This window comes from Citrobacter sp. Cpo100 (genome assembly GCF_030332595.1).
Classification (GTDB): domain Bacteria; phylum Pseudomonadota; class Gammaproteobacteria; order Enterobacterales; family Enterobacteriaceae; genus Citrobacter; species Citrobacter portucalensis.
The window spans coordinates 1,333,962-1,390,648 of record NZ_JAOWHM010000037.1 but is presented as its reverse complement, the minus strand read 5'-3'; the positions used below and the strand labels follow the sequence as shown (position 1 = coordinate 1,390,648).

The 56,687-nt window shown below is 51.4% G+C and carries 57 protein-coding genes, 5 tRNA genes and 2 pseudogenes (2 of these 64 cut by a window edge); 35 read left to right on the top strand and 29 right to left on the bottom strand.

Translation table 11 applies throughout. From position 1 onward, the window contains the following. Positions 1-506, bottom strand: the beginning of a protein-coding gene (gene dtpD, locus OGX96_RS22455) for a dipeptide permease DtpD (RefSeq protein ID WP_186413594.1). 976 nt of this gene lie to the left of the window's left edge; only the first 506 of its 1,482 coding nucleotides appear in the window; the start codon lies at positions 504-506; its stop codon lies beyond the left edge, outside the window. Positions 507-795: 289 nt separating this feature from the next. On the opposite strand from dtpD, the gene ybgI reads away from it, so the two are divergent. From ybgI to nei, 8 genes are read left to right on the top strand one after another with little or no spacing between them, the layout of a single operon-like run. Continuing rightward, positions 796-1,539, top strand: coding sequence for a radiation resistance protein YbgI (gene ybgI, locus OGX96_RS22450; protein WP_003831390.1), 744 nt, complete (start codon positions 796-798; stop codon positions 1,537-1,539). Between the two features lie 15 nt (positions 1,540-1,554). After that, positions 1,555-2,211 (top strand): 5-oxoprolinase subunit PxpB, encoded by a 657-nt coding sequence (gene pxpB, locus OGX96_RS22445; protein ID WP_198802447.1) that lies wholly within the window; start codon positions 1,555-1,557, stop codon positions 2,209-2,211. Then, positions 2,205-3,137 (top strand): 5-oxoprolinase subunit PxpC, encoded by a 933-nt coding sequence (gene pxpC / locus OGX96_RS22440; protein ID WP_198801892.1) that lies wholly within the window; start codon positions 2,205-2,207, stop codon positions 3,135-3,137. The genes pxpB and pxpC overlap by 7 nt, the downstream gene beginning before the upstream one ends. After that, on the top strand, positions 3,127-3,861 hold the full coding sequence (gene pxpA, locus OGX96_RS22435; protein ID WP_008784130.1) for a 5-oxoprolinase subunit PxpA: 735 nt from the start codon (positions 3,127-3,129) through the stop codon (positions 3,859-3,861). The genes pxpC and pxpA overlap by 11 nt, the downstream gene beginning before the upstream one ends. A 55-nt stretch (positions 3,862-3,916) precedes the next feature. After that, positions 3,917-4,639, top strand: coding sequence for a DUF969 domain-containing protein (locus OGX96_RS22430; RefSeq protein WP_003831395.1), 723 nt, complete (start codon positions 3,917-3,919; stop codon positions 4,637-4,639). Further along, on the top strand, positions 4,636-5,631 hold the full coding sequence (locus OGX96_RS22425; RefSeq protein ID WP_032942722.1) for a DUF979 domain-containing protein: 996 nt from the start codon (positions 4,636-4,638) through the stop codon (positions 5,629-5,631). Before OGX96_RS22430 ends, OGX96_RS22425 begins: the two co-directional genes overlap by 4 nt. A gap of 9 nt (positions 5,632-5,640) precedes the next feature. After that, entirely contained in the window at positions 5,641-6,285 is a 645-nt protein-coding gene (gene pcp, locus OGX96_RS22420; protein WP_003831398.1) for a pyroglutamyl-peptidase I, read from the top strand. Positions 6,286-6,299: 14 nt separating this feature from the next. Continuing rightward, positions 6,300-7,091: an endonuclease VIII gene (gene nei / locus OGX96_RS22415; protein ID WP_198801893.1), complete on the top strand. Its 792-nt coding sequence runs from the start codon at positions 6,300-6,302 to the stop codon at positions 7,089-7,091. Here nei and OGX96_RS22410 read toward each other — a convergent pair. From OGX96_RS22410 to OGX96_RS22370, 9 genes and pseudogenes are all read right to left on the bottom strand, one after another. Further along, positions 7,088-8,134: an AbrB family transcriptional regulator gene (locus OGX96_RS22410; protein WP_198801894.1), complete on the bottom strand. Its 1,047-nt coding sequence runs from the start codon at positions 8,132-8,134 to the stop codon at positions 7,088-7,090. The genes nei and OGX96_RS22410 overlap by 4 nt on opposite strands. Positions 8,135-8,256: 122 nt before the next feature. Beyond that, positions 8,257-8,661 (bottom strand): DUF2251 domain-containing protein, encoded by a 405-nt coding sequence (locus OGX96_RS22405; RefSeq protein ID WP_198801895.1) that lies wholly within the window; start codon positions 8,659-8,661, stop codon positions 8,257-8,259. A gap of 75 nt (positions 8,662-8,736) precedes the next feature. Further along, positions 8,737-9,018 (bottom strand): bacteriocin immunity protein, encoded by a 282-nt coding sequence (locus OGX96_RS22400; protein ID WP_198801896.1) that lies wholly within the window; start codon positions 9,016-9,018, stop codon positions 8,737-8,739. A 57-nt stretch (positions 9,019-9,075) separates the two neighbouring features. After that, positions 9,076-9,417 carry a hypothetical protein gene (locus OGX96_RS22395; RefSeq protein ID WP_048235860.1) on the bottom strand — a complete coding sequence of 114 codons (342 nt, stop codon included), beginning with the start codon at positions 9,415-9,417 and terminating at the stop codon, positions 9,076-9,078. A 28-nt stretch (positions 9,418-9,445) separates the two neighbouring features. Continuing rightward, positions 9,446-9,724 carry a bacteriocin immunity protein gene (locus OGX96_RS22390; RefSeq protein ID WP_167819709.1) on the bottom strand — a complete coding sequence of 93 codons (279 nt, stop codon included), beginning with the start codon at positions 9,722-9,724 and terminating at the stop codon, positions 9,446-9,448. Positions 9,725-9,758: 34 nt separating this feature from the next. Further along, positions 9,759-10,043 (bottom strand): bacteriocin immunity protein, encoded by a 285-nt coding sequence (locus tag OGX96_RS22385; protein WP_048235858.1) that lies wholly within the window; start codon positions 10,041-10,043, stop codon positions 9,759-9,761. Beyond that, a complete protein-coding gene (tssD, locus tag OGX96_RS22380) occupies positions 10,030-11,769 on the bottom strand; it encodes a type VI secretion system tube protein TssD (protein WP_286584215.1) in 1,740 nt (579 codons plus the stop codon). The genes OGX96_RS22385 and tssD overlap by 14 nt, the downstream gene beginning before the upstream one ends. Positions 11,770-11,997: 228 nt before the next feature. Next, entirely contained in the window at positions 11,998-13,281 is a 1,284-nt protein-coding gene (locus OGX96_RS22375; protein WP_003831404.1) for a citrate synthase, read from the bottom strand. A gap of 203 nt (positions 13,282-13,484) precedes the next feature. Continuing rightward, a pseudogene (locus OGX96_RS22370) lies at positions 13,485-13,595 on the bottom strand (hypothetical protein). Positions 13,596-13,978: 383 nt separating this feature from the next. On the opposite strand from OGX96_RS22370, the gene sdhC reads away from it, so the two are divergent. The 8 genes from sdhC (at position 13,979) to sucD (ending at position 23,653) form a co-directional block, all read left to right on the top strand. Beyond that, positions 13,979-14,383 carry a succinate dehydrogenase cytochrome b556 subunit gene (gene sdhC, locus OGX96_RS22365; protein WP_003831406.1) on the top strand — a complete coding sequence of 135 codons (405 nt, stop codon included), beginning with the start codon at positions 13,979-13,981 and terminating at the stop codon, positions 14,381-14,383. Then, a complete protein-coding gene (sdhD, locus tag OGX96_RS22360) occupies positions 14,377-14,724 on the top strand; it encodes a succinate dehydrogenase membrane anchor subunit (RefSeq protein ID WP_003831408.1) in 348 nt (115 codons plus the stop codon). The genes sdhC and sdhD overlap by 7 nt, the downstream gene beginning before the upstream one ends. Next, positions 14,724-16,490 (top strand): succinate dehydrogenase flavoprotein subunit, encoded by a 1,767-nt coding sequence (sdhA, locus tag OGX96_RS22355; RefSeq protein ID WP_003831409.1) that lies wholly within the window; start codon positions 14,724-14,726, stop codon positions 16,488-16,490. The genes sdhD and sdhA overlap by 1 nt, the downstream gene beginning before the upstream one ends. A gap of 15 nt (positions 16,491-16,505) precedes the next feature. Beyond that, positions 16,506-17,222, top strand: a complete 717-nt coding sequence (gene sdhB / locus OGX96_RS22350; RefSeq protein WP_003022921.1) for a succinate dehydrogenase iron-sulfur subunit SdhB — start codon at positions 16,506-16,508, stop codon at positions 17,220-17,222. Positions 17,223-17,487: 265 nt separating this feature from the next. After that, positions 17,488-20,289: a 2-oxoglutarate dehydrogenase E1 component gene (gene sucA / locus OGX96_RS22345; protein ID WP_003831411.1), complete on the top strand. Its 2,802-nt coding sequence runs from the start codon at positions 17,488-17,490 to the stop codon at positions 20,287-20,289. A gap of 14 nt (positions 20,290-20,303) precedes the next feature. Next, entirely contained in the window at positions 20,304-21,527 is a 1,224-nt protein-coding gene (gene odhB, locus OGX96_RS22340; protein WP_003022925.1) for a 2-oxoglutarate dehydrogenase complex dihydrolipoyllysine-residue succinyltransferase, read from the top strand. A 90-nt stretch (positions 21,528-21,617) separates the two neighbouring features. Further along, complete coding sequence (gene sucC / locus OGX96_RS22335) at positions 21,618-22,784, top strand: ADP-forming succinate--CoA ligase subunit beta (RefSeq protein WP_003022927.1); 1,167 nt, start codon at positions 21,618-21,620, stop codon at positions 22,782-22,784. Next, complete coding sequence (gene sucD, locus OGX96_RS22330; protein WP_003022929.1) at positions 22,784-23,653, top strand: succinate--CoA ligase subunit alpha; 870 nt, start codon at positions 22,784-22,786, stop codon at positions 23,651-23,653. Before sucC ends, sucD begins: the two co-directional genes overlap by 1 nt. A gap of 96 nt (positions 23,654-23,749) precedes the next feature. On the opposite strand, the gene OGX96_RS22325 is transcribed toward sucD, so the two are convergent. The 8 genes from OGX96_RS22325 to otnK are packed head-to-tail and all read right to left on the bottom strand — an operon-like array spanning position 23,750 to position 30,504. Beyond that, a complete protein-coding gene (locus OGX96_RS22325) occupies positions 23,750-24,403 on the bottom strand; it encodes an aspartate/glutamate racemase family protein (protein ID WP_286584214.1) in 654 nt (217 codons plus the stop codon). After that, a complete protein-coding gene (locus OGX96_RS22320; protein ID WP_060682564.1) occupies positions 24,400-24,819 on the bottom strand; it encodes a GlcG/HbpS family heme-binding protein in 420 nt (139 codons plus the stop codon). The genes OGX96_RS22325 and OGX96_RS22320 overlap by 4 nt, the downstream gene beginning before the upstream one ends. A 5-nt stretch (positions 24,820-24,824) precedes the next feature. Further along, a complete protein-coding gene (locus OGX96_RS22315; RefSeq protein WP_048235850.1) occupies positions 24,825-26,171 on the bottom strand; it encodes a bile acid:sodium symporter family protein in 1,347 nt (448 codons plus the stop codon). Positions 26,172-26,192: 21 nt separating this feature from the next. Then, positions 26,193-27,005: a beta-keto acid cleavage family enzyme gene (locus OGX96_RS22310; RefSeq protein WP_286584213.1), complete on the bottom strand. Its 813-nt coding sequence runs from the start codon at positions 27,003-27,005 to the stop codon at positions 26,193-26,195. A 28-nt stretch (positions 27,006-27,033) separates the two neighbouring features. Further along, a complete protein-coding gene (locus OGX96_RS22305; protein ID WP_020996542.1) occupies positions 27,034-27,810 on the bottom strand; it encodes a hydroxypyruvate isomerase family protein in 777 nt (258 codons plus the stop codon). Further along, the gene (locus OGX96_RS22300; protein WP_008784145.1) at positions 27,791-28,600 is read right to left on the bottom strand and encodes a DeoR/GlpR family DNA-binding transcription regulator; all 810 of its coding nucleotides are present in this window, start codon (positions 28,598-28,600) and stop codon (positions 27,791-27,793) included. Before OGX96_RS22300 ends, OGX96_RS22305 begins: the two co-directional genes overlap by 20 nt. Positions 28,601-28,606: 6 nt before the next feature. Further along, entirely contained in the window at positions 28,607-29,251 is a 645-nt protein-coding gene (gene otnC, locus OGX96_RS22295; RefSeq protein WP_008784146.1) for a 3-oxo-tetronate 4-phosphate decarboxylase, read from the bottom strand. Next, complete coding sequence (gene otnK / locus OGX96_RS22290) at positions 29,248-30,504, bottom strand: 3-oxo-tetronate kinase (protein WP_286584212.1); 1,257 nt, start codon at positions 30,502-30,504, stop codon at positions 29,248-29,250. The genes otnC and otnK overlap by 4 nt, the downstream gene beginning before the upstream one ends. A 372-nt stretch (positions 30,505-30,876) precedes the next feature. Between otnK and OGX96_RS22285 the strand changes: the two genes are divergently transcribed. After that, positions 30,877-31,770 carry a PocR ligand-binding domain-containing protein gene (locus OGX96_RS22285; RefSeq protein ID WP_286584211.1) on the top strand — a complete coding sequence of 298 codons (894 nt, stop codon included), beginning with the start codon at positions 30,877-30,879 and terminating at the stop codon, positions 31,768-31,770. Here the strand turns inward: OGX96_RS22285 and cobA are convergent. After that, positions 31,749-32,537, bottom strand: coding sequence for a uroporphyrinogen-III C-methyltransferase (cobA, locus tag OGX96_RS22280; RefSeq protein ID WP_003831416.1), 789 nt, complete (start codon positions 32,535-32,537; stop codon positions 31,749-31,751). The genes OGX96_RS22285 and cobA overlap by 22 nt on opposite strands. Positions 32,538-32,942: 405 nt before the next feature. Between cobA and OGX96_RS22275 the strand changes: the two genes are divergently transcribed. Then, complete coding sequence (locus OGX96_RS22275; protein ID WP_003022936.1) at positions 32,943-33,845, top strand: LysR substrate-binding domain-containing protein; 903 nt, start codon at positions 32,943-32,945, stop codon at positions 33,843-33,845. Between the two features lie 82 nt (positions 33,846-33,927). Here OGX96_RS22275 and cobO read toward each other — a convergent pair whose 3' ends face one another. The 10 genes and pseudogenes from cobO to glmS form a co-directional block, all read right to left on the bottom strand. After that, entirely contained in the window at positions 33,928-34,530 is a 603-nt protein-coding gene (gene cobO / locus OGX96_RS22270) for a cob(I)yrinic acid a,c-diamide adenosyltransferase (RefSeq protein ID WP_063940686.1), read from the bottom strand. A 9-nt stretch (positions 34,531-34,539) separates the two neighbouring features. After that, positions 34,540-36,192, bottom strand: coding sequence for a class I fumarate hydratase (locus OGX96_RS22265; RefSeq protein ID WP_111465910.1), 1,653 nt, complete (start codon positions 36,190-36,192; stop codon positions 34,540-34,542). Positions 36,193-36,301: 109 nt separating this feature from the next. Next, positions 36,302-37,303: a glutaminase A gene (gene glsA, locus OGX96_RS22260; protein ID WP_191215039.1), complete on the bottom strand. Its 1,002-nt coding sequence runs from the start codon at positions 37,301-37,303 to the stop codon at positions 36,302-36,304. Between the two features lie 151 nt (positions 37,304-37,454). Beyond that, positions 37,455-38,736, bottom strand: a pseudogene (locus tag OGX96_RS22255) (dicarboxylate/amino acid:cation symporter); the annotation flags it as partial. 169 nt (positions 38,737-38,905) lie between these two features. Next, the gene (locus tag OGX96_RS22250) at positions 38,906-39,223 is read right to left on the bottom strand and encodes a DUF4387 domain-containing protein (RefSeq protein ID WP_003831425.1); all 318 of its coding nucleotides are present in this window, start codon (positions 39,221-39,223) and stop codon (positions 38,906-38,908) included. Beyond that, positions 39,220-40,590: an acyclic terpene utilization AtuA family protein gene (locus OGX96_RS22245; RefSeq protein ID WP_003022951.1), complete on the bottom strand. Its 1,371-nt coding sequence runs from the start codon at positions 40,588-40,590 to the stop codon at positions 39,220-39,222. The genes OGX96_RS22250 and OGX96_RS22245 overlap by 4 nt, the downstream gene beginning before the upstream one ends. 3 nt (positions 40,591-40,593) lie before the next feature. Beyond that, complete coding sequence (locus tag OGX96_RS22240) at positions 40,594-41,835, bottom strand: methylaspartate ammonia-lyase (RefSeq protein ID WP_032942736.1); 1,242 nt, start codon at positions 41,833-41,835, stop codon at positions 40,594-40,596. Next, positions 41,835-43,280, bottom strand: a complete 1,446-nt coding sequence (locus tag OGX96_RS22235; RefSeq protein WP_003831428.1) for a methylaspartate mutase subunit E — start codon at positions 43,278-43,280, stop codon at positions 41,835-41,837. The genes OGX96_RS22240 and OGX96_RS22235 overlap by 1 nt, the downstream gene beginning before the upstream one ends. An 18-nt stretch (positions 43,281-43,298) precedes the next feature. Then, positions 43,299-44,687: a methylaspartate mutase accessory protein GlmL gene (glmL, locus tag OGX96_RS22230; RefSeq protein WP_234096006.1), complete on the bottom strand. Its 1,389-nt coding sequence runs from the start codon at positions 44,685-44,687 to the stop codon at positions 43,299-43,301. Further along, a complete protein-coding gene (gene glmS / locus OGX96_RS22225; RefSeq protein WP_003022963.1) occupies positions 44,687-45,136 on the bottom strand; it encodes a methylaspartate mutase subunit S in 450 nt (149 codons plus the stop codon). The genes glmL and glmS overlap by 1 nt, the downstream gene beginning before the upstream one ends. Positions 45,137-46,353: 1,217 nt before the next feature. On the opposite strand from glmS, the gene cydA reads away from it, so the two are divergent. From cydA to nadA, 17 genes are all read left to right on the top strand, one after another. After that, on the top strand, positions 46,354-47,922 hold the full coding sequence (gene cydA, locus OGX96_RS22220; RefSeq protein ID WP_008784156.1) for a cytochrome ubiquinol oxidase subunit I: 1,569 nt from the start codon (positions 46,354-46,356) through the stop codon (positions 47,920-47,922). Between the two features lie 15 nt (positions 47,923-47,937). After that, on the top strand, positions 47,938-49,077 hold the full coding sequence (gene cydB, locus OGX96_RS22215) for a cytochrome d ubiquinol oxidase subunit II (RefSeq protein ID WP_003831431.1): 1,140 nt from the start codon (positions 47,938-47,940) through the stop codon (positions 49,075-49,077). Positions 49,078-49,091: 14 nt separating this feature from the next. Continuing rightward, entirely contained in the window at positions 49,092-49,205 is a 114-nt protein-coding gene (cydX, locus tag OGX96_RS22210; RefSeq protein WP_003022970.1) for a cytochrome bd-I oxidase subunit CydX, read from the top strand. Continuing rightward, positions 49,205-49,498: a cyd operon protein YbgE gene (gene ybgE, locus OGX96_RS22205; RefSeq protein WP_003831434.1), complete on the top strand. Its 294-nt coding sequence runs from the start codon at positions 49,205-49,207 to the stop codon at positions 49,496-49,498. Before cydX ends, ybgE begins: the two co-directional genes overlap by 1 nt. Positions 49,499-50,040: 542 nt before the next feature. Next, positions 50,041-50,445 (top strand): tol-pal system-associated acyl-CoA thioesterase, encoded by a 405-nt coding sequence (gene ybgC / locus OGX96_RS22200; RefSeq protein WP_003831439.1) that lies wholly within the window; start codon positions 50,041-50,043, stop codon positions 50,443-50,445. Beyond that, positions 50,442-51,134: a Tol-Pal system protein TolQ gene (tolQ, locus tag OGX96_RS22195; RefSeq protein ID WP_003022976.1), complete on the top strand. Its 693-nt coding sequence runs from the start codon at positions 50,442-50,444 to the stop codon at positions 51,132-51,134. Before ybgC ends, tolQ begins: the two co-directional genes overlap by 4 nt. Positions 51,135-51,137: 3 nt before the next feature. Beyond that, on the top strand, positions 51,138-51,566 hold the full coding sequence (gene tolR / locus OGX96_RS22190) for a colicin uptake protein TolR (protein ID WP_003022978.1): 429 nt from the start codon (positions 51,138-51,140) through the stop codon (positions 51,564-51,566). 64 nt (positions 51,567-51,630) lie between these two features. After that, on the top strand, positions 51,631-52,887 hold the full coding sequence (gene tolA, locus OGX96_RS22185; RefSeq protein ID WP_286584210.1) for a cell envelope integrity protein TolA: 1,257 nt from the start codon (positions 51,631-51,633) through the stop codon (positions 52,885-52,887). Positions 52,888-53,015: 128 nt separating this feature from the next. Further along, complete coding sequence (gene tolB / locus OGX96_RS22180; protein WP_003022981.1) at positions 53,016-54,308, top strand: Tol-Pal system beta propeller repeat protein TolB; 1,293 nt, start codon at positions 53,016-53,018, stop codon at positions 54,306-54,308. Between the two features lie 34 nt (positions 54,309-54,342). Then, positions 54,343-54,861, top strand: a complete 519-nt coding sequence (gene pal / locus OGX96_RS22175) for a peptidoglycan-associated lipoprotein Pal (protein WP_003022983.1) — start codon at positions 54,343-54,345, stop codon at positions 54,859-54,861. 9 nt (positions 54,862-54,870) lie between these two features. Then, entirely contained in the window at positions 54,871-55,662 is a 792-nt protein-coding gene (cpoB, locus tag OGX96_RS22170) for a cell division protein CpoB (protein ID WP_071445707.1), read from the top strand. Positions 55,663-55,827: 165 nt separating this feature from the next. Continuing rightward, positions 55,828-55,903: transfer RNA gene (locus OGX96_RS22165), tRNA-Lys, on the top strand. Positions 55,904-55,939: 36 nt separating this feature from the next. After that, positions 55,940-56,015 (top strand) — tRNA-Val (locus tag OGX96_RS22160). Positions 56,016-56,018: 3 nt separating this feature from the next. Continuing rightward, a tRNA-Lys gene (locus OGX96_RS22155) sits at positions 56,019-56,094 on the top strand. A gap of 45 nt (positions 56,095-56,139) precedes the next feature. Further along, positions 56,140-56,215 (top strand) — tRNA-Lys (locus tag OGX96_RS22150). Positions 56,216-56,247: 32 nt separating this feature from the next. Further along, positions 56,248-56,323, top strand: a tRNA-Lys gene (locus tag OGX96_RS22145). 281 nt (positions 56,324-56,604) lie between these two features. Next, positions 56,605-56,687, top strand: partial view of a quinolinate synthase NadA gene (gene nadA / locus OGX96_RS22140; protein WP_198801908.1) — the 5' end (the start) only. The gene runs 961 nt beyond the window's last position; only the first 83 of its 1,044 coding nucleotides appear in the window; it begins with the start codon at positions 56,605-56,607; the stop codon falls past the right edge of the window.

The window sequence follows — 56,687 nt, the reverse complement described above, 5'->3', positions numbered from 1 at the left end:
ATCGCCCAGCTGTATTCTTCCTGCACGTAGCCACAGGCAATAGGGGCAATAATCGAACCTATGTTACCAGCAGCGTAAAGCAGAGAGAATCCACCGTCGCGACGCGGGTCTTCAGGTTGATACAACTCGCCCAACAGGCAACTGATATTTGATTTAAACAGACCGTAGCCGCAGACAATTATCGCCAGCGACAAATAGAGGAACGCCGGGGCCACTTCGCTGGCACCCAATACCAGATGTCCTACCGCCATTAAAAATGCGCCGATCATCACCGCCATTCGATTGCCGAGCACTTTATCGGCCAGGTATCCCCCGAGAATAGGGGTGACATAGACCAGCGAGCAGTAGGCGCTGAACAGTTCATATGCGTGATTATCGTCGTACTTAAGCTGGTTAGTGAGATACAGGATCAGCAGCGCACGCATGCCGTAAAAACTGAAGTATTCCCAGATTTGTAGCGCGACGACGTAGTAAATCGCCCGTGGTTGAGATGCTTGTTTATTCATTATTTTCTCGAAGTAAATGCCTCGCGACTGGCTGAACGTGCTGCGCGAGTGTGTTTCCTTAAAGTTGTAACTTTGATACAGATCTGATTATTTTTGCAATATGCTGTCTGATTGCATAAATATACATGAATTAGATCGCGTAGTGGTAAGCAAATCACGTTCAAAGCGGGTGTGATTGTTTCTTTATGTGTCAGTGAAATGGCTATCGACGAACGCAGGCGGGGACGCTATTTTAACCTAAGCTGTGTTGCTGATTGGGCAGGCAGAAATGATGACTACGAGGACGATGATGAAAAACACCGAACTGGAACAACTGATCAACGACAAACTAAACAGCGCCGCCATTAGCGATTATGCGCCGAATGGTTTGCAGGTTGAGGGCAAAGAGACGGTGCATAAAATCGTGACCGGTGTGACTGCAAGCCAGGCATTGCTGGACGAGGCGGTACGCCAGCAAGCGGATGCGGTTATTGTTCACCACGGCTATTTCTGGAAAGGCGAATCTCCGGTTATTCGCGGCATGAAGCGCAATCGTCTGAAAACGCTGTTAGAAAATGATATCAACCTGTATGGCTGGCACTTGCCGCTGGATGCACACCCGGAATTGGGGAATAACGCGCAGTTGGCCGCGCTGTTGGGAATCACCGTTATGGGGGAAATTGAACCGCTGGTGCCATGGGGAGAACTCTCCATGCCGGTTCCGGGGCTTGAGCTGGCATCGTGGATTGAAGCGCGTTTAGGTCGTAAACCGTTATGGTGCGGTGATACCGGGCCGGAGAAAGTTCAGCGCGTTGCCTGGTGTACCGGGGGCGGTCAAAGTTTTATTGATAGCGCAGCCCGATTTGGTGTCGACGCCTTTATTACCGGTGAAGTCTCTGAGCAAACCATTCACTCAGCCCGCGAGCAGGGGCTGCATTTTTATGCTGCCGGTCACCATGCGACCGAACGCGGCGGCATTCGCGCATTAAGCGAATGGCTGAATGAAAATACCGATCTGGACGTAACCTTTATCGATATACCTAATCCAGCGTAATAAAGAGGGATGAAAGTGCAGCGAGCGCGTTGTTATCTGTTAGGTGAAACGGCGGTGGTTCTCGAACTGGAGCCCCCCATCACGCTGGCGACTCAGAAACGCATCTGGCGTCTGGCTCAGCGTTTAGTTGACGCCCCGAATGTGCTTGAAGCTATTCCGGGAATGAACAATATCACGGTTACTCTACGCGACCCGCAAACGCTGGCGCTGGATGCGATTGAACGCCTGCAGCGCTGGTGGGAAGAGAGCGAAGCACTGGAGCCGGATTCACGTTTTATTGAAATACCTGTGACCTATGGTGGTGAGTTTGGCCCTGATCTGGCAGAGGTCGCCCGACACAGTGGATTAAGCGACAAGCAGGTCGTCGAACTTCATGCGTCAGTTGACTATGTGGTGTGGTTTATCGGTTTTCAGCCGGGATTTCCCTATCTCGGGAGCTTACCTGAACAGCTGCATACCCCCAGACGTGCGGAACCGCGTTTGCTTGTTCCGGCAGGTTCTGTCGGTATCGGTGGATCTCAAACGGGGATCTACCCGCTTGCAACACCCGGTGGATGGCAATTGATTGGGCGTACCTCCGTTGCGTTATTTGATCCAAAACGGGAGGAGCCGATTCTGTTACGGGCTGGCGATACCGTGCGTTTTGTCCCGCAGAAGGAGGGGATATGTTAAACATCATCCGCGCTGGCATGTACACCTCAGTACAGGACGGGGGACGCCATAGTTTTCGTCAATCCGGAATTAGTCACTGTGGCGCGCTGGATAAACCGGCGCTGAACGTGGCTAACCTGCTGGTGGGTAATGATGCGAATGCCGCAGCGCTGGAAATCACGCTGGGGCAACTGGTGGTGGAGTTTGAAGCCGATGGCTGGTTTGCCCTGACCGGTGCCGGATGCGAAGCGCATCTGGATCGAACTCCCGTATGGAGCGGATGGCGGTTACCGGTAAAAGCCGGGCAGCGCCTGACGCTAAAACGACCTCTTCATGGTATGCGCAGTTATCTGGCTGTAGCGGGCGGTATTGATGTTCCCGAAGTGATGGGCTCGCGTAGTACCGATCTGAAAGTGGGCATTGGTGGGATTGAAGGGCGTCTGCTGCGTGATGGCGATCGACTGGCGATTGGCGTATCGACCCGGCAATTCAGCGGGCCACAAGGTGTAAAACAACTGATGTGGGGTAATCTCATTCGTGCACTGCCCGGCCCTGAATATCAGGAGTTTGATGAGGTATCTCAGGCCTCTTTCTGGCGCTCGCCGTGGCAGCTTAGCCCACAAAGTAACCGTATGGGGTATCGTCTTCAGGGGCAGCCGCTGACGCGCACGACCGATCGCGAGCTGCTGTCGCATGGTTTGCTCCCCGGCGTGGTGCAGGTTCCGCATAATGGCCAGCCAATCGTGCTGATGAACGATGCTCAGACGACGGGTGGCTATCCGCGCATCGCCTGTATTATCGAAGCAGATATGTATCATCTGGCGCAGATCCCGCTCGGTCAGCCGATTCATTTTGTGCAGTGTTCGCTGGAGGAAGCGCTGAAGGCGCGGTACGACCAGCAGCGTTATCTGGAACAGTTAGCATGGCGACTTAACAATGAAAATTGATCTCAATGCAGACCTCGGTGAGGGATGTGCGAACGATGCAGCGTTGCTGCAATTGGTGTCATCGGCCAACATCGCCTGTGGGTTTCACGCCGGCGATGCGCAAACTATGCTCTCAAGCGTGCGTGATGCGTTAAAAAATGGTGTGGCGGTAGGCGCACACCCCAGCTTTCCGGATCGGGAAAATTTTGGTCGTAGCGCCATGACCCTGCCTGCACAAACGGTGTATGCGCAGACGCTGTATCAAATTGGCGCGCTGGCTGCCATCACGCGGGCAGAAGGCGGCGTGATGCGCCATGTCAAACCGCATGGCATGCTCTATAACCAGGCGGCGAAAGATCCTCAATTGGCTGATGCGATTGCGAAAGCGGTTCATGCCTGTGATCCGTCGCTGGTTCTGGTCGGGCTGGCGGGAAGCGAACTGATTCGCGCTGGAGAACACTATGGCTTGATAACGCGTCAAGAGGTTTTTGCCGATCGGGGTTATCAGGCCGATGGCAGTCTGGTGCCACGTAACCAGCCGGGCGCACTGATTGAGGATGAAGAGCAGGCGCTGGCGCAAACGTTAGAAATGGTGCAATCCGGCAGAGTAAAAAGCCAAAGTGGAACATGGGCAAGCGTGACCGCCCAGACGGTATGCATTCATGGGGATGGCGAGCACGCACTCGCTTTTGCCCGTCGCTTGCGTAGCGCCTTTAATGCATGCAATATTGAAATTGGTGCATAAGATTTACCATACAAAACAACAATATATTACACAACAACATATACGGGAATGAATTATGGGAGAGGTAATTTCTCTCTGGCCATTGACGGGGATCGCCGTCATCGTGGTCGGATTTCTTTTACGTTTTAATCCGGTATTGGTGGTTATTATTGCCGGGATCGTCACGGGACTGGCGGCGCATATGCCGATCGCCACCATCCTCGAGAAGCTGGGTGAAGGTTTTCTTAACACCCGCAACCTGCCGTTTATCCTGCTGATCCCGCTGGCGGTTATTGGCCTGCTGGAACGTCACGGACTCAAAGAGCGTGCTCAGGCGTGGATTGCGAAAATCCGCAGTGCCACCAGTGGCCGTCTGCTTATTGTCTATCTGTTCATTCGCGAAGCGACCGCTGCGTTAGGGTTGACCAGTCTGGGGGGGCATCCGCAGATGGTGCGCCCGCTGCTGGCGCCAATGGCGGAAGGGGCCGCCGAGAAAAATCACGGAGAGATACCCGGCGCGGTTCGCTATCGCCTGCGCGCAATGTCAGCGGCGACCGATAACGTCGGGCTGTTTTTCGGTGAAGATATCTTTGTTGCCTTCGGCGCGATCATATTCATGCACAACTTTATGCTGGAGTCTGGTGGGATCCAGACCGAACCGCTGCATATCGCCTTGTGGGGGATCCCGACGGCAATTTGTGCTTTCCTGATCCACGGCACGCGTTTGTGGCGTCTGGATAGCTATTTGCAACGTGAAGTGGCGAAAGCGAATGCCGCAGCGAAAGGGGAAGCGAAATGAATTTTCAACAAAGCTATCTCTACTGGCTGGCAGGTGCGGTATTACTGATTGTGGCGCTGATGTCCTGGCAGGACAAAGCAAACCCGCGCCGTTTCACCACAGGCCTGTTTTGGGGCATATATGGCGTACTGTTTCTGCTTGGTGACTGGACATACTCGCTGTTTGGCGATAAACGCGCAGTGCATATTGCCGTCGGCGTTGCGGTGGTTGTGCTGGCCCTGATCGCGGGTTTTGGCGGTGTGAAGCTGGGAAGCTACCATCAACGCACGCAGCAACAACGCGAAGAAAGCGCCAGCCGCCTGGGCAACCGCCTGTTTTTCCCGGCATTAGCGATCCCGGTGGTAACGGTCATTGGCGTACTGATGTTCAACCATATTCCGGGCTTACAGGATGCGCTGTTCGGGCCGGGTAATCACGCCACGCTGGTAACGCTCTTTTCAATGACTGCGGGCTCGTTGATTGGTCTGGCGATGGCGATAAAAATGACCCATGAGCGGGTGCATCAACCGATTCAGGAGGCACGCCGTCTGCTGGACTCCATTGGCTGGGCGTTCATTCTGCCGCAGATTCTGGCTACGCTTGGGCTGCTGTTTACAGCGGCGGGTGTCGGTAGCGGCATTTCATACCTGACGCAGGAATATCTGGCGGTGGATAGTCGCTTTATCGCGGTGGCGGTGTACACCATCGGCATGGCATTGCTGACCATGGTTATGGGTAATGCGTTTGCTGCTTTCCCGATCGTGACCGCTGGGATTGGTATTCCAATCCTCGTACTGCAACACGGCGGCAACCCAGCGGTAATGGCGGCGATTGGTATGTTCTCCGGCTATTGTGGGACGCTGATGACGCCGATGGCGGCGAACTTTAATATTGTTCCTGCAGCGTTGCTGGAACTACCGGACAAAAATGCGGTGATTAAAGCGCAGGTGCCAACCGGCATACTGCTGCTGCTGGTCAACGTGTTCCTGATGTATTTCCTGATGTTCCTGTAAGGAGGAAGGATGAAAACAGTACTCATCACGGGATTTGAACCCTTTGGCGGCGAGTCAGTTAACCCTTCCTGGGAAGTGGTCTCGAGCCTCGACAATGCTATTATCGGCGGATGCCGCGTTATTGCCCGCCAACTACCGTGTGTCTTTGGCGAGTCTCTCGCCGTACTCAACGCCGCGATTGACGCGTTGTCGCCATCACTGGTGTTGGCGGTAGGGCAGGCGGGTGGTCGCACGGATATCACCGTGGAACGCGTGGCGATTAACGTTGACGATGCGCGTATTGCGGATAACCAGGGGCAACAGCCGGTCGATGTGCCGATTGTGGTCGATGGCCCGGCGGCATGGTTTAGTACGTTGCCGATTAAAGCGATGGTTGTCGCCATGCGCAACGCGGGAATTCCGGCCTCGGTTTCCCAGACTGCGGGTACTTTCGTGTGTAACCACGTGATGTATGGCCTGCTGCATAAACTACGCGACGTACCGGCGGTGAAGGGCGGTTTTATTCATATCCCTTATTTGCCGCAACAGGCTGCACAGCATCCCGGGGCGCCAAGTATGGCGACAGAAACGGTGCGCCGTGCGCTGGAGATTGCGATTGCCACCGCCTTGCAGGTGGAAAGCGATATCGCAGTGACGGGCGGCGCAACACATTAACAAAGGACAGTATTATGCCTGAAGGCCCGGAGATCCGCCGCGCGGCGGATAACCTGGAGGCGGCAGTCAAAGGCAAACCCCTGACGGATGTCTGGTTTGCCTTTGAGCAGTTAAAACCGTATCAATCTCAACTGATTGGGCAACGTGTTACCCAGCTTGAAACGCTGGGGAAAGCATTACTGACCCATTTTTCTAATGGCCTGACGCTGTACAGTCACAATCAGCTCTATGGCGTGTGGCGAGTGGTTGATACAGGCAAAATTCCGCAAACTTCGCGGGTACTGCGTGTCAGGCTGCAGACACACGACAAAACTATCCTGCTCTATAGCGCGTCTGATATCGAAATGCTGACGCCAGAACAGCTCTCCACCCATCCGTTCCTGCAACGGGTAGGGCCGGATGTACTGGATTTACGTTTAACGCCCGATGAGGTTAAAGCGCGTCTGTTATCTCCGCGTTTTCGCAATCGCCAGTTTTCTGGTCTGCTACTGGACCAGGCGTTTCTGGCGGGATTAGGTAACTACTTGCGGGTAGAGATCCTTTGGCAGGTTGGGTTGACCGGGCAGCATAAAGCGTCGCAGCTTAGTGATGAGCAACTGGATCAACTGGCACATGCGCTGCTTGATATTCCGCGGTTGTCTTATACTACCCGCGGCCTGGTCGATGAGAATAAACATCACGGTGCGTTGTTTCGCTTTAAGGTCTTTCATCGGGATGGCGAAACCTGTGAGCGTTGTGGTGGAATAATCGAGAAAACGATGCTCTCTTCGCGCCCCTTTTACTGGTGCCCGGGTTGTCAGCACTAAGCGGGTTGTTTTGGTGCGTGCACCGAAATAAAACGCGCGACTGCGGGGCCAGTTAACAAAATGCTGAACAGTCGCAGGGTTTGCATCGCCATGATGAGCGCCATATCAGCGTGGCTTCCTGCGGCGATCACCGCAACAGAATCCACTCCTCCAGGACTGGTTGCCAGATAGGCAGTGAGAAAATCGATCTGCATGTAATGCGCCAGTCCCCAGGCCATGGCTGCGCAGATCGCCATCAGTGAAAAAATAGACAACAGGATCTGTGGCAGTGGTCGTAATGCCATCAAAAAGATCTGCTTGTCAAAGCCAAGACCGATTTGCCAGCCAATTGACATGTAGGCTATAGCCAGTAGCCATTCCGGCAGTTCAATCACCATCACTCCGCTTGCATTCAGCATGGCACCCACCAGCATTGGCAATAGCATAACGCCAGAGGGAATACGCAGTAGGCGCCCAGCCGTGCCGGCAACGGCGGCCAGCATCAGAGTGCTGAAAAGATTGCCGCTTAGCGGCGGAAACCAGATGATTTGTTCACTGACCGTTTGGGCCTGGTCGCCCATCACCAGCCGGGTGACCAGCGCTGCCGCGCCGACCACCAACAGTACGCGCAGATACTGCATAAACGCCACCAGCCGGATGTCGGCGCCATAATCCTGGGCCATTGCGACCATTGCCGCTGCACCGCCTGGTGACGAGCCCCACGCACCGGTATTCCCAGGTAGATTACTATAGCGAACCAGCAGCCAGCCGATTATCGCGCTGCTGATAAGGGTTGCCAGCAGGATAACAATCACCATCGGCCAGTGGGCTGCAAGGGTTGTAAAGATTGAACTGGTCAGATTTTGGGCAATCATACAGCCGAGAATCGCCTGTGCGCCAAGAAATGTGCAGCGAGGAGGATGCAGCGAGATGCCGCGCATACTGAAAATGATGCCGACGATCATCGAACCGAGCAGCAAGGGGCCTGGAAGATGGATAAACAGAAAGAGCAGGGAAAGAAGGAGCGATAGCACAAACAACAGGCTCCACTGCAAAACAGGCATCCCATGCTCCCTTGTTTTATACCGCATTCAATGTCTTGATACAGCATAGAGAAAAAGTCCGCTGAAAAAAATATCAGGTATCAATAAAAATGGACTAACCGGCGATCGGGTATTGATGCCTGTTATCTGAAAAAATCGTCGACAGCATCATTCCAGGCATGCCCGAAGATAGACCACTCCTGACTGATTGTAGGTGGAAAACCGCTCCGGCAGTATCCATTTTTTGATTCAAAATCAAAGACACCGTGTGGGTAACCATTTATCAGCAACACACATTTCTTACTGTCTTCTGACCAACCGATCTTCACATCTGATGGGATATGTCCATCTGACATGTCTTCTGCATTGTAAATATGTAGTGCATCTTTGATAGGATTTCCGTCTGCAGATTCATCAAGTGCATAGAAATATCCGGTTTGACCATTATCTTCAAATACAGCAGCGTATGAACCTTCAGGGGCTAAACTTTCTATTACCTGAGTTTCACCGACGATGAGTTGAGCTTGAACCGTAACTGTTATTGTCATTTTAATTTTCCTGGATGTATAAAACTAAGCTGTTCTATAATTGGTATTGATGTTTAACGACTTGATTTGAAATTTTTAGGTTGATTCTTTAAATGATGGGAGTCCCTGGGACTTACGCCTTCTTTTGATTTCATCAATGACGCCTTGTGGGCTATCTTCCCTGTCATCCGGGGGATAAAAAATCAATCCATTACTTTCCGGATGGTCCACGATTTTATCGAAGTGTTTGACTAACATATTACAGTGGGTTTCAAATTCTCTTCCCTTCAGATTGCCGGGGTTTTCAAATAATTCATTCAGAAATTCTATAAATTCAGCTTCAGTGTAGTCTTCTATTTTTTGTTTAAAATGAATCATATATTTAACTTTATAATATTCTGCATTGCAGCGTGCTATTATTTGTTTTTGAAATGGTTATTCAGCTTTTAAAATGAAAGGCAACTGACCTAAAACCTCGTTTACCTTTTCAATCAGCTCATTTTTATCCCATCCTGAGGATGTTTTTATCATAGGGTGATCCCAATCGCCATTCGATATAACTTGGATAAGAAACTCCCCTTTCTCGTCAAGCGAGGGGTACCAGCCGATGTCTATGACAACACCATTATTTTGGGTTAGTTGAAATAAATCTTCATCTAGTCGGATAGCCTCCTCTGATACTGTTTTGGTAAAATCTATAGTAGATAACTCATCGTAAATACTCTTCACATTTTCAATGAAATAATCTTTTCCTAAAATATTGAAATTGGTTTTCATTTTGTTTTTCCATTACCTGTGAAGGTTTTTATTCTGAATCTTTAAATGACGCTCGTCCCTGGGACTTACGCCATCTTTTGATTTCATCAATGATGCCTTGTGGGCTATCTTCCCTGTCATCCGGCGGATAAAAAATCAATCCATCACTTTCCGGATGATCCACGATTTTATCGAAATGATCGACTAATGAGTCGATGTAAGATTCACGGTCCATTTCGCCTTGATAGCGCGGATTTGCGGAGAATTCATTCAAGAGTTCTATGAATTCAGCTTCGGTGTAGTCTTCGATCTTTTTAAGATGATTCATATACTCACCTTTATAATAAGTTTCTTTGTATAGCTCATTTAGAATCTTTAAATAACTCTAATCCATGAGATGTTCTCCACTTTTTTATTTCCTTAAATATTCCTAAGGGTGAACATTCAATCTCATCTGGAGTATTAAAAATCAGTCCATTACCAAGTGGATGCTGGGTGACTTTGACTACATGTAGTTGTAGGTTATCGATAAATTTACCAAAATCACTAGCATTTAGTCCATGTTTATTCTCAAAAAAGTTAGATAGCAGATCAATGAACTCTGACTCAGTGTAATCGCTTATTTTTTTTTCATTATCTATTAGCATTTTTATGTATTCCTATATGTAAGCGAGGAGTAGTAATATTTATATTATCCATATTAAACGCTTCTCCGCCATGCTGGATTTCTTCTAAGTGATGAAGTTCAAAAGTGCTTCTGCCACCTACTTGCTCTGAAGGACCAGGATATGGTGCTAACCCCATTCTTATCAGGGTTTGGTTAGAAGGTTTAAAATCCTTCATTAGCTCAGGGCACTCTGACACCGCAAGCCAGAACTCTCTTCTGAAATGGTCAAAGTTGCGAAACGTTCTTCCCCGCAGCTTATCTGCGACCTGTGCAGGTATCGGCGCTCCCAGCCCTGAACTGGCGGCTTCAAGCCAACGATTATTTCCGGAAAAAATTTCACCGTGGCCGGTTGCTGTACCGGGTTCGTCTCGGGCTGTTTTCAGGTATACATATATCGGCTGAATGCCTGAATCGGCCGGAAAGACCAGAATATAATCGTTAAAATCGGCGACATCCGGCACAAGGACCGGTGGCGTGGTGTACTCATTTTTGCCATCCGGGATGGGGGTTACCAGAATGGTTGGCTGATCCAGCGGTGGAATATCGCTTCCAGTATGTTCAGGTACATCACCCGTCGCAGGATTTTCTGGCGTCCATGTGATTAACGGCCCGTCTACGTCGTGGGCAGGCGTAAATTCATAACGATGGTGTCCATCATTCCATTGCATATTCGCGACGCGCACGTTTTCATACGGAGTACCTTCGCCGGTATGCACGCCGTAGACTTGCGACTTACCGTGAATGTCGGTTCCCCAGAAAAAACGAACCCGGGTTGTGGCTGTGCCACCTACCAGCGCCTTTTTCCGCAGTTCTTCCTCATACCAGAACTCATCACGTCCGGGAACGCGTGCGCTGCCCGTCCCCGCAGACGGAATATACAGCGCGGAAGCCAGCGCTCCGATATAAGGAACGCCTCGTGCGGCGCTGAGAATGCCACTGAGTGACCACTCGCCCCACACCTGCGTCAGCCCACCTAAGATCGGCAGTGCGGCCGAGGCTTCTGCGGGTTGTGCATATCCGCAACAATCATCAACGGAAGATTGTGCGAAAACCGCCATCTGACCGAAGTTTTCAGCCGATTCTTCACGGCTCCCTGCGTCTGTACAGCCTTTCTCTTTCAGACAGGATTTGGCATAGACCGGTGTGACTGCAGGAATGAGTGGTGCTGGGGGGGAAGGTCGGTTCGCAACGGGTATTATCGAACTAGCTGGCTGATTGCGGGGCGGTATAAACAAACGATTGTACTCAGCAGGCAACGCCAGGTAGTCAAACTCCGTATTGGCAATCAGGTACTTGCAAAGAATATAGTCATACGATACCGCAATTTCTTCGGTATCCAGCTCGTGTAGGGCCACATAGGTTTGTATGCTTTTTATCGAAGCATTTCTTAATTGAATATAATAGTAGCGTTCCCATCTGCCGAATCTGTTTATTCGCCATAAATCAATTTCAATAAACAGACGTTCATTGTTATTGATGGCGTTAATAAATAGTGGTGTGCTTTTATCAATTAATTTTTCAAATCTTAGCGCCCGGGTATTAATACCAGAACCCGTATTAAATAATCCGTTAGAGAGCGAAAAAGCAAAAATCTCATCAGGATGGTTTTCCTGCCAGCGATTTCCTATCGATGCGTCTGTACCACAACCAGAAGAGATATCGCCTTGTCGCTCACCTGTTATCTTCAGATAAATAAGGTCGCCCATGCCATTTAATCCAGTGCTGTGTTTTATGAGGCCGGATTAAATAGTTAATGAATTTAAAAATCAAATAATGCCTTGGCAATTAATGCTATATTAAATCGGGTAGGGGTTGCGCTCAATTAAATATATTAAAGGGCGAGTAAACGAGAGAAAGTAATATTGAAGAGGTGAATGCAATGAACAAGACGGGAACTGAAAAAAGCCACCGGAATTATCCGGTGGCCTGAACAATTAACGCTTAATATCAGACTTAAAATCGCGCTTGTCGTAACCGGTGTACAGCTGACGCGGACGCGCGATTTTCATGCCGTCGGTGTGCATTTCGTTCCAGTGTGCAATCCAGCCCACGGTACGTGCCATGGCGAAGATCACGGTGAACATGGAGGACGGAATACCCATCGCTTTCAGGATGATGCCGGAGTAGAAGTCTACGTTCGGGTAGAGTTTCTTCTCGATGAAGTACGGGTCGTTGAGCGCAATGTGCTCAAGTTCCATCGCCACTTCCAGCAGATCATCTTTGGTGCCCAGTTCTTTCAGTACTTCATGGCAGGTTTCACGCATGACGGTAGCGCGCGGGTCATAGTTTTTATAAACACGGTGACCAAAGCCCATCAGGCGGAAGGAATCATTCTTGTCTTTCGCGCGGCGAACAAATTCCGGAATGTGTTTAACAGAGCTGATTTCTTCCAGCATTTTCAGCGCAGCTTCGTTTGCGCCGCCGTGTGCCGGTCCCCACAGGGAAGCGATACCAGCCGCGATGCAGGCAAACGGGTTAGCGCCAGAAGAGCCCGCGGTACGTACGGTAGAGGTTGAGGCGTTCTGTTCGTGGTCAGCGTGCAGGATTAAGATACGGTCCATTGCGCGTTCCAGAATCGGATTCACTTCGTATTTTTCGCACGGCGTAGAGAACATCATGTTCAGGAAGTTACCGGCGTAGGAGAGATCGTTACGTGGGTATACGAACGGCTGCCCGATGGAATATTTGTAGCACATCGCTGCCATGGTTGGCATTTTGGACAGCAGGCGGAAGGCGGCGATTTCACGGTGACGCGCGTTGTTTACATCCAGCGAGTCATGATAGAACGCTGCCAGTGCTCCGGTTACACCGCACATAACGGCCATCGGGTGAGAGTCGCGGCGGAAACCGTGGAACAGACGGGTGATCTGCTCGTGGATCATGGTATGGCGAGTGACTGTGGTTTTGAACTCGTCGTACTCTTCCTGAGTCGGTTTTTCGCCGTACAGCAGGATATAACACACTTCCAGATAGTTGGACTCGGTCGCCAGTTGGTCAATCGGGAAGCCGCGATGCAGCAAAACACCTTCGTCACCGTCGATGAAAGTAATTTTGGATTCGCAGGATGCGGTAGAGGTGAAACCTGGGTCAAAAGTAAACATCCCTTTTGAGCCAAGGCTACGAATATCAATAACATCTTGACCGAGCGTACCTTTCAGCACATCCAGTTCAATAGCAGCGTCACCATTTAGAGTGAGTTTTGCTTTAGTATCAGCCATTTACGGTCTCCTTAGCGCCTTATTGCTTAAGACTGCCGGAACTTAAATTTGCCTTCGTGCATCAATAAACCGTTACCAGTTTGTTATTTGGCTCGCCGCTCTGCGAAAGAGGGGATGACCTGGGTACAGAGCTATGGGCGCTTGCAGGTAAAACGGTCTTTTCATGGCGAATAAACTGCAAATCAAGAACTTAGCAATCCGAATTATTTAACCTGTCTATCACTAATAACTGTCCTGAAGGTATTGGTCAATACTTCCACACTGTTACATAACTAAATCTCCGGTGAAAGAGTGACCCCATAACTTTTACGCATTATATGCTTTTTCTGGTGTCGTTTGTAACAACTTTGTTTAATGATTGTCAAATCAGATGATTAAAAATTAAAATAATGTTGTTATCGTGACCTATGTCACTGTTCGGGATAAAACCCGACAAACTATATGTAGGTTAATTGTAATGATTTTGTGAACGTCCTATACTGCCGCCAGGTCTCCGGAATACCCTGCAATCCCGAGCCAACCAGCGTTGTAACGTGTCGTTTTAGCATCTGGAAGCAGTGTTTTATATGACGCGTAGTTATAGTAAGGACGCTGTCTGACCCGCACGCAGACCGGAGGAAGGAAATCCCGTCGTCTTTCAGGCTACAGGTGTCTTCATCTTCTGTACCCGAAGTCTAAAGGGAATAATAAGAACAGCATGTGGGCGTTATTCATGATAAGAAATGTGAAAAAACAAAGACCTGTCAATCTGGATCTGCAAACGATCCGGTTCCCAATCACGGCGATAGCGTCCATTCTCCATCGCGTATCCGGAGTGATCACCTTTGTGGCGGTCGGGATTCTGTTGTGGTTATTGGGTACCAGCCTTTCCTCCCCTGAAGGTTTCCTCACCGCGTCATCCATTATGAATAACTTCTTTGTGGAGTTAATTCTGTGGGGGATCCTGATTGCGCTGGCATATCACGCCGTAATGGGCATTCGCCATCTGTTGATGGATTTTGGCTATATCGAAGAAACCCTCGAAGCAGGGACACGCTCCGCCAAAATTTGTTTCGTTATCATTGTCGTGCTTTCACTTCTCGCAGGAGTCCTCGTATGGTAAGCAACGCCTCCGCATTAGGACGCAACGGCGTACATGACTTCATTCTGGTCCGTGCTACCGCTATCGTTCTGACGTTATACATCATCTATATGGTCGGTTTCTTCGCCACCAGCGGCGAGCTGACGTATGAAGTCTGGACCGGTTTCTTCTCATCGGCATTCACCAAAGTCTTCACCCTGCTGGCACTTTTCTCCATCTTGATTCATGCCTGGATCGGCATGTGGCAGGTGTTGACCGACTACGTTAAACCTCTGGCTGTGCGCCTGATTCTGCAATTGGCTATCGTTGTTGCGCTGGTGGTTTACGTCATTTATGGATTTGTTGTGGTGTGGGGTGTGTAATGAAACTGCCAGTCAGAGAATTTGATGCTGTTGTGATTGGTGCCGGCGGCGCAGGTATGCGCGCGGCGCTGCAAATTTCCCAGAGCGGTCAGACCTGTGCGCTGCTCTCCAAAGTGTTCCCAACCCGTTCCCATACCGTATCCGCGCAGGGTGGCATCACCGTTGCGCTCGGTAATACCCATGAAGATAACTGGGAATGGCACATGTACGACACCGTTAAAGGGTCGGACTACATTGGTGACCAGGACGCTATTGAATATATGTGTAAAACCGGTCCGGAAGCGATTCTGGAGCTGGACCACATGGGGCTGCCGTTCTCTCGCCTCGACAATGGCACAATTTATCAACGTCCGTTTGGCGGCCAGTCGAAGAACTTCGGCGGCGAGCAGGCGGCTCGTACTGCGGCAGCGGCCGACCGTACCGGTCATGCGCTGTTGCACACGCTGTATCAGCAGAACCTGAAAAACCATACCACCATCTTCTCCGAGTGGTATGCGCTGGACCTGGTGAAAAACGCCGATGGCGCAGTTGTCGGTTGTACCGCGCTGTGTATCGAAACCGGTGAAGTGGTTTACTTCAAAGCCCGCGCGACTGTGCTGGCCACCGGCGGTGCTGGCCGTATTTATCAGTCCACTACTAATGCCCACATCAATACCGGTGACGGTGTTGGTATGGCTATCCGCGCTGGCGTGCCGGTGCAGGATATGGAGATGTGGCAGTTCCACCCAACCGGTATCGCCGGTGCAGGCGTTCTGGTAACAGAAGGCTGCCGTGGTGAAGGTGGCTACCTGCTGAACAAACACGGCGAGCGCTTCATGGAGCGTTATGCCCCGAATGCGAAAGACCTGGCGGGTCGTGACGTGGTGGCGCGTTCCATCATGATCGAAATTCGCGAAGGTCGCGGCTGCGACGGCCCGTGGGGTCCGCACGCCAAACTGAAACTCGACCACCTGGGTAAAGAAGTGCTGGAATCCCGTCTGCCGGGTATTCTCGAACTGTCCCGTACCTTTGCTCACGTTGACCCGGTCAAAGAGCCGATTCCGGTTATCCCAACCTGCCACTATATGATGGGCGGTATTCCGACCAAAGTAACTGGCCAGGCGTTGACCGTGAATGAGCAGGGCGAAGATGTGGTGATCCCTGGGCTGTTTGCCGTCGGCGAAATCGCCTGCGTATCGGTTCACGGCGCCAACCGTCTGGGCGGCAACTCGCTGCTGGACCTGGTAGTATTTGGTCGTGCGGTTGGTCTGCATCTGCAGGAATCCATCGCTGAGCAGGGTGACCTGCTGGATGCGACCGAAGATGAAATCGACGCTTCTCTGGCGCGTCTGAACCGCTGGAACGGTAACCGTAACGGTGAAGACCCGGTGGCGATTCGCAAAGCGCTGCAAGAATGTATGCAGCATAACTTCTCGGTATTCCGCGAAGGCGATGCGATGGCGAAAGGTCTGGAAGAGCTGAAAGCGATCCGCGAACGCCTGAAAAATGCCCGTCTGGACGATACCTCCAGCGAGTTCAACACCCAGCGCGTTGAGTGTCTGGAGTTGGATAACCTGATGGAGACCGCGTACGCCACTGCAGTATCTGCAAACTTCCGTACCGAAAGCCGTGGCGCGCATAGCCGCTTCGACTTCCCGGAACGTGATGATGAAAACTGGCTGTGCCATTCCCTGTACCTGCCAGAGTCGGAATCCATGACGCGACGTCAAGTCAATATGGAACCGAAGCTGCGCCCGGCATTCCCGCCGAAGATTCGTACTTATTAATGCGGAGACAGGACAATGAAACTCGAGTTTTCAGTTTATCGCTATAACCCGGATGTTGACGACGCTCCGCGCATGCAGGATTACACCCTGGAGGCGGAAGAAGGGCGCGACATGATGCTGCTGGATGCATTGATGCAGCTGAAAGAAAAAGATCCGTCGCTGTCGTTTCGTCGCTCCTGCCGTGAAGGGGTTTGTGGCTCCGACGGTCTGAACATGAACGGCAAAAATGGACTGGCCTGTATCACTCCTATTTCTGCGCTGAATCAGCCGGGCAAAAAAATTGTCATTCGCCCGCTGCCGGGTTTACCGGTTGTGCGCGATTTGGTGGTAGACATGGGGCAATTCTACGCACAGTATGAGAAGATTAAGCCTTACTTGTTGAATAATGGGAAAAATCCGCCAGCTCGTGAGCATTTACAAATGCCAGAGCAGCGTGAGAAGCTCGATGGGCTGTATGAATGTATTTTGTGTGCATGCTGCTCAACGTCCTGCCCATCATTCTGGTGGAACCCGGACAAATTTATTGGCCCGGCAGGCCTGCTGGCAGCGTATCGCTTCTTAATTGATAGCCGCGATACCGAGACCGACAGCCGCCTGGAAGGTTTAAGTGACGCTTTCAGCGTATTCCGCTGCCATAGCATCATGAACTGCGTCAGCGTATGTCCGAAAGGACTAAACCCGACGCGCGCCATTGGCCATATTAAGTCGATGCTGCTCAAACGTAGTGCGTAAGTAGTTGTAGTGGTTGCCGGATGGCGACGTAGCGTCTTATCCGGCCTACGGGTTACGTACCTTGTAGGCCTGATTAGCGAAGCGCCATCAGGCAATTTAAGTGCAGGAAACCTCTAAAAACTGCCACATTATTAGACAGTTTTTAAAGGTTCCTTAGCGGACGCAGATGACACGACAGTCCGCAACAAGTGAACCCCGGCACGCACATCGGTGTGCGTGGTAGTATCCACGGCGAAGTAAGCATACAAATGCTTAAGGGATCACGATGCAGAACAGCGCTTTGAAAGCCTGGTTGGACTCTTCTTACCTCTCTGGTTCTAACCAGAGCTGGATAGAACAGCTCTATGAAGACTTCTTAACCGACCCTGACTCGGTAGATGCTAACTGGCGTTCGACGTTCCAGCAGTTACCTGGTACCGGAGTCAAACCGGATCAACTTCACTCAAAAACACGTGATTATTTCCGTCGACAGGCGTTGATTACCCCACGTTACTCTTCTTCTATTTCCGACCCTGATGCCAATGTGAAGCAGGTTAAAGTCCTGCAGCTCATTAACGCCTACCGTTTCCGCGGTCATCAGCATGCGAATCTTGATCCGCTGGGACTGTGGCAGCAAGAAAATGTGGCCGATCTGGACCCGTCTTTCCACGATCTGACCGATGCGGATTTCCAGGAAAGCTTTAACGTAGGTTCTTTTGCCGGCGGCAAAGACACGATGAAGCTGAGCGACCTGGTTGTCGCGCTGAAACAAACCTACTGCGGCCCAATTGGCGCCGAGTATATGCACATCACCAGCACCGAAGAAAAACGTTGGCTTCAGCAGCGTATCGAGTCTGGCCGTGCCGCATTCAGTAGCGAAGAGAAAAAACGCTTCCTCAGTGAACTGACCGCAGCAGAAGGTCTGGAACGCTACCTGGGCGCTAAGTTCCCGGGCGCGAAACGCTTCTCGCTTGAAGGCGGCGATGCGTTAATCCCAATGCTCAAAGAGATGATCCGCCACGCCGGTAACAGCGGTACCCGTGAAGTGGTACTGGGCATGGCGCACCGTGGTCGTCTGAACGTTCTGGTTAACGTATTGGGCAAACGCCCGCAGGAACTGTTCGACGAATTTGCGGGCAAACATAAAGAACACCTCGGCACCGGTGACGTGAAGTACCACATGGGCTTCTCATCAGATATCGAAACCGAAGGCGGTCTGGTACACCTGGCGCTGGCGTTTAACCCGTCGCACCTGGAAATCGTTAGCCCGGTGGTTATCGGTTCCGTACGTGCACGTTTGGATCGTCTGGACGAACCGAGCAGCAATAAAGTCCTGCCAATCACCATTCACGGTGATGCGGCAGTTACCGGGCAGGGCGTGGTTCAGGAAACCCTGAACATGTCGAAAGCGCGTGGTTACGAAGTGGGCGGTACCGTTCGCATCGTTATCAACAACCAGGTGGGCTTCACTACGTCTAACCCGCTGGATGCGCGTTCTACACCGTACTGTACCGACATCGGTAAGATGGTTCAGGCGCCGATTTTCCACGTGAACGCGGATGACCCGGAAGCGGTCGCTTTCGTGACGCGTCTGGCGCTGGATTTCCGTAATACCTTTAAACGCGATGTCTTCATCGATCTGGTGTGCTACCGCCGTCACGGCCACAACGAAGCCGACGAGCCGAGCGCAACCCAGCCGCTGATGTATCAGAAAATCAAAAAGCATCCGACCCCGCGCAAAATCTACGCTGATAAGCTGGAAGCGGACAAGGTCGCCACGCTGGAAGATGCGACCGAGATGGTCAATCTGTACCGTGACGCGCTGGATGCTGGCGAATGCGTAGTGAAAGAGTGGCGTCCAATGAACATGCACTCCTTCACCTGGTCGCCGTACCTCAACCACGAATGGGATGAAAACTACCCGAACAAAGTTGAGATGAAGCGTCTGCAGGAGCTGGCAAAACGCATCAGCACCGTACCTGAAGCGGTTGAAATGCAGTCGCGTGTTGCCAAGATTTACGGCGACCGTCAGGCCATGGCCGCAGGCGAGAAGCTGTTTGACTGGGGTGGTGCAGAGAATCTGGCTTACGCCACGCTGGTTGACGAAGGCATTCCGGTCCGTCTGTCGGGTGAAGACTCCGGTCGCGGTACCTTCTTCCACCGTCACGCGGTGATTCATAACCAGGCGAACGGTTCAACCTACACTCCGCTGCAGCATGTGCATAACGGACAAGGCACCTTCCGCGTATGGGACTCCGTGCTGTCTGAAGAAGCCGTGCTGGCGTTCGAGTACGGTTATGCCACAGCAGAACCGCGCACGCTAACCATCTGGGAAGCACAGTTCGGTGACTTCGCTAACGGTGCACAGGTCGTTATCGACCAGTTCATCTCTTCCGGCGAGCAGAAATGGGGCCGTATGTGTGGTCTGGTTATGCTGCTGCCGCACGGCTATGAAGGTCAGGGTCCGGAGCACTCCTCCGCGCGTCTGGAACGTTATCTGCAACTTTGCGCTGAACAAAACATGCAGGTTTGCGTCCCGTCTACCCCGGCGCAGGTTTACCACATGCTGCGTCGTCAGGCGCTGCGCGGTATGCGTCGTCCGCTGGTGGTGATGTCACCGAAGTCGCTGCTGCGTCATCCGCTGGCGGTGTCTACGCTGGACGAACTGGCAAATGGTACTTTCCTGCCAGCCATTGGCGAAGTAGATGAACTTGATCCTAAAGGCGTGAAGCGTGTCGTGATGTGTTCTGGTAAGGTTTATTACGACCTGCTGGAGCAACGCCGCAAGAACGACCAAAAAGATGTCGCCATTGTGCGCATCGAACAGCTCTATCCGTTCCCGCATAAAGCGGTGCAGGAAGCGCTGAAACCATTTGCTCACGTACATGATTTTGTCTGGTGCCAGGAAGAGCCGCTCAACCAGGGCGCATGGTACTGCAGCCAGCATCATTTCCGTGAAGTAATTCCATTTGGGTCAGCTCTGCGTTATGCAGGTCGCCCGGCCTCTGCCTCTCCGGCAGTAGGGTATATGTCCGTTCACCAGAAGCAGCAACAAGATCTGGTAAATGACGCGCTGAACGTCGATTAAATAAAGGATAAATAATGAGTAGCGTAGATATTCTTGTTCCCGACCTGCCTGAATCCGTAGCGGATGCAACGGTTGCAACCTGGCACAAAAAACCGGGCGATGCAGTACGTCGTGATGAAGTACTGGTAGAAATCGAAACTGACAAAGTGGTACTGGAAGTACCGGCATCAGCGGACGGTATTCTTGATGCGGTTCTGGAAGATGAAGGGACAACCGTCACTTCTCGCCAGATCCTCGGTCGCCTGCGTGAAGGCAACAGCACCGGTAAAGAAACCAGTGCTAAGTCTGAAGAGAAAGATTCTACTCCGGCACAGCGCCAGCAGGCGTCTCTTGCTGAGCAGAACAACGATGCCCTGAGCCCGGCGATCCGTCGCCTGCTGGGTGAGCATAACCTCGAAGCCAGCGCTATCAACGGCACCGGTGTCGGCGGTCGTATCACCCGTGAAGATGTTGAAAAACATCTGGCGAAAGCTCCGGCTGCGAAAGCCGAAGCAAAAGCGCCGGCTGCAGCACCTGCACCGCAGGCTCAACTGGGCGCGCGTGGCGAAAAACGTGTTCCGATGACCCGTCTGCGCAAACGCGTAGCCGAGCGTCTGCTGGAAGCGAAAAATTCTACCGCCATGCTGACCACGTTCAACGAAGTCAACATGAAGCCAATCATGGACCTGCGTAAGCAATACGGTGATGCGTTCGAGAAACGCCACGGTATCCGTCTGGGCTTTATGTCTTTCTACGTGAAAGCGGTTGTTGAAGCGCTGAAACGCTATCCGGAAGTGAACGCGTCCATCGACGGCGATGACGTGGTTTACCACAACTACTTTGATGTCAGCATGGCGGTCTCCACGCCGCGTGGCCTGGTCACGCCGGTCCTGCGTGATGTGGATCTGCTGGGTATGGCTGACATTGAGAAGAATATTAAAGAACTGGCAGTTAAAGGTCGCGACGGCAAGTTGACGGTTGAAGATCTGACGGGTGGTAACTTCACCATCACTAACGGTGGTGTGTTCGGTTCCCTGATGTCCACGCCGATCATCAACCCACCGCAGAGCGCCATCCTGGGTATGCATGCCATCAAAGATCGTCCGATGGCGGTAGACGGCAAGGTTGAAATCCTGCCGATGATGTATCTGGCGCTGTCTTATGACCACCGTCTGATCGATGGTCGTGAGTCAGTAGGCTTCCTGGTAACTATTAAAGAGTTGCTGGAAGATCCAACGCGTCTGCTGCTGGACGTGTAGTTAATAAGAGTATCACCTGCCCCGTAGGTCTGGACGCTTATCAGACCTACGGGTAAAAGATAACGATTACCTGAAGGATGGACAGAACACATGAACTTACATGAATATCAGGCAAAACAACTTTTTGCCCGCTATGGCTTACCGGCACCGGTGGGTTATGCCTGTACTACTCCGCGTGAAGCCGAAGAAGCTGCATCTAAAATCGGCGCTGGCCCGTGGGTAGTGAAATGTCAGGTTCACGCTGGTGGCCGTGGTAAAGCGGGCGGTGTGAAGGTGGTAAACAGCAAAGAAGACATTCGCGCTTTTGCTGAACACTGGCTGGGTAAACGTCTGGTCACTTACCAGACAGATGCTCATGGCCAACCGGTAAATCAGATTCTGGTTGAAGCCGCGACCGACATTGGTAAAGAACTTTACCTCGGCGCAGTTGTTGACCGTAGCTCCCGTCGCGTGGTCTTCATGGCCTCTACCGAAGGCGGCGTGGAAATCGAAAAAGTAGCGGAAGAAACCCCGCACCTGATCCACAAAGTGGCGCTCGATCCGCTGGCAGGCCCGATGCCTTACCAGGGTCGTGAGCTGGCGTTCAAACTGGGTCTGGAAGGTAAACAGGTTCAGCAGTTCACCAAGATCTTCATGGGTCTGGCGACTATCTTCCTAGAGCGCGATCTGGCGCTGATCGAAATCAACCCGCTGGTTGTGACCAAACAGGGGGACCTGATCTGCCTCGACGGCAAACTGGGCGCTGACGGCAACGCACTGTTCCGCCAGGCTGACCTGCGCGAAATGCGCGACCAGTCTCAGGAAGATCCGCGTGAAGCGCAGGCTGCACAGTGGGAACTGAACTACGTCGCACTGGACGGTAACATCGGTTGTATGGTTAACGGTGCGGGCCTGGCAATGGGCACCATGGACATCGTTAAGCTGCACGGCGGCGAACCGGCTAACTTCCTCGACGTTGGCGGCGGTGCGACCAAAGAGCGTGTAACCGAAGCGTTCAAAATTATCCTCTCTGATGACAATGTTAAAGCCGTACTGGTTAACATCTTCGGCGGTATCGTACGTTGCGATCTGATCGCTGACGGTATCATCGGCGCGGTAGCAGAAGTAGGTGTAAACGTTCCGGTCGTGGTACGTCTGGAAGGTAACAACGCTGAACTCGGCGCGAAAAAACTGGCTGATAGCGGCCTGAATATTATTGCAGCGAAAAGTCTGACGGATGCAGCTCAGCAGGTTGTTGCCGCAGTGGAGGGGAAATAATGTCAGTTTTAATTAATAAAGATACCAAGGTTATCTGCCAGGGCTTCACCGGTAGCCAGGGGACATTCCACTCCGAACAAGCGATCGCTTACGGTACGCAAATGGTCGGTGGCGTTACGCCGGGCAAAGGCGGCACCACGCATCTGGGTCTGCCAGTGTTCAACACCGTACGTGAAGCGGTAGAAGCGACCGGCGCAACCGCCACCGTTATCTATGTTCCGGCACCGTTCTGCAAAGATTCAATTCTGGAAGCAATCGATGCAGGCATCAAGCTTATCATCACCATCACCGAAGGTATCCCAACGCTGGATATGCTGACCGTGAAAGTGAAGCTGGATGAAGCTGGCGTACGCATGATCGGCCCGAACTGCCCAGGCGTTATCACTCCGGGTGAATGTAAAATCGGTATCATGCCGGGCCACATTCACAAGCCGGGTAAAGTGGGTATCGTTTCCCGTTCAGGTACCCTGACCTATGAAGCGGTTAAGCAGACCACCGACTATGGTTTCGGCCAGTCTACCTGTGTGGGTATCGGTGGCGACCCGATCCCTGGCTCTAACTTCATCGACATCCTGAAGCTGTTCCAGGAAGATCCGCAGACTGAAGCAATCGTCATGATCGGTGAGATCGGCGGTAGCGCGGAAGAAGAAGCGGCTGCTTACATCAAAGATCATGTAACCAAGCCGGTTGTAGGTTACATCGCGGGCGTGACTGCGCCGAAAGGTAAGCGTATGGGTCACGCGGGTGCGATTATCGCGGGTGGTAAAGGTACAGCGGATGAGAAATTCGCTGCGCTGGAAGCCGCAGGCGTGAAAACTGTTCGTAGCCTGGCCGATATCGGCGAAGCGCTGAAAACCGTTATTAAGTAAGAAATAAAAAACAGCCCTGACTCTCTGCATAGTCAAGGGCTGGTCCCGTTTCGACATGGTTGGCCATCTGATGATGGCCTTTTTTTTGCCGGGAATTTACCGTTCAGCCAGCGTTTTCAACCAGCGAATTCCGCTTTCCGGTGAGGTCATTACCGGCACCGGCGGGGAAGGGAGCTGTTGTAAAACGCGCGCCATCGAAGCCTGTGCCAGCATCACGACATCCGCCTGGGTAAAGGCGCTCTGTAACCCTTCACTGACGATACGGTCATGGGTATCCATATCTCCCGTCAGCAGCGCGTGGAATGCCTCCTCCATTAATACAGGCGTAATGGTTCGCGATTTACCGCTTTGCTGAACTTTACGCTGGACGTAATCCAGCGTTGGCTTCAGCGTGGTTGCCACGGTTGCCAACACGGCGATCCGCTCGCCTTTTTCAATCGCCTCTTCCACCATCGCGCAGTCAATGCGCGCGAGCTGGAGTGGGGTCATAAACTGGCATTGCTCCACCGCAGTACCAATTGAAGAGCAGGCGGTAATAAAGATATCGCAGTCCGCCTTTTCAGCAATATGCACATAGTCGGCGATGCGGGCGGCAATATTTGGCGATACGCCTCCGGCTTTCATCACCTGTTTAATCATCGACTCCTCGACCAGATGCATCACTTCCACTTCCGGCATAATGTCGGCGATCAGCTGTTGCATCATCGCAAGGGTGGCTGCACTGGTATGCAGCATGGCGACCTTTTTCATTGGGCAATCTCCTTAAGTAATATTTCTGCGACGGACAGCGCCGCATCATGATCTTCCTGCGCGGATAAACCGCCCACTGCGACGGCTCCAAGGCATTTCCCCTGGTGCAGAATCGGGATCCCGCCCGGCAGCGCCGTAAAACGCGGATCGGCAAAATAGCTAATATCCAGCTGCTCTTTTTGCAGACGCTGTAAAAATGCCTGCGTGGTGCAGCCCAGGCGGCTGCTGGTGCGCGCTTTACGCTGGGTTAACTCGATGGTTAACAGTTTGGCGTTATCCATCCGCGCAAAGCTAAGCAGTTCTCCATTGGCATCGCATACGGCCACGCTTAACGGGCGATTTGCATAACGTGTTTCGGCGAGTTCGAGCGCACAGGTTACGGCGCGCAGGGCCTGTCCCAGAGTGAGAGTTGTCATCGTGATTATCCTTTCGACAGATTTTCGCAAGCGGGTTGAACGGGATCTTTGGCTGCTGCTGCCTGCGCCTGTCTGGCGTCTTTTTTGCGCCAGTAGTTGGCGAGCAGCGAGCCGCTAACGTTACCCAGCGGTGTCATCACCGCTGAGGCGAGTCCTACCGTTGCCAGTTTGCCCATCGCGGCGGCAAGCCCTGACGCCATACCGCCGTTTTGCAGGCCGACTTCAAAGGCCACGGTACGGGCAGACTGCACGTCCATGCGGAAGATCCAGCGGCTCATCAGATAACCAATCAGGAAGCCGCCGAGGTTATGCATCAACATGGCGAAGCAGAGCAGGAAACCGACCTGCACCAGGTTGTCGCGCCCGGCGGCGGCGGCGGTGGTGGTAAAGAAAATGATCCCCATCATTGAGATGGTTGGCATGACCTTCTTCACGCCCGCCACGCGGCCATACAGCCAGTTGTAGAACAATGCCCAAACGAGGCCGCCTGCTACGAAGTTGAGGACCACCGCGTACATCTGCGCTTCGGCGCTGGCATGACCAAACAGCGCGTCCCAGCCGCCGGCAATCATATACAGCAGCCAAATTGCGCCGATCCCGGCCAGCATCTGGACAACACGGCGTCCGCGCACGCCTGCATAGGTTTTCAGATAGTCATGCAGAATTGCTGCGCCGATGGGAATTAATACGATTTTCACCACGTCCATCACCATCGCGGTGAGCTGGATATCAATCATTGAACCCGCCAGCAGATTAACCCACAGCGGCGTCATTACCGTTGCCGCCAGCGTTGAGACTGCGGCGATTGATACCGCCAGCGCGAGGTTGGCGTTGGCGATGTAAACCATCACCGTCGACGAGAGACCGCTGGGGCAAGCGCCAATCAACAAAATGCCCACCGCTACTTCAGGCGGAAAATCAAAGATCAGGGTAATGCTCAGGCCGAGCAGGGGCATGATCACGAAATGGCAGAAGGTACCGATAAAAACTGCCCACGGCATTTTGGCGACATCAATAAAATCCTGGATCGTTAGCTTGGTGCCCATGCTGAACATGGTGGCCTGAATCACAAGGAACACGATCCATTTATGGGTGATATTGAAACCGCCCCAGACGATCAGATCCGTAGACCAGGTCATGGCGGCAACAAAACCGGCGATGATCCACAACGTAAACTGATAGCTGCGTAAACCAGGCCAGTAGCCTGCACCGGCGGCGAATCCGACGGTGAACATCACCAGCCCCGGCTGCCACAGCGCCGTGGACTGGATGAGCGCGCCGATAATCGCCAGCGCCACGCCCGCAACGCTGACGCCGAGTCCGGTTTTGTGAATAACAGTGGTCATAGTCATGTTGAAATGTCCTTGCTGTTGTTATTGCTGCCGGGGTGGAATAGATAACATGCGCCGCGCAATTTCCGGTGTGGCGACTTTTTTATCCATACTCTGAATGAGCGTAGCGAGTTTGGCTACCTGCTGATAATTATGCTGAGCTTTTTCTTCGGCGCTTAAATAATAACTATCTTCATAGCCGATTCGCACTTCACTGGCACCCATAGCGACCGCGGCAGCGATAATATCGAAATTCCTTCTGCCAAAATGAGTAATTCCCCATAAGGCGTCGCGTGGGATCATGCTACGCAGAGCAATTAATGCATCAACGGTTGCAGGCGTACTGCCGCGGTGACCGAGAACGATATTAAAGAGCATGGGTTTTTGAAATTTTATTTTATCTTCAAGCATCAGGATGTTATTAATCATGCCGATTTCAAAAACTTCAAACTCTGGAATAATATGGCGTTCGGTTATTTGCCGTGAACAATATTCCACGTCCGGACCGGGATTAAAATACACCGCATCACCGAGGTTAACGGAACCGACGTTCAGCGAGGCCATCTCCACGCCGGGGCAGGCCAGTGGCGCGCAGCGCTCGGCGATGGACATCGAAGAGACGCCGCCGGTAGAAGCCTGAATAATCAGGTTTGAATGGCGCATAACGCGGTCAATGGTTGCCTGAAAGTCGGTAGTATCTGGCGTCAGGCGTCCCTGTTTATCGCGAACGTGTAAATGGACGATGGACGCGCCATGTTCTACGCTGGCGAGTATTTCCTGCGCCAGTTCTTCGGGTATAACTCTGGGGCAATCCGCGGCAACGGGTGCCAGCGAAATAATAACAGTATCCGACATTTTTTCCTCCGGTACAGAGATATTAAAATTATAGGTAAGGCGTTATCCAGCGTAATGATTCCGGCCCTGATGTTGATGGTTGATATTCACAGCCAATCCAGTCCTGGTAATTCATTTTTCTTATAAAATTAAATAGCCATGCTTCATTTAACTCCCCGGTTCCCGGTTCATGGCGATAAGGAACAGAAGCGATTTGAAAATGTTTAATAAGGGTAAAATAGCGTTCGATATTTTTCGCCACGTTGCCATGAGTTTTCTGACAGTGGTAAATATCAAACTGTAAGCCGATATTCTTCTTACCAACCTCGTGAATGATAGATTCAGCCAGCGGGAAACTGTCAATAAAATAACCGGGCATATCCTGCGAATTTAATGGTTCAATCAGTACATCGATTTCCGCGTCTGCCATCACATCGCAGGCGATGCGCAGTCGATTCGTCAGGAGGTCGCGCTGGGCGTGCAGCGTCAGGTCATTGCAGCGCAAGCCGGACATAACGTGAACCCGGCGACAACCCAGTGCCGTGGCGTAATCTCGCGCCACGTTCAGGCTGTGATGAAATTCCTGGTCTCGACCGGGCAATGCTGCGAGTCCCCGTTCACCCTGTGCCCAGTTGCCAGCCGGGGCGTTCATTAGCACCACCGGCAGAGAAGTTTCCCGCTGAGCGGCCCGCAAATGCTCCAGCGGGTGCTGCCAGAGAAACAGCCCTTCTACGCCGCGAAAACCGGCTGCTTTTGCCGCCTGAAATCGACCCGCTATCGGTAAATCAGTAAATAACCAGTCGAGGTTAGCCGCTAACTTCAGCATGGCGTGCACCCTCCCGGCCATCAACCAGATGCAGCTTAACGCCCTGGCTGACAATAGTCTGCTGCGCATTTTCCGGTAACCGGTTATCAGAAATAATGTCGGTTAACTGCTCCAGCCCACAGATGTGGAACATGCCGTATTTGCCAAATTTACTGCTGTCACAGACCAGTACCCGACGCCGGGAGACGGTAAGCACCGCTTCTTTGACCGAGGCTTTCCCTTCACTCGGCGTCGACATGCCGCGCTCGGTATCCCACGACGATGAACTGAGAAACGCCACATCAATATTAATGGTGCGCAGAAAACTGGCGGCGCTTTTGCCAAGACATGAGCGGTTACGCTGATCCACCAGACCGCCGGTGTGATAGAGCGTAATGTGTGGCATATCCATCAGATAGTGGCTGATGGAAAAATCGTTGGTGACTACCGTCAGATTGAAACAGTGGCTGGCGGCTACCGCTTTCGCCACTTCAAACAACGATGTTCCGGCATCCAGATACAGCGTTTGTCCGGGCTCAATGAGCATTGCGGCGAGCTGGCCCATTTTGCGCTTCACATCATGATTCAACTCGGCTTTTTCCCGCCACGGCAGTTCGGATTTCAGCAGGTTATTGAGCTTCACGCCGCCGTTAATGGCGATAACTTTGCCTTCTTCTTCCAGCAACTGAATGTCGCGACGTACGGTCATATGCGACACGCTCATTAGATCTGCCAGTTCATTAAATGAGGCGGCATTTTTTTCGTGCACGTAGCGGTAGATAAAATCACGTCGTTGCTCGGGGATCATCATGTCACCTCACGCTTGCCGGGAATGTTCAAGTTCGGCCACCGCCTCTTCTGAGAGCGGAACATAGCCGAGCGGTTTTAATGTCAGCCAGATGCGGGCGCTGTCTTCTAGTTCCTCGGCGTTAAACACCGCCTCACGCAGCGAGCGACCGCTTACTACCGGCCCGTGATTGGCCAGCAACGCAGCCGTATGATCTGCCGCGATTTCACTCAGTGCGCTGGCAATGCCTTCATGGCCGGGCTTGAAATAAGGCAGCAGCGGTAGCTGTCCGACGCGCATCACATAGTATGGCGTTAGTGGCGGTAGACAGTTTTCTGGTGTGGAGCAAGGCAGACAGGAGAGCGCGGTCAGCCATGGAGAATGCAGGTGCACAACCGCGCCGCAGGATGGCCGATGCCGATACCACGCCAGATGCATGGGTACCTCTTTTGACGGTTTGTCGCCGCTAAGATGCACGCCGTTGGCATCCAGCCTACTTAGCGTGGCAGGATCAAGCTCACCCAGGCAGGAGTTGGTCGGGGTCACCAGATAGCCGCCATCCGGCAATTTGACGCTGAGGTTGCCGGAGCCGCCGCTGCTGTAACCACGCATAAACAAGGAACGGCCATAGTGGACGAGTAGTTCGCGTAGTTGGTGTTCACTCACCGGATTCATAATGCGTACTCCTGGGCTGTAAAAAAGAAATCTTCGTCACCAAAGTTGCCTGACTTCAGCGCCAGCGCCAGACCGGAGGAAAATACCCACGGCACGCCAGGCGCAATGGCTTTGCCAACGGACAGACGCTTCACCTGCAGTGCCTCTACCACGGTGCCGGATGTTTCTCCGCCTGCGACGATAAAGGTGTTTACACCTGCAACTTGTAGCTTTGCGCTCAGTCGGGAAAAAGCGTGTTCGATCGCCTGGCTGGCAGTCTGTTCGCCGTACTCTTGTTGAATGCGTTGGAGTACGTCTGGCGGCTGGGTGGCGTATATCATCGGCGCGAATGGGTCGTTGATATGCGTCATCGCCCAGGCACACAGTTCATCAGTGTAGCGTTCTGTATCAGACAGGCAGCGGGCCACGTCGAGTACACGAGAGGCTGCTGCGGCCTTATAGCGATTGACCTGACGATTACTCATTGCAGAACAGCTACCGGAGAACACCACCGTTTTAGCGGGTAGTGGAAAAGCGTCCGGCGGCATGGTTTGCTGAGTTCCGGTGCAGGCGGCCAGTGCGCCACCGAGCCCGGAGCCCCCGGCTAACAGAGGGCTGGCATGGAGTGCCTGCGCCAGCGTGGTGAGATCTGCTTCATCCAGCGTATCGACGATAACGTGACGCGTACCTTCAGCCTGAAGTTGGGCCAGAGCGTTAGTGACCGCTTCCACACCTTGACGCAGCGTCGTGAGGTTGATGCAACTAACCTTGCCTGGCGTTTGCGCGCTCAGCAGGCGCGGCAGGCTGGCATCGGTCATAGGATTAAGCGGATGCTTTTCCATCCCGGATTCGTTAAGCAGTACGCCATTTACAAAAAGATGGCCATGCACCACCGTGCGCCCGTTTTGCGGCAGGGCGGGGCAGTGGACGATCACGGGTGTATGCAGCTCGTTCATCAACGCATCGCTGACCGGTCCAATGTTGCCTGTTGGCGTGGAGTCGAACGTCGAACAATATTTAAAATAGATCTGGCGGACACCTGCCTTTTGTTTCAGCCAGCGGGCACAGGACAGAGATTGTGCGATGGCCTGTTCTGCGGGTAATGAGCGGCTTTTCAGCGAGATGACGATAGCGTCAACCTCTTCATTCCAGCATTGAGTGGTATCAGGCATTCCGGGCAGTAGCGCAACGCGCCACCCCTGCTGCGCCATAAAGCTTGCAATGTCCGTTGCGCCGGTGAAATCGTCGGCGATAACGCCTGTGGTGACGGCCATGGATCAACTCCGTTCAGATTGTTTGCTAATTGAACATATTATTCAGGAGGGCCTTTCACATTCACATGATGATTATCACAAATAAGCACATCATTGATTCACAGTAAAAATGAGTAATCTATTGAAAATAATGGATAAAGATGTTTGGTGTTGCGAAAAGAGCCTCACAAGAGAGTGTGAAGATTCGTTAATCTTTGAGAAAGCGAAGTCAGTAGTGTGCAGTGGAGTATTATCGTGGTCGCTATAATTCTCTTGCCAATTGATCATAATCATCTGCATAAATGAGATTATTTTTTGCGGTGAGCATCATTCTTTCTCTTGATTAAATTCTGCATATTACCGGCTTTAATTTCATTAATGCCGGAGGATACCGTGTCGTTGAAAATCCAGGATGATTATCTACAACGTTTTTTCTCGATAGCAAAAGTATTCTCCAGTGCGACTGGATTAGCCACGGTTGTGGTTGATGTAAACGGAAAAACTCTCTCGGATTGCCATAACTTTAATTCGTTCTGCACATTAATGCGGGCGGATGAACGCTATTGTACGAGTTGCCAAAAGTGTGACAAATATTGTGCTTTTGAAGGTTTAAAACACCTTAAACCCAGAATACTCAGCTGCCACGCAGGGCTAAGTCTGTTTTCTATGCCATTAATTCGCGAGGAGCATCTGTACGGTTTTATGCTCTGTGGGCAGGTGCGGGCAAAATATCAGGAATATAAAACTATCGTAATTGATAATGAATGCTCATGGATGGATGAACCAAAAATAAAAGCTGAATGGAGTCAGGTGGCGGTAGTCGATAATAATACGCTGGTGGCATCAGCTAATTTATTAAATTTTATTGTTGATAATTTTGAGACAGAACAGCAACAACCTGATGGGTTTGTTATCCCGCCAACCAGTTACATGCATCATTATTTTACAGAGCCTTCCCGACACGAGAAAAAGCTTCTGGCAGCGTTGCGTTATATTGATGAGAATTTATATAGTGAATTATCCCTGGAATCCGTAGCAGCTCACGTTTGCTTAAGCGCAAACTATTTCAGCCGTTTTTTTAAGAAACGGCAGGGCGTTAACTTTAAAACCTGGGTGAATCAGAAAAAAATGCAAAAAGCGGGGGAGTTATTGCACGATCCCGTTCATTCAATAGACAGCATTGCCCGGAAACTCCAATACGCACAAACCAGTTACTTTTGCCGTGTTTTCCGGGCGGCGCATCAAACGTCGCCCCAGTCTTTTCGTCATGCCAGACTGTCACAGTAAAGGTTTTCCGGCAGCGTGATGGCTTCAGGGATAAAAGAGAGCCGATCGCTCAGGGTTACCACATCACCAATCACTATCAGCGCAGGGGGGAGGATGTTAGCTTCCTGCGCCTTGCTCAGTAGTGAACCGAGCGTACAGGTCAGTCGGCGTTGGTTATCGCGGGTGGCGGACATAATTAGCGCTGCAGGCGTATCTGCTGATTTTCCACCCATCAATAATTCCTCACAGATAAACGCCAGATTGGCGATACCCATGACGATAACCAGCGTACCATTCAGTTTGGCCAGCTGACGCCAGTCCTGCTGTTGGTTGCCCTCCCGCGTATGACCGGTTACCACGTGAAATCCCGAGGCGAAATCGCGGTGTGTTACCGGAATCCCGGCATAGGTCAGGCCACCAATGGTTGAGCTAATACCCGGCACCACTTCAAACGGGATGCCTGTCTCGACGAGATCCTCAACTTCTTCAGCCCCGCGTCCAAAAACATACGGATCGCCGCCTTTCAGACGCACAATATTATTGTGCGTTTGGGCATACTGGACAAGCAGTGCATTGATTTCATCCTGCGGTACACAATGGAAACCCGGGTTTTTGCCGACATTGATAAGCAGACAATCAGGTAATGCCCATTCCAAAATTTTAGGATTGACCAGCCGATCGTAAATAATGACATCAGCCTGTTTAATGCACATCATTGCTTTGAGGGTAAGTAATGAAATATCACCGGGACCTGCCCCAACGAGCCAGACCTTTCCGAAAGTTTTCACATTGTGTCCTTTATCACATCGATCAAAAAAAGGCAGAAACCACATCAAGGAATGATAAAAAGCAGTCGTTTGCCCGTAAGTTATAACGTGAAATTATCCAAAATTATCGCACTGATAATATTGATTAATCTCGCAAAGTTTTTTCTGCAATAAACAAGATAACTTGAAAAATTATTAAGAACTTATTGGCACCATTTGCTTAGGTTTAACCTTATTTAAATTGTGTTTATTGCTGCTCTTGAGTATTATTGGTTAATATTTATCCGCCATCAGTGTGAGTAAATCATGGATTGGATCAATGACATTAATGGATGAAATAAAATATAACTCTCGGTGCTTATCTGGGTAGCTTGAATTATTTTTTATAAATTAAACTATTTTTGTACGCTGCATATGGAAGAGGTTATGAGAGGAAAAATACCCAAGACGGAGTTGCTGGTAACTTTTGAAGTTGTTGCGCGTCACGAAAGTTATACCCGGGCAGCTGAAGAGCTGGCTTTGACACAAAGTGCTGTTTTCCGCCAGGTAAATGCACTGGAGGATTTTCTCAATACCGCGCTATTTAATCATGCCAAAAAACGCATTTTCTTAAATGCGGCCGGCAAACACTATTTAAGTATCGTTAAAGAAACGTTAAATAAACTTGAACGAGATACGACGACGATAATGACCTGGCAGCCGACGGTACAGGTTATTGAGCTGGCGGTGAATCCGACGTTCAGCACGCACTGGCTGATCCCAAACCTGCGTGAATTTAACAAACTTAATCCTGATATTATCGTGAACATTCATTCCCTGGCGAATATTGGTGATTTTCTCAATCGAGAGTATGACGCGGCAATCATGCGCGAAGACTTTTATTCGCCATGGTCAGGGGTTGAGTACCTGTTTGAAGAGGAAATTCTGCCGGTTTGCAGTCGCTGTTTGCTGGCCGAACCGGAACGAAAACTGGCGGTGAACGAATTACTAAACGAATTTCCGCTCTTACACCAAAGCACGCGCATCAAAGGGTGGCAGGAGTGGTTTGCGCTGTCAGATGTCAGCAGTCCGCTAGTGAATAAAGGTCCGAGATTTGATTTGTTATCGATGCTGATCGCGGCGGTCCGTTCTAATCTGGGCGTTGCGCTGCTCCCACGTTTTGCCATTCAGCACGATCTGGACAGCGGTGATATGGTCATTCCTTGCGATGTTCCAATGCGTACCGGGAATCGATTTATTATGACGTGGCGTGAAGAGAAATCGGAATCCGAGCATTTACAGATTTTCCGTAACTGGTTGCTCAGTAAGTCCGTGGTATCGGCTGCCTGAAGGTGGCTTGCGCCTTATCAGGCCTACAACGATGGGTAGGCCGGATAAGACGCGTTAGCATCGTTATCCGGCAAAAGAACGGCTACCAGTCGATCCCAACCTGTGCCTGAATACCGCGGTCAAACGCGTGTTTGACCGGGCGAATTTCACTGACCGTATCGGCCAGTTCCAGTAACAGCGTATGGCATCCGCGTCCTGTGACGATAACGCTCTGACCGGCAGGACGATTTTCGATGGCGCTGATTACCTCCTGGGTATCCAGATAGTGGTAAGCAAGCATGTAGGTGAGTTCATCCAGCACCACTAGATCGTAATGCGCATCAGCCAGCATGCGCTTACTTTCCTGCCAGACAACCGTTGCCGCCTCGATATCTGCTTGCCGATTTTGGGTTTCCCAGGTAAATCCGGTACCCATAATATGGAACTCGACGCCGAGAGGTTGCAGCGTGTTGTACTCGCCATTATCCCACTGGCCCTTAATAAACTGCGCGATGCCAACGGTTTTTCCGTGACCCACTGCGCGCGTTGCTGTGCCAAAGGCTGCGGTGGATTTTCCTTTTCCGTTGCCGGTGAAGACAATCAGGATCCCTTTCTTCTCCGTTGCCGCCGCTACGCGGGTATCAACCTGCTCTTTCAGCTTCTGCTGACGCTGACGGTGTCTGTCGTTATTGGCGCGCGCTTCCATGGAAACTCCTTAATGCCCTGCCGGACAAGTTGCGCAGCGATGCTGCTGCTCGAACTGGCTAAAGAAGTTATTGCCTTTGTCATCCACTAATACGAAGGCCGGCATATTTTTAACTTCCATCATCCATACGGCTTCCATTCCCAGTTCGGGATATTCAAGGCACTGCAGGCTTTTCACGTACTGCTGCGCCAGCAGGGCTGCTGCACCGCCAATGCTGCCGAGGCTAAATCCACCGTGTTTGTGACAGGCATCAGTGACCTGCTGGCTGCGGTTACCCTTGGTGAGCATAATGAGGCTGCCGCCTTGTGCCTGGAAAGCATCGACATACCCATCCATGCGCCCGCCGGTGGTGGGCCCCATCGAGCCACAAGCCTGATTTTCTGGGGTTTTGGCGGGACCCGCGTAGTAAACGATATGTTTTTTCATGTATTCCGGCATCGGTTCGCCGTTATCCAGTCGTGCTTTGATGTTCGCGTGGGCGATATCGCGAGCGACAACAATCGGGCCGCTTAACGACAGGCGTGTACCAATGGGCAGAGCGGAAAGGTCATGCAGGATGTCACGCAGCGGACGGTTCAGATCCAGTTGTACGGTCTGGGCACCGTTTTCTACTCGCTGTGAATCAGGAATGAATTTGCCCGGATTATGCTCGAGTTTCTCCAGCCAGATACCGTGTTTATTAATTTTGGCCTTAATGTTACGGTCGGCAGAGCAGGAGAGGGCCATCGCGATTGGGCAGGAGCCGCCGTGGCGCGGTAAGCGAATTACGCGGATATCGTGGGCAAAGTATTTGCCGCCAAACTGCGCCCCGATGCCAAACTCGCGGCTGGCATTGAGCAACTCGGCTTCCAGCGCCGTATCACGGAACGCCTGGCCCAGCTCGTTCCCGCTGGTGGGTAGATTATCGTAATATTTGGTTGAAGCCAGTTTGGCGACTTTCAGCGCCTGGTCGGCGGATAAGCCCCCAACCACAAAAGCGATGTGATACGGCGGACAAGCGGCTGTACCCAGTGATTTCATTTTTTCGATCAGGAACGCAGTGAGTTTTTCCGGCTGTAGAATGGATTTGGTTTCCTGGTACAGCGCCGCTTTGTTAGCTGAGCCGCCACCTTTATTGACGAACAGGAAACGGTATTCGTTACCTGGGGTGGCGCTAATATCGATTTGTGCGGGCAGGTTGGTCTGGGTATTGACCTCGGTATACATATCCAGCGGGGCATTTTGCGAGTAACGCAGGTTGTTTTCGGTAAAGGTGGAATACACGCCTTTGCTTAATGCTTCTGCGTCATCGCCGCCGGTCCAGACATGTTGTCCTTTGCTGGCCACAATGGTTGCCGTCCCGGTATCCTGGCAGTTGGGCAGTACGCCTTTAGCTGAAACCTCTGCATTGCGCAGCAGCTGCAATGCGACGTACTTATCGTTACTGCTGGCCTGTGGGTCGTGCAAAATGCTGGCAATCTGTTTTAAATGTCCGGCGCGCAGGAAAAATGAAGCCTCATAAAACGCCTGCTGTGCTAACAAGGTTAACGCTTCCGGTGCAACCTTGATCACTTCCTCTCCGTCTAACTCCGTTACCGTAACGTGCTGGTTACTAAGTAATTCATACTCGGTACTATCTTTACTCTGAACAAAGAGTTCCTGCCAGACAAATGGTTTAGACATGTTTACTTCTCACCTCTTCGTGTTGTTTACCGAATGGCGCTTCGCTTATCCGGCCTACGATTAACGCATTGGTGTAGGTCGGATAAGCGAAGCGCCATCCGGCGTAAAGTTATTTGGCTAAAAAGACATTGGCTTTTGTCGCTTCGGCGACATATTCGATAGTTTTCTGGGCACGAACGCTGTTTCCGGCTTCATCAAGCGGTGGAGAATAGACCGCAATCGCATATTCGCCTGGGACAACGGCAACCATGCCGCCGCCGACGCCGCTTTTTGCCGGGATGCCAACGGTGTACAGCCATTTACCGCTACCGTCGTAAAGCCCGGCAATTGCCATTTCTGCCAGCACCTGCGGAACATATTTCTCATTCAGCAACTGTTTACCGTTGAACGGAGATTTGCCTTTGTTCGCGAGTACGGCACCCATTTTGGCCAGTTGCTCAACGGTGATATCCACCGAGCACTGGCGGGTATAAATTTCAACGGCTTCGTCAGTGTTGCCATAGAAGCTGTTATAGGATTCCATCAGCTTGGCCAGCGCCTGATTGTGCTGGTTGGTTTCCATTTCAGATTTGAAAACCGGTTCGTTCACGGTGAGAGTGGCATCGGCCCAGACGTTCAGGTTGTCGAGGATTTTGTTCCAACGATCGGTTTTGTCTTTGGCTTCGATCAGGCTAACGGTGCTCATGGCCCCGGCGTTTACCAGAGGGTTTTCAGGCGCGCCTTTGGTCAGCTCAACGGCTAAACCTGAGTTGAATGGCATACCGGTGGCATTGGCGCCAAGTTTATCCAGCACTACCTGAGGACCGTGCTGCTCCATGGCGAGCGCCATGGTGAACACTTTACTCAGGGATTCCATTGGGAAAGGTTTGTTAACATCGCCAACCTGGTAGATCTTGCCGTCCACCGTCGCAATGGTGATGGCAAAATTTTTCGGGCTATAGGTCGCCAGAGCAGGGATGTAGTCGGCGACTTTTCCATCGTTGTTACTTTTGTACTTCTGATGAGCCTGTTCTATCAGCTTGGCGTAGTCGGGCGTGGTTTGCGCGAATATGGTTGCGCTAAACAAGACGCTGAAAGAAAAGAGACTCACGCCGAGAATTGTTTTATTCATTATGCATTCCTGTTGGTGTGCTCATCTTGGTGCCGGATGGCGGCGTACCGCCTTATCCGGCCTACGGATGGTTAAACGTTATGTAGGCCGGATAAGCGCGAGCGCCATCCGGCAATGGCGTTGTGTCAGGACATGGCAACTTCTGACGGTTCGGTAACCGGACGTTCCTGCTCCGGGGACTTCACTGGTGCAGAGCCACGGCAACCCTGGCCGAAGTGTTCACCTTCCCAACGGCTGACAATGGCTGCTCCCATGGCGTTACTCATAACGTTCGTGGCGGAACGACCCATATCGAGGAACGGATCGACACCCATCAGCAGAATCAGACCTGCTTCTGGAATGTTGAACTGGTTCAGGGTTGCAGCGATAACCACCATTGATGCGCGCGGTACGCCTGCCATTCCTTTTGAGGTCAGCATCAGGATTAACAGCATGGTGATTTGCTCGCCCATGCTCAGTTCGATGTTGCACGCCTGGGCAATAAAGACGGTGGCAAATGAGCAGTAAGCCATGGAACCGACCAGGTTAAAGGAATAACCGATAGGCAGAACGAAGCTGGCGATTTTTGACGAAACACCGAATTTTTCCAGCTTGTCCAGCGTACCCGGGAAGGCGGCTTCAGAGCTTGAAGTGGTAAAGGCCAGCAGAGCGGGTTCGAGGATTGATTTAGTTAACCGTGCGATGCAAGGCCCGACGATCATCGTAGACAGGCCAATGAGGATCGCCCACAGCATACCCAGCGTCAGGTAGAACTCACCCATGAAGATCCCGGCGCTAACCATCACACCCAGACCACGTTCGGCAATCAGACCTGAAATAGCGGCAAAAACGGTCAGTGGTGCAAACAACATGACGTAACCCGTCAGCTTCAGCATGACGTGCACCAGTGAATCCAGCACTTTCACGATAGGATCGGCTTTTTCACCAATCGCAGCGAGGCTGCAACCAAGGAAGATTGAGAACACGACGATCTGCAGAATTTCGTTACGCGCCATCGCATCGACAATACTGGTCGGTACCGCGTGTGAGATGAATACTTTCAGCGTGAATGGCTCTGACTTAACGGCGGCAACGGCTCCGACGTCATGTGGCACAAAGTTGATACCTGCGCCTGGCTGGAAGATATTAACGATAACCAGACCCAGTGCAATTGACACCAGAGAGGCGCAAATAAACAGGAAGAAGGTTTTCGAAAATATACGTCCTAGCGTTTTGGCATCGCCCATTTTGGCAATACCTACAACCAGAGTTGAAATAACCAATGGAGCGATAATCATTTTCACCATACGTAAGAATATGGTGGTGAAAATGGAAATATCTGCTGCATAAGATTTTGCTGTTTCAGCCGCGGCCATATTATTTATGGCCACCCCGGCAATCATGCCGAGTATCAGGCCTAATATGATCATCTTCGTTAAACTAATTTTCTTCATGTGTACTCCATCGGATAAAGGCTGGTAATTGGAATTGTGTAGGGTGGCGTGCGCCTGAACCTGGACAGCAGCTCAGACGCACGCCTGTTGTGACCAACCGCATGAATAATTCGAAGCACTGTGATACAGCTGAATTCTGTGCTCCAATGGTTGTTATTGTGTTTTTTTGTTACAAGTCGAACTCAATACTTAATAATGGAGCGTGTTGCTGCGCACCATAAACATCATTGTCACCGACGTTGCCGGAAATAATATCTCGTGGCATGACGATTTTTACGGCATTCGCTGGATCGAACCAGACGATATTGTGAATAAATTCAGGCTCAACATTATATAAACCGGCAATAAGCTGTGGCGTTAATTGCTCGCAGGCTTTTACCCGCTGATAGTCTTCCCTTGTTTTAAATAAAATATCTAAAACCAGTTCGTACGGTCCGGCGTTTTTGGAACGAATTACTTGCGCCAGTGAACAAATTGAGTGTTTCATGCCTGAACTCCTTCTGGCGTCACCTGTTCAATGTGGAAATCAAAACGCAGCGCATCGCTCGCTTCAATCAGGTGATAGATCGAGAACTCATACACCGGTCCACTCTGAATATCAGATGGCGAGAACGGGAAGGCGAGGTTGCCCGCAGTCGCAATGCGATTTTCATAGCCGTAGTGCAGCAGGGTAGAGCGCACCAGCGAGCAAACGCTGTTGGCGATATCCTGCGTTGGCGCAACGACATCCAGTAAAATTCCCAGTTCATGGCCCGCAGTTTTCATCGGCTCATGGTTGCCCATCACACCGTTCTTACCGTACAGGTGGAACGTCATGCGGATACTGTCGTCATTCAGTGAGAGGTTACGTGCAACGCTTGCCTGTACCTCTTCAAGAATCGTGTCAATCCCGGCAATCATAATCGGGTCACGTGTTCCGGCGATGGTCAGGCAACGGAAGCCAACCTGGCGTGCACCTTCCAGTTTCAACGCATACGGTGTTTCTTCATGGCGTGAACCGCTGACATACACTTCACCCTCGTTAACCTGGGTGAAAGTGCATGCCTTCAGGTTCAGCACACCGCCTGGCCCTGGCAGGAAGTACGGATCTGACTTCTCGTACAGAGTGTGCGCTGCTGCGGAAGTCTCGGTGAACTTACGCTTGGGATTGAACGCCTTCAGCGTAAAGCCGTTATCGTCAATGATTCCCATCGCACAATCTGAGCCGGAACCAGGGGTGGCGGCAATGGCTGCACACTCAAGGATCTTACCGCAATGAAGCGCCAGACCTTCATCAAAGCCCTGCATAATCGGCAGCGCGGCGAAGCAGGCCGGATCGTAGGCACGTCCGCCCAGGACCACCTGCGCACCGGCTTTCAGCGCACGCTGGAAAGGCTCGACGCCCATCTGCGCGACAATGTAGGTGCTCTCTTCAATGGCCTCGTGAGTCAGTTCAGGCACAAAATCGAGCGCGGTGATTTTGCCGTTATCCAGCGCCTGATGAACGATTTCTTTATCGACATCAGACGGAATCAGCGCCATTGAGAAAGACAGTTTTTCTTCCTGCGCGATCTCATGGATTATCTGGCGACACCACTCCAGATGCGGAGCTGCACCAGAACCACCGGCTGTGCCGATCACGACAGGGATGTTGTTCTTAACGCCTGCCACAATCATATAGCGCAGATCGCGTTTCACACCGGCCCTGTCAGTAAAGGGTTTACCTGCCCCCAGGTAGTGGGGGCCAGGATCGGAGGAACCTGCGTCAACAGCAATAAGATCCGGTGACTCTTCCATGGCTTTACGAAAACTTTCTTCCGGGAAGCCATAACCCAGGATAGCCGTAGGCGATAAGATCTTAAATGTGCGTGCCATCTCTTAATCCTTAGTTTGCAACAGCGCGATGGTGCGGTTCATTTCGTTAAACACGATGTTGAGACCTTCATCGAAACCCATACCCGGTTTGATCAGCATGCGCATTGGACGCGCGGCCAGCGCGACGTGTACGCAGGTACGAGCACTGATTTCCGTTTCGTTACAGGTACCGCCCTGATAGGCTTCCATTCCGTGTTTGTTGCAATACAGCACTGCATCAACGATGTTGTGAATACCGCCCAGGTCCGGGGTTTTAATCTGCACCATGTGGCAGCTGCCCGCGTCGGTGAAGTCCACGATGTCCTGATAGGTGTTACACCATTCATCCGCAACGATTTTCACGCCAGAACCCAGACGAGTCAGCTCCTGAGTGATCTCGGTTAACATGCGGATCTGATCCGGCTTGTTACCGGCATCAACCGGGCCTTCAATGTACAGCGGCAGGCCTTGCGCTTCGGCTTCCAGGCTGGCGATGTATTCGGCGCAACGCACTGGATCCATATCGAAGATCAGACCGATGGTGCCGTAGACATCAATGTGCAGCGTTGGGTGATAGCTATCGTTGGTGCGCAGGCTCAGGATGCGGTTAGATAACCAGCGGACGTACTCACGCAGTTTTTCACCTTTAAAGCCCAGCTTCTCTTCTACGTTATTGATCAGCGCATGCGGTAGGACATCCACACCTTTGAGGATCATCTTGTCGACGGCGATATAACGGTCGTCGCCGCTCTGACCAAATAACGGAATGGCTTCGGGGACGCATGGCAGCTGCCATTCATCACAAACCACTTCGGCTTTCAGACGACCGGTAGCCAGTGCCGCCGCGTCGAGCAGCGCCTGAGACAGACCATAACGTACGGCGGTATGCAGCAGATGGCCGTCAATACGCAGTTCGTCAAAGAAACGGGCGTTGGTCAGGAACGAATCAACGTCACGACCTTCCAGCAACGGCTTGATGTGGTCGTTGAGGAACGGAATGAAGTTTTCAGCCAGGAACAGCGGGTCACGACCGCCTGCACCTGAATATTGCACCGCTGCGCAATCGCCCACAGCCACCGCGCCGTTTTCCAGAATCAGCTGTACGGAAACACATTCACCCGCCTGACGAACAGACGTAAATCCAGGCGTTACCGGATCGCCGGTATAGATAAACCCGTCATGACCGGCGCCGTTTTTGATGGCCTGCTGATCGTCAAAATAAAATGAGGAGTAGCCAGCTGTGAAAAGGGCCTGTTTAATTTTCATTATGGTCTTCCTATTAATTTACTGTGGGATACGGCGTTGATGTCATCAATGACCATCTGGAAAGAAGGCTTGCGACCTTCGAAATGTGCGCGCTCTGCAACGTAGTCGTGGTGCAGGGCGAGAATATCTTTCGGCAGCGGCACGGCACCGGCTTCAAGAATACGGATTGCGCCTGTGTTATCGCGAACAGGCAGGATCTTACCGGCGTTACAGGCGGCAGGAGCGAAAGGCACATCCAGCACGCCAGCTTCAAAGGCCAGCACCGTACCGCGCGCAATGTCACCATTGCCCAGTTCGAAGACTTTCTTCAATACCGCGCGGACTTCGCTCTTAATCAGGTCAACTTCCTGTTCCACGGCAGCGCACTGCGGGAATTTCTGATCGCTGACCATGTTGAGCATCTGGCGTGACGCTTTCAGACCTTGGGCGTTAGCTGCCGCGGTTGGGATACCGAATGCTTCGTGCGGACTTTTGGTAATGACTTTTGTGGCACCAGACATACCGGCAACCGCTGCGCCCCAGGCGATAACGGAGAAGGCTTTTGCTTCATCTTCCGGGAATCCGCCCATCCACTGGTGGAAAACGGTGCTCAGCTCGTAATCGTCGAAGCCATGGTTATGGAAGTATTCGTGGGACAGTTCACGCAGTGCCTGAATAGCAGCGATATCCTGTGTCAGGCTACCGACCTGGCCGTAACCGACGGTAATAGACTTCACGCCCTGCTCCAGCGCCAGCAGACCTTCGATAATCGCGACTGAGTGGGACATGAACGGCGGGATTAGCGTGCCGGTCAGCGGACCAAACGGTTCACGGTTGATGCGAATGCCGTTCTCTTCGTACAGACCCATCAGACGGTCACAGTACTGCCAGTCGCGGATGGATTTTTCCAGGGTGACGCGTTTGGCGTAAGGGATGTTGTAGGAGATACCGCCGCCTTCGTAGCTGGTAAAGCCACTGGCCATGGCGATTTCTGCCAGCAGACGCGCATCCGGTGTACCGTGGCGAACCTGGATCGGTTTATCCAGCGATTCAGTCATACGACGGCAGGCAGCAACCCCGTGATTGACGACCGGTAAACCATTCAGCTTGGAAGTACCTGCTTCGATGGATTTTTGGATCCCGACAGCGGCTTCTTCATAGCGGTTCAGACGGGTATAGGCATCGATAGTACTTGGCAGGAGGTCGCACTCTTCCTGCAATGTTTTGAGCAGCGCAATATGCTCATCCATTAATGCCACACCTGCGCGCGGCTGGCTCAGAGTTTTACCTTCCTGATCGGCCTTCAGCAGGGCGAGGGAGAAACGCTTTTTCTCTGGAATTGATTGCTGGTACTTCACGCCATCTTCGAAGTTCTCAACGTCTTTGCCGGTTTCCCAGGTTTGTAACACCTGATGCCTTTCGGTCATGAATTCGTCGTGGGTCAATTTTTTATTTCGAAGTTCCATTCGTAGCTGCCTTAAGTTTTATAGGGTTAAACACTGAATGCTGGTGCGAGCAGCGGCTTGCGGGTACAGCCTGGCGACGTTTGCCAGTAGAGGGAGCAGGCCATTTGAATCGCGGTAATACTCAAACTGATTCGGTAACAGAATTCTTTTACCCTGGTCGTCCAGCTCCCTGTATTTGAGCCAGTTATGGATATCGAACTGGCTGGCGCGAGAGAGCCATCCCCCTGAACCGACGACTTTGCGTACGGTGGTGAGATCGCGACCCATCTGTAAATCCACATTACCCACGCAGGTGCAAACCTGCTTTTTAGTGCCCGCGTGGCGCTCAGCGGCATAGCCCACGCATAAACCTGCCAGCAGGGTGTCGAAATATTTCTCTTCCTCGCTGAGTGGCAGGTAATCCGGTTGCCCAACCAGGTGGCGTAGATAGCGGTAAAACGCTGCCTCGCGCTGTGGCTGCTGGGCGAAGATGACTTTCACCATATCCTGCGTGCTTTCTCCCACCACAACGGCGGAAACGCGCATTCCAAGGTCGCCTTCAACGGTACGTTTGACGAACGGTTCAGGAACACCATGCAGGACGGTATCGGGGGAGAGGGTATTCGCGCTGGCCGAATAGACATCCGTGGTGGCTCCGCCCATATCAATCAGCATGAATTCCTTCCATGCGCTGTCGTAATCGCTAATGGCTTTGACTAACTCATATACCGTCCATGGCGTCGGCATAGGCTCTTCGCCTGTTTCGCCGACGATAACGTCCAGACCTTTGCCTTTGACGATGCGTGACAAGAACACATCGCAAATCGCCTGGCGCGCGGCAAACGGATTCGGGTGATCGAGGTCCGGCAGAATGTTGTCTACCGTGGTCAGATCCTTATGTCCCAGAATTGTTTGTATTTCGTCCTGAATGTCCCGGTTTCCGGCGTAGATAATGGCGCAATCAAGCTTTGAGCCTGCCAGCGCGTGCGCATTCGCCAGGCCGTAACTTTCTTCGCCACCGTCTGTCCCGCCGGTAAACAACAGAATGTCTGGCGGTGATGATTCCAGCTCCTGGATGTCATGACGGTTCAGCTTGTACGAATAATATTGCGCGATTTTCGCTCCTGCCGAATGGGCGGTAACTTTTGCCGACTCCAGCGTAATGGAAGGCACCAGCCCCATTGCTGCAACGGCGAGCCCACCTTTCGCTGAGGAGGAGTATTTCAACTGCACTTCACCACTTTTCAGTAACGGGCGAGCATCGGCAACATTCAGCACCTGATTCAGGCTGGCAAAAAAACCGTCTGCCAGATGATGTGTGGTGGTTGGGGTCAGGACATGGTTTACCAGGGTTAATTCCTCGCCTTCATGTGCGAAGAGGGCTGCCTTGGTCCATGTCGAGCCGATATCGACAGAAACTGTTTGCATCAGATGGCCTCTTCCAGGCAACGCTGTTCGAGGCCATTGTGTTGGTGAATATCATTAGTGATAAGCGCGCAAACATCTTCCAGATCGTGGCTGGGGGCGAAAACCCGGTTAAAGCCCATCTCTTTAAACTTCACTTCCACGTCGGCGAAGTCATGTTTACCGACGACCAGGTTGCCGCCGACGTACAGCAGAATGTCGCCAAGGCCGCGTTCGATGCAGCGCTCACGTAATCCGAGGCAGTCAATGTCGCCATGACCGTAGATAGAGGACACCACGATGGCATCGGCGCCTGTTTCAATCGCAGCATCAATATATTCATCCTGGCTCACCATCACCCCGAGGTTGATTACGTGAAAATCATGAGCAGTAAAAACGCGATCCAGAACTTTATTACCTACTGCATGGCAGTCAGCACCGATGACGCCAATAACAAGTGTAGATTTCTTCATGGGTAATCCTCTGTAGGGCTGATGGTCAATAAGTGAAATTATTTTCTAATATTTAGAACATGGATTGTGACAACCTCTTAATAGGGTTGGAGTTTCTGTGGAAGCGAAAAAGGAAGCAATTGATCTATTTTCAAAATATCCTGAGAAAAATGATTGTTATATTTGTTATCTATAAAATCCTTTCATAATCAATGTGATAGATTATCTTTTCTTAGCTGGTTTTAATTTATTAGAGAATTGGGTAATAAATGACTTGCCATGTTTGTGATCGAAATCTTATTTTGTTATGCGCGCCGTTTATGACGTGTTTTAAATAATTTCAAAAATCCCAATTACTAATTAACTTGTGAACGACATAACGGTTTTTTATTTTTTAATCTTATATGTCACAATTCATTTTTGTTAAATTTAGGATAAAAATGATAAGGAAATGTTTGTGGCATATTTAATCTTTGCCACATAAGAGAAGAGGGGGTGTTAATGATAACTTTCAGTGATGACTTAAGCGAAACGTCAGCGTTCTCTCGCAGAACGACAAACGCAATGCATCGGTCATTGTGGAACGTTTTCGCTTCCAGTTGAGATAGTTACATCTCGGTGTTAATTATAAGTAAAATTTAAATGAATAATTTGTATGAAATAACAAATCCATGACTTGCTAAACAAAAAACTGTGAGCTACCCAGCATTAGTGATTCTTTATCTTCTATCAATTAAGTCATCCGGGCTGGTTAAAAGATCGTGTACATTTAAATAAATATCCTATCATTTGTAGTAACGGCAATTACTCATTGAAAAACATGTTGTTAACATCGTGTTTACTAGTAGCGTGAGTGCTAAACACTATTAACATTAAATTTGAAAATTGATTTAAATCAATGTTTAAAACTTGGAAAACAGCATCAAAAGAGGGTAAATTGCTTCAGATCAAATTGGTCTGAAAGTGGTAAATTAGCTATAAATTGATCACTATCGAAAAATGCAAATTTGTCTCGATAAAAACCTGTTTATTGTAAGGATTTTACGGCGTAATATAATTGCGGGATCAATTTGAGTGTTTTATTAACATGTTTGTAACCTTTCATCATTGTCCTTTCTTCAAATGAGAGGAAAGGGTAGCGGCGTAAGGAAGCAGATAAATTTGTATTGGGGCATGCGTGTGACCCTTTCTAACGGGGTTCACTCTCGGAGTCTTCATGCGATGAGCAAGGAGTCATGATGTTAGATATAGTCGAACTGTCGCGCTTACAGTTTGCCTTGACCGCGATGTACCACTTCCTGTTTGTGCCACTGACGCTCGGTATGGCGTTCTTGTTGGCCATCATGGAAACGGTCTACGTCCTTTCCGGCAAACAGATTTATAAAGATATGACCAAGTTCTGGGGCAAGTTGTTTGGTATCAACTTCGCTCTGGGTGTGGCTACCGGTCTGACCATGGAGTTCCAGTTCGGGACTAACTGGTCTTACTACTCCCACTATGTAGGGGATATTTTCGGTGCGCCGCTGGCGATCGAAGGTTTGATGGCCTTCTTCCTCGAATCCACCTTTGTAGGTCTGTTCTTCTTCGGCTGGGACCGTTTGGGTAAAGTCCAGCATATGTGTGTCACCTGGCTGGTGGCTCTGGGTTCTAACCTGTCCGCGTTGTGGATTCTGGTTGCGAACGGCTGGATGCAGAACCCAATCGCAGCGGATTTCAACTTCGAAACCATGCGTATGGAGATGCTGAGCTTCTCTGAACTGGTGCTCAACCCGGTAGCACAGGTGAAATTTGTTCACACTGTGGCATCTGGTTATGTATGTGGCGCGATGTTCGTTCTGGGTATCAGCTCCTACTATATGCTGCGCGGTCGTGACTTCGCGTTTGCTAAACGTTCTTTTGCTATCGCTGCCAGCTTTGGTATGGCTGCTATTCTGTCTGTTATCGTTCTGGGTGATGAATCTGGTTACGAAATGGGCGACGTGCAGAAAACCAAACTCGCTGCGATTGAAGCAGAATGGGAAACTCAGCCTGCACCGGCTTCCTTCACGCTGTTCGGTATTCCGGACCAGGATGCGCAGGAAAACCATTTTGCGATTCAAATTCCTTATGCGCTGGGCATCATTGCCACCCGCTCTGTTGATACACCGGTCATTGGTCTGAAAGATCTGATGGTGCAACACGAAGAGCGTATCCGTAACGGGATGAAAGCGTATCAGTTGCTGGAAGAACTGCGTGCTGGTACTACCGACCAGGCCGTTCGTGACCAGTTCAACAGCATGAAGAAAGACCTGGGTTATGGTCTGCTGTTGAAACGCTATACGGACAAAGTTACCGACGCGACCGAAGCGCAAATTCAGCAGGCAACGAAAGATTCTATTCCTCGCGTTGCGCCGCTGTACTTCGCTTTCCGTATCATGGTGGCATGCGGCATTCTGATGCTGGCAATTATCGCGGTGTCCTTCTGGACTGTGCTTCGTAACCGTATCGGTGAGAAAAAATGGCTGCTGCGCACCGCGCTGTATGCGATTCCTCTGCCGTGGATTGCTATTGAATCCGGTTGGTTTGTTGCAGAGTACGGTCGTCAACCGTGGGCGATTGGTGAAGTGTTACCAACAGCCGTAGCGAACTCTTCGCTGACTGCTGGCGACCTCATCTTCTCGATGCTGTTGATTTGCGGCCTGTATACCCTGTTCCTGGTGGCTGAACTGTATCTGATGTTCAAGTTCGCACGCCTTGGGCCGAGTAGCCTGAAAACCGGTCGTTATCACTACGAGCAGTCCACTGTGACTTCTCAGCCGGCACGCTAAGACAGGAGTCGTCAAATGATCGATTATGAAGTATTGCGTTTTATCTGGTGGCTGCTGGTTGGCATTCTGCTGATTGGTTTTGCGGTCACTGATGGCTTCGACATGGGGGTGGGCATGCTCACCCGTTTCCTCGGTCGTAATGATACCGAGCGTCGAATTATGATTAACTCCATTGCCCCGCACTGGGACGGTAACCAGGTTTGGCTCATCACCGCGGGTGGCGCACTGTTCGCTGCCTGGCCGATGGTGTATGCCGCTGCGTTCTCCGGTTTCTATGTGGCGATGATTCTGGTTCTGGCGTCCTTGTTCTTCCGTCCGGTCGGTTTTGACTACCGCTCTAAGATTGAAGATATGCGCTGGCGCAACATGTGGGACTGGGGCATCTTCATTGGTAGCTTCGTGCCACCGCTGGTGATTGGCGTGGCGTTCGGTAACCTGCTGCAAGGGGTTCCGTTCCACGTAGATGACTACATGCGTTTGTACTACACCGGTAACTTCTTCCAGTTGCTGAATCCGTTTGGTCTGCTGGCAGGTGTCGTGAGCGTTGGGATGATCATCACCCAGGGTGCGACCTATCTGCAGATGCGTACGGTAGGTGAACTGCATCTGCGTGCTCGTGCAACTTCACAGGTTGCGGCGCTGGTGACTCTGGTCTGCTTCGCGCTGGCCGGTGTGTGGGTGATTTATGGTATTGACGGTTATGTTGTGACCTCAGCACTGGATCATCATGCTGCCTCTAACCCGCTGACCAAAGAAGTGGCTCGTGTGGCTGGCGCATGGATGGTGAACTTTAACAATGCACCTATCCTGTGGCTGGTTCCTGCACTGGGCGTGGTTCTGCCGCTGTTGACCATCCTGACTTCTCGTATGGAGAAAGGGGCATGGGCGTTTGTCTTCTCCTCACTGACGTTAGCCTGCATCATCCTGACTGCCGGTATCGCAATGTTCCCGTTTGTGATGCCATCCAGCACCATGATGAACGCAAGTTTGACCATGTGGGATGCCACCTCCAGCCAGCGTACATTGAATCTGATGACCTGGGTCGCGGCGGTGTTTGTACCGATCATTCTGCTGTACACCAGCTGGTGTTACTGGAAGATGTTCGGTCGCATCACTAAAGAAGATATTGAAAGTAACACCCACTCTCTGTACTAAGTAAGGAGCTTAAAATGTGGTATTTCGCATGGATTTTGGGAACGCTTCTTGCCTGTGCATTTGGGATAATCACAGCGCTGGCGCTTGAGCACGTTGAATCAGGCAAAGCCGGGCAAGAAGATAGCTAATGACCAACATTATCGCGATGGTATACAACGCGATGGACAAGCGCCCCTTGCGGGCGCTTTCATTTGTGCTGGCAATCGTGTTGGCTGGCTGCATATTCTGGGATCCGTCTCGTTTCGCGGCCAAAACCAGTGAGCTTGAAATCTGGCATGGTTTCCTGCTGATGTGGGCGGTCTGCGCAGGCATTATTCACGGCGTTGGCTTCCGTCCTCGCGCCGTACATTGGCAGGGCATCTTCTGCCCGCTGATCGCGGATATTGTCCTCGTTGTTGGTCTGATTTTCTTCTTCTTTTGAATAAGAAACATCCTTAAATATTTATGGGCTTGCATAAGCCCATAATTTTTTACTCTCCGTTTACTTTCCCCCATTCCAAAGCACCATTCCCGCGCGTATAGTAGCGAAGTTTGAAAGCACTAACCTGAGGTTGTGCCCTGTGGTTGTGTGCGGTGGCGACGCTGTACCATCAGGACGTTATCAAGGCGGAGTGCGCTGGACATAGTAGAACTATGTCCAAGTGCGACAACACAGAGAACATCCTGATGGAACGCGTCCCGAAGGGCTGAGAATCTTTTTGCACAGTACTGCGTTACTTGCGTCTTGTTTGGAATTACCAAACTTCGCCACTCGCGCCTTGTTCTGTGCAAAAATTTTCGTCAGCGCCATCCGCGAACAACCACAGGACACAACCTAATTGCATTACCGGGATGTACAGTGAAGACAGCGCGATATACAACGACATTCTTGATGCATCGCGGCGGCAAGAACGCGAATCACCAGACGCTTACGAAGGTAAGTAACTGGTGCGAGTGGGCGAAGCCAACAAAGAGGCAGTAGGAATGAATAAGTATATGTTTCGATGGCCGGTTCGTGTCTATTATGAAGATACCGATGCCGGTGGGGTGGTTTACCACGCTAGTTACGTCGCTTTTTATGAAAGAGCACGCACAGAAATGCTTCGTCATCATCACTTCAGTCAGCAGGTCCTGTTGGCCGAACGTGTCGCCTTTGTGGTGCGCAAGATGACCCTCGAGTATTTTGCGCCTGCCCGGCTCGACGATATGCTCGAAGTTCAAACCGAAATTACGTCAATGCGTGGCACCTCATTGGTTTTCACGCAACGCATTGTCAACGCAGAGAACACCGTGCTGAATGAGGCCGAAGTTCTGATTGTTTGCGTTGATCCACTCAAAATGAAGCCTCGTGCGCTTCCCAAGTCTATTGTCGCGGAGTTTAAGCAGTGACTGACATGAATATCCTTGATTTGTTCCTGAAGGCAAGCCTTCTGGTTAAACTTATCATGTTGATTTTGATTGGTTTCTCAATCGCATCCTGGGCCATCATCATCCAACGGACCCGTATTCTTAATGCTGCTTCACGTGAAGCCGAAGCATTTGAAGACAAGTTCTGGTCCGGCATTGAATTGTCGCGCCTGTACCAGGAAAGCCAGGGGCGTCGTGATAATTTGGCGGGCTCGGAACAAATTTTCTATAGCGGATTCAAGGAATTTGCGCGTTTGCATCGGGCAAATAGCCATGCGCCGGAAGCGGTCGTAGAGGGGGCTTCCCGTGCGATGCGTATCTCGATGAACCGTGAGCTGGAAACGCTGGAAACGCATATTCCATTCCTCGGCACCGTTGGCTCCATCAGCCCGTATATCGGTCTGTTCGGTACCGTTTGGGGGATCATGCACGCATTTATCGCGCTGGGCGCGGTAAAACAGGCGACGCTGCAAATGGTCGCACCGGGTATCGCAGAAGCGTTGATTGCAACGGCTATCGGTCTGTTTGCGGCAATCCCGGCGGTTATGGCCTACAACCGTCTGAACCAGCGCGTGAACAAACTGGAACTGAATTACGACAACTTTATGGAAGAGTTCACCGCGATTCTGCACCGCCAGGCGTTTACCGTTAGCGAGAGCAACAAGGGGTAAGCCATGGCCAGAACGCGTGGACGAGGTCGTCGCGAACTCAAGTCCGAAATCAATATTGTACCGCTGCTCGACGTACTGCTGGTGCTGTTGCTGATCTTTATGGCAACCGCACCGATCATTACGCAGAGTGTGGAAGTCGACCTGCCGGATGCGACCGAGTCGCAAGCCGTCAGCAGTAACGACGAACCCCCGGTCATTATTGAAGTTTCCGGTATTGGGCAATACAGCGTGGTGGTTGAGAAAGATCGTATGGATCAACTACCACCGGAGCAGGTTATTGCGGAAGCGAAAAGCCGCCTGCAGACCAATCCGAAAACGGTCTTTTTAATCGGTGGTGCGAAAGACGTGCCTTATGATGAAATAATTAAAGCGCTGAACTTGTTACACAGTGCAGGCGTAAAATCGGTTGGCTTGATGACGCAGCCAATCTGATGACTGCGTTTTGCTGGCTTGAAAGATAGCACGTAACAGGCGAACAGTTTTTTGGGAACCGAGAGTGTCAAAGGCAACCGAACAAAACGACAAGCTCAAAAGGGCGATAATTATTTCAGCGGTGCTGCATGTCATTTTATTTGCAGCGCTGATCTGGAGTTCGTTCGATGAGCACATTGATGCTTCAGCCGGCGGCGGTGGCGGTTCGTCCATCGACGCCGTTATGGTCGATCCTGGCGCCGTTGTGCAACAGTACGACAGGCAGCAGCAACAGCAGGCAAGTGCGAAACGTGCTGAAGAGCAGCGTGAAAAACAGGCGCAGCAGCAAGCTGAAGAACTTCGCGAGAAGCAGGCAGCTGAGCAAGAGCGACTGAAGCAGCTGGAAAAAGAACGTTTAGCCGCGCAGGAAAAAGTGCGCGAACAGGCGGAACAGCAGAAGCAAGCTGAAGCCGCCGCAGCGAAAGCGCAAGAGCAACAGAAACAGGCTGAAGAGGCTGCGGCGAAGGCTGCTGCAGACGCGAAGGCTAAAGCTGATGCTCAGGCTAAGCAAGCGGCAGATGCCGCGAAGAAAGCCGCTGCGGACGCACAGAAAAAAGCTGAGGCTGAAGCCGCTAAAGCCGCCGCTGATGCGAAGAAAGCTGCAGAAGCACAAGCTGCTAAGGCAGCTGCGGACGCTGCGAAGAAAGCACAGGCTGAGGCCGCTAAGCAAGCAGCAGCCGAGAAAGCTGCTGCTGAGAAAGCAGAAAAAGCCGCTGCCGCGAAAGCTGCCGCTGCTGAAAAAGCGGCGGCTGATAAGAAAGCCGCTGCAGAAAAAGCAGCAGCAGACAAAAAAGCTGCAGCTGAGAAAGCCGCTGCCGATAAGAAAGCTGCGGCAGATAAAGCAGCTGCTGCTAAAAAGTCTGCGGCCGAAAAAGCCGCTGCAGCCTCTGGCGTTGACGACTTGTTGGGTGACCTGAGCTCCGGTAAGAATGCACCGAAATCGGGCGGTGGAGCGAAAGGAAACGGCCAACCGGCGAAAGATAGTGGTACAAGTGGTGCCAATGGCGGTGCATCTGGCGCTGATATCAGTGCTTACGCATCTCAAATTCGCAATGCGATCCAGAGCCGTCTGTATGGTGCAGATTTGTATGCAGGTAAATCTTGCGTATTACATATCAAGTTAGCACCCGATGGTCTGTTACTGGATGTGACCGAAGAGGGCGGGGATCCGGCATTGTGTCAGGCTGCGCTGACGGCTGCGAAAACCGCCAGAATTCCTAAACCGCCTAGCCAGGCAGTTTATGAAAAAGTAAAAGATGCCAAACTGGACTTCAAACTGTAATAACGACCCCTGAGAAATCAGGGGAAACGGTCTAAGGTTGAGACAGAGTTCTGGTAGTTTTGTGTATTTGAGTTTGTTAACATTCTGCTAAATTATCGTGGGCTTTCCGTCCAGATAAGGGAGATATGATGAAGCAGGCATTACGAGTAGCATTTGGTTTTCTGATGCTGTGGGCAGCGGTGCTGCACGCAGAAGTACGTATCGAGATCACCCAGGGGGTGGACTCGGCGCGCCCGATTGGTGTTGTCCCCTTCCAGTGGGCAGGACCGGGTGCTGCACCTGAAGATATCGGTGGTATCGTAGGTGCTGACCTGCGTAACAGCGGTAAATTTAACCCGTTAGACCGTTCTCGTCTGCCTCAGCAGCCCGGTACCGCGCAGGAAGTTCAACCTGCCGCGTGGTCTGCGCTGGGCATTGATGCCGTAGTCGTCGGCCAGGTTACGCCGAACCCGGATGGTTCTTACAGCGTTGCCTATCAGCTGGTTGACACCGGTGGCGCACCGGGTACCGTACTGGCACAGAACACCTATAAAGTGAATAAGCAGTGGCTGCGTTACGCGGGCCATACTGCAAGTGACGAAGTGTTTGAAAAACTGACCGGCATTAAAGGTGCATTCCGTACCCGTATCGCTTATGTTGTTCAGACCAACGGTGGTCAGTTCCCGTACGAATTACGTGTGTCCGACTACGATGGTTACAACCAGTTCGTGGTACACCGTTCTCCGCAGCCGCTGATGTCTCCGGCGTGGTCCCCGGACGGTTCAAAACTGGCGTACGTTACCTTCGAAAGCGGTCGTTCTGCACTGGTTATTCAGACACTGTCTAACGGCGCGGTTCGTCAGGTAGCCTCGTTCCCACGTCACAACGGTGCGCCTGCGTTTTCTCCGGATGGCAGCAAACTGGCGTTTGCCCTGTCTAAAACCGGTAGCCTGAACCTGTATGTCATGGACATTGGTTCCGGTCAGATCCGTCAGGTGACGGATGGTCGTAGCAACAACACGGAACCTACCTGGTTCCCGGACAGCCAAAACCTGGCCTTTACGTCTGACCAGGCCGGTCGTCCGCAGGTATATAAAGTTAACGTCAACGGCGGTGCTCCGCAGCGCATTACCTGGGAAGGTTCGCAAAACCAGGATGCGGATGTGAGCAGCGACGGTAAATTTATGGTAATGGTAAGCTCGGCCAACGGTCAGCAACACATTGCCAAACAAGATCTGGTAGCGGGTGGCGTACAAGTTCTGTCGTCAACGTTCCTGGACGAAACGCCAAGTCTGGCACCTAACGGCACTATGGTAATCTACAGCTCTTCTCAGGGGATGGGATCCGTGCTGAATTTGGTTTCTACAGATGGGCGTTTCAAAGCGCGTCTTCCGGCAACTGATGGACAGGTTAAATTCCCTGCCTGGTCGCCGTATCTGTGATAATAAATAATTGATTAATAAAGGAATCATTGAAATGCAACTGAACAAAGTGCTGAAAGGGCTGATGATTGCTCTGCCTGTTATGGCTATTGCAGCGTGTTCTTCTAACAAGAACGCCAGCAATGACGGCAGCGAAGGCATGCTGGGTGCCGGCACTGGTATGGATGCAAACGGCAGCGGCAACATGTCTTCTGAAGAGCAAGCGCGTCTTCAGATGCAACAGCTGCAGCAGAACAACATCGTTTACTTCGATCTGGACAAGTACGATATCCGTTCTGACTTCGCTGCAATGCTGGATGCTCACGCTAACTTCCTGCGTAGCAACCCGTCTTACAAAGTCACCGTAGAAGGTCATGCGGACGAACGTGGTACTCCTGAGTACAACATCTCCCTGGGTGAGCGTCGTGCGAACGCCGTTAAGATGTACCTGCAGGGTAAAGGCGTTTCTGCTGACCAGATCTCCATCGTTTCTTACGGTAAAGAAAAACCTGCAGTACTGGGTCATGACGAAGCGGCTTACGCCAAAAACCGTCGCGCCGTACTGGTTTACTAAGAGAATTGCATGAGCAGTAACTTCAGACATCATCTGTTGAGTCTGTCGTTACTGGTTGGCATAGCGGCCCCCTGGGCCGCTTTTGCACAGGCGCCAATCAGTAGTGTCGGCTCTGGCTCGGTCGAAGACCGTGTCACTCAACTCGAGCGTATTTCTAACGCTCACAGTCAGCTTTTAACCCAACTCCAGCAACAACTCTCCGATAATCAGTCCGATATTGATTCCCTGCGCGGTCAAATTCAGGAAAATCAGTATCAACTGAATCAGGTTGTTGAACGCCAGAAGCAGATATTGCTGCAGATGAATAATCTTGGCAGCGGTAGTGCACCTGCGGCTCAATCTGCGGGCGGCGATCAGAGTGGGGCAGCAGCAACCCCTGCACCTGATGCGGGCGCAGCGGCAGCGTCAGGTGCTCCGGTACAAACTGGCGATGCGAATACCGATTACAATGCGGCCATTGCTCTGGTGCAGGATAAATCCCGCCAGGATGACGCGATTGAAGCATTTCAGAACTTCATTAAAAAGTACCCAGACTCAACTTACCTGCCAAATGCGAATTACTGGCTGGGTCAGTTGAATTACAACAAGGGGAAAAAAGATGATGCAGCGTTCTATTTTGCTTCAGTAGTCAAAAACTTCCCGAAATCACCAAAGGCTGCAGACGCGATGTATAAAGTCGGCGTCATCATGCAGGACAAAGGTGATAAAGAGAAAGCGAAAGCCGTTTTTCAGCAGGTTATCACTAAATACCCTGGCACTGATGGCGCGAAACAAGCGCAAAAACGCCTTGGCGCGATGTAATGAACACCATGCGACCAGAAATCGTGTTAATTCTGGTCGCGTCGTGTGATTCCTAAGCAGTTGAGTTATTTACATCGAAATTTTTGTTGCGCTAAAATCTGAAATCAGTAATATATGCCGCCGTTGCCAAGGGATATCAAACAGCCCGAAAGCGGCAAAAAAAGTGGGTCGTTAGCTCAGTTGGTAGAGCAGTTGACTTTTAATCAATTGGTCGCAGGTTCGAATCCTGCACGACCCACCACTAACTTAGTTAGTAAGTAGTATCCAGCGCAGTATCGGGTGATTAGCTCAGCTGGGAGAGCACCTCCCTTACAAGGAGGGGGTCGGCGGTTCGATCCCGTCATCACCCACCACTCGGGGCGTTAGCTCAGTTGGTAGAGCAGTTGACTTTTAATCAATTGGTCGCAGGTTCGAATCCTGCACGCCCCACCAATTTATTGGTGGCACCGAGTCAAAATTTTCAGGTTATATCCGAGCGGGTCGTTAGCTCAGTTGGTAGAGCAGTTGACTTTTAATCAATTGGTCGCAGGTTCGAATCCTGCACGACCCACCATCCTGAAAGTATTAAGAAGTAAACCCCATAAGGGGGCGTTAGCTCAGTTGGTAGAGCAGTTGACTTTTAATCAATTGGTCGCAGGTTCGAATCCTGCACGCCCCACCAGTGTAAAAAGGCGCCCTAAAGGCGCCTTTTTGCTATCTGCGATTTATAAGATTCGAAGCTGCTTGCCTGATGCGCTTCGCTTATCAGTCCTACAGACGACACTATTCACGTAGGCCGGATAAGACGTCAGTCGCCTTCCGGCATTCCTCACACGCAATTATTGTGACTTTCTTACGTCAATCCGCTATCTTGTTTAGCATATAAAACAAATCTAACCGAATACGGCGTGCGTCACGCTTTTAATCGGTTATTTCGTTAAGCCAGTAAAACGAGAAAGCAAGGTGAGCGTGATGTTTGATCCAGAAGCAGCAATTTATCCGTTTCCGCCGAAGCCAGCCCCGCTGAGTGTGGATGAAAAGCAATT

What these genes read in the sequence shown, in the direction of transcription:
- ybgI (WP_003831390.1), top strand. Translation starts at nt 796, where the DNA reads ATGAAAAACACCGAACTGGAACAACTGATCAACGACAAACTAAACAGC.
- pxpC (WP_198801892.1), top strand. Translation starts at nt 2,205, where the DNA reads ATGTTAAACATCATCCGCGCTGGCATGTACACCTCAGTACAGGACGGG.
- pxpA (WP_008784130.1), top strand. Translation starts at nt 3,127, where the DNA reads ATGAAAATTGATCTCAATGCAGACCTCGGTGAGGGATGTGCGAACGAT.
- OGX96_RS22430 (WP_003831395.1), top strand. Translation starts at nt 3,917, where the DNA reads ATGGGAGAGGTAATTTCTCTCTGGCCATTGACGGGGATCGCCGTCATC.
- OGX96_RS22425 (WP_032942722.1), top strand. Translation starts at nt 4,636, where the DNA reads ATGAATTTTCAACAAAGCTATCTCTACTGGCTGGCAGGTGCGGTATTA.
- pcp (WP_003831398.1), top strand. Translation starts at nt 5,641, where the DNA reads ATGAAAACAGTACTCATCACGGGATTTGAACCCTTTGGCGGCGAGTCA.
- nei (WP_198801893.1), top strand. Translation starts at nt 6,300, where the DNA reads ATGCCTGAAGGCCCGGAGATCCGCCGCGCGGCGGATAACCTGGAGGCG.
- OGX96_RS22410 (WP_198801894.1), bottom strand. Translation starts at nt 8,134, where the DNA reads ATGCCTGTTTTGCAGTGGAGCCTGTTGTTTGTGCTATCGCTCCTTCTT.
- OGX96_RS22405 (WP_198801895.1), bottom strand. Translation starts at nt 8,661, where the DNA reads ATGACAATAACAGTTACGGTTCAAGCTCAACTCATCGTCGGTGAAACT.
- OGX96_RS22400 (WP_198801896.1), bottom strand. Translation starts at nt 9,018, where the DNA reads ATGATTCATTTTAAACAAAAAATAGAAGACTACACTGAAGCTGAATTT.
- OGX96_RS22395 (WP_048235860.1), bottom strand. Translation starts at nt 9,417, where the DNA reads ATGAAAACCAATTTCAATATTTTAGGAAAAGATTATTTCATTGAAAAT.
- OGX96_RS22390 (WP_167819709.1), bottom strand. Translation starts at nt 9,724, where the DNA reads ATGAATCATCTTAAAAAGATCGAAGACTACACCGAAGCTGAATTCATA.
- OGX96_RS22385 (WP_048235858.1), bottom strand. Translation starts at nt 10,043, where the DNA reads ATGCTAATAGATAATGAAAAAAAAATAAGCGATTACACTGAGTCAGAG.
- tssD (WP_286584215.1), bottom strand. Translation starts at nt 11,769, where the DNA reads ATGGGCGACCTTATTTATCTGAAGATAACAGGTGAGCGACAAGGCGAT.
- OGX96_RS22375 (WP_003831404.1), bottom strand. Translation starts at nt 13,281, where the DNA reads ATGGCTGATACTAAAGCAAAACTCACTCTAAATGGTGACGCTGCTATT.
- sdhC (WP_003831406.1), top strand. Translation starts at nt 13,979, where the DNA reads ATGTGGGCGTTATTCATGATAAGAAATGTGAAAAAACAAAGACCTGTC.
- sdhD (WP_003831408.1), top strand. Translation starts at nt 14,377, where the DNA reads ATGGTAAGCAACGCCTCCGCATTAGGACGCAACGGCGTACATGACTTC.
- sdhA (WP_003831409.1), top strand. Translation starts at nt 14,724, where the DNA reads ATGAAACTGCCAGTCAGAGAATTTGATGCTGTTGTGATTGGTGCCGGC.
- sdhB (WP_003022921.1), top strand. Translation starts at nt 16,506, where the DNA reads ATGAAACTCGAGTTTTCAGTTTATCGCTATAACCCGGATGTTGACGAC.
- sucA (WP_003831411.1), top strand. Translation starts at nt 17,488, where the DNA reads ATGCAGAACAGCGCTTTGAAAGCCTGGTTGGACTCTTCTTACCTCTCT.
- odhB (WP_003022925.1), top strand. Translation starts at nt 20,304, where the DNA reads ATGAGTAGCGTAGATATTCTTGTTCCCGACCTGCCTGAATCCGTAGCG.
- sucC (WP_003022927.1), top strand. Translation starts at nt 21,618, where the DNA reads ATGAACTTACATGAATATCAGGCAAAACAACTTTTTGCCCGCTATGGC.
- sucD (WP_003022929.1), top strand. Translation starts at nt 22,784, where the DNA reads ATGTCAGTTTTAATTAATAAAGATACCAAGGTTATCTGCCAGGGCTTC.
- OGX96_RS22325 (WP_286584214.1), bottom strand. Translation starts at nt 24,403, where the DNA reads ATGAAAAAGGTCGCCATGCTGCATACCAGTGCAGCCACCCTTGCGATG.
- OGX96_RS22320 (WP_060682564.1), bottom strand. Translation starts at nt 24,819, where the DNA reads ATGACAACTCTCACTCTGGGACAGGCCCTGCGCGCCGTAACCTGTGCG.
- OGX96_RS22315 (WP_048235850.1), bottom strand. Translation starts at nt 26,171, where the DNA reads ATGACTATGACCACTGTTATTCACAAAACCGGACTCGGCGTCAGCGTT.
- OGX96_RS22310 (WP_286584213.1), bottom strand. Translation starts at nt 27,005, where the DNA reads ATGTCGGATACTGTTATTATTTCGCTGGCACCCGTTGCCGCGGATTGC.
- OGX96_RS22305 (WP_020996542.1), bottom strand. Translation starts at nt 27,810, where the DNA reads ATGCTGAAGTTAGCGGCTAACCTCGACTGGTTATTTACTGATTTACCG.
- OGX96_RS22300 (WP_008784145.1), bottom strand. Translation starts at nt 28,600, where the DNA reads ATGATGATCCCCGAGCAACGACGTGATTTTATCTACCGCTACGTGCAC.
- otnC (WP_008784146.1), bottom strand. Translation starts at nt 29,251, where the DNA reads ATGAATCCGGTGAGTGAACACCAACTACGCGAACTACTCGTCCACTAT.
- otnK (WP_286584212.1), bottom strand. Translation starts at nt 30,504, where the DNA reads ATGGCCGTCACCACAGGCGTTATCGCCGACGATTTCACCGGCGCAACG.
- OGX96_RS22275 (WP_003022936.1), top strand. Translation starts at nt 32,943, where the DNA reads ATGAGAGGAAAAATACCCAAGACGGAGTTGCTGGTAACTTTTGAAGTT.
- cobO (WP_063940686.1), bottom strand. Translation starts at nt 34,530, where the DNA reads ATGGAAGCGCGCGCCAATAACGACAGACACCGTCAGCGTCAGCAGAAG.
- OGX96_RS22265 (WP_111465910.1), bottom strand. Translation starts at nt 36,192, where the DNA reads ATGTCTAAACCATTTGTCTGGCAGGAACTCTTTGTTCAGAGTAAAGAT.
- glsA (WP_191215039.1), bottom strand. Translation starts at nt 37,303, where the DNA reads ATGAATAAAACAATTCTCGGCGTGAGTCTCTTTTCTTTCAGCGTCTTG.
- OGX96_RS22250 (WP_003831425.1), bottom strand. Translation starts at nt 39,223, where the DNA reads ATGAAACACTCAATTTGTTCACTGGCGCAAGTAATTCGTTCCAAAAAC.
- OGX96_RS22245 (WP_003022951.1), bottom strand. Translation starts at nt 40,590, where the DNA reads ATGGCACGCACATTTAAGATCTTATCGCCTACGGCTATCCTGGGTTAT.
- OGX96_RS22240 (WP_032942736.1), bottom strand. Translation starts at nt 41,835, where the DNA reads ATGAAAATTAAACAGGCCCTTTTCACAGCTGGCTACTCCTCATTTTAT.
- OGX96_RS22235 (WP_003831428.1), bottom strand. Translation starts at nt 43,280, where the DNA reads ATGGAACTTCGAAATAAAAAATTGACCCACGACGAATTCATGACCGAA.
- glmL (WP_234096006.1), bottom strand. Translation starts at nt 44,687, where the DNA reads ATGCAAACAGTTTCTGTCGATATCGGCTCGACATGGACCAAGGCAGCC.
- glmS (WP_003022963.1), bottom strand. Translation starts at nt 45,136, where the DNA reads ATGAAGAAATCTACACTTGTTATTGGCGTCATCGGTGCTGACTGCCAT.
- cydA (WP_008784156.1), top strand. Translation starts at nt 46,354, where the DNA reads ATGTTAGATATAGTCGAACTGTCGCGCTTACAGTTTGCCTTGACCGCG.
- cydB (WP_003831431.1), top strand. Translation starts at nt 47,938, where the DNA reads ATGATCGATTATGAAGTATTGCGTTTTATCTGGTGGCTGCTGGTTGGC.
- cydX (WP_003022970.1), top strand. Translation starts at nt 49,092, where the DNA reads ATGTGGTATTTCGCATGGATTTTGGGAACGCTTCTTGCCTGTGCATTT.
- ybgE (WP_003831434.1), top strand. Translation starts at nt 49,205, where the DNA reads ATGACCAACATTATCGCGATGGTATACAACGCGATGGACAAGCGCCCC.
- ybgC (WP_003831439.1), top strand. Translation starts at nt 50,041, where the DNA reads ATGAATAAGTATATGTTTCGATGGCCGGTTCGTGTCTATTATGAAGAT.
- tolR (WP_003022978.1), top strand. Translation starts at nt 51,138, where the DNA reads ATGGCCAGAACGCGTGGACGAGGTCGTCGCGAACTCAAGTCCGAAATC.
- tolB (WP_003022981.1), top strand. Translation starts at nt 53,016, where the DNA reads ATGAAGCAGGCATTACGAGTAGCATTTGGTTTTCTGATGCTGTGGGCA.
- pal (WP_003022983.1), top strand. Translation starts at nt 54,343, where the DNA reads ATGCAACTGAACAAAGTGCTGAAAGGGCTGATGATTGCTCTGCCTGTT.
- cpoB (WP_071445707.1), top strand. Translation starts at nt 54,871, where the DNA reads ATGAGCAGTAACTTCAGACATCATCTGTTGAGTCTGTCGTTACTGGTT.